The sequence below is a fragment of the Ruegeria sp. BG11 genome (assembly GCF_056538565.1).
The window spans coordinates 279,561-335,035 of record NZ_JBQFTH010000005.1; the positions used below are offsets into that span (position 1 = coordinate 279,561).

The window sequence follows — 55,475 nt, forward strand, 5'->3', positions numbered from 1 at the left end:
AGGGAAATGCACATGCGGGTCGACGAACCCGGCCATGATCAGGTGAGAGCCGTAGTCCGTAACCTCGGCATCCGGATGCGCGGCACGCAAGCGATCCAGCGCACCAACGGCCTGAACGCGCCCATCCTCGATCACGACCGCTTCGTTGAGTTTGGTGCAATCCGTTGGCTCTCCCTCAAAAGGGGAGCCGTCAAAACTCAGAACGCGCCCTTTCAAAAGCGTCTTTTGCGCCATTCGCCTTGTTCCTTAGCTGTTTGAGCCCGTTCATCAGCATATGCGTGCGAAAGATGAGGGTAAATCGGCGCATTGTCATTGTTTTCCGGTAGCTGCTTCTTCTAATTAGGGGCCAATGGCATGACTAAGAACGGGAGCAGCACATGACCACAGGCATTGATGATCCCGTAGCCGAGTCCGCTGACGAAGACGTCTACGCGCTGGACCGCCGCACCGTTGCAGCGATCCTGTTTGCCGTTGACGTGGACGATCGCGACAAGCTGGTCGAGTTGATGGAGCCGCTGCATGCAGCCGACATCGCCGACCTTCTGGAACAGATCAATCCCTATGACCGTGCGCGCCTGATCCGTCTCTATGACAAAGAGTTCGATGGCGACATCCTTTCGGAGCTGGACGAGGCCGTCCGGGAAGAGGTTATCGGTGTCCTGAAACCCGACGTTCTGGCCGAAGCCGTGCGGGACATGGACAGCGACGATGTCGTTGATCTACTGGAGGATCTGGAAGAGCCGCAACAGGAGACGATCCTGGACGCGCTTGAGGATTCCGAGCGGGTCGCGGCAGAGCAGGCGCTGTCCTACCCCGAAAACTCGGCTGGTCGTTTGATGCAGCGCGAGGTCGTCATGGCGCCCGAGCATTGGACGGTGGGGCAGGCCATTGATTTCATGCGCGCCAATGATGATCTGCCGGAACAGTTCTATCACGTCGTGCTCGTTGATCCGCGTCTGAAACCGGTGGCGCAGATCACCTTGGGTAAGCTGATGGCCGCGCGGCGCGAAGTACCGCTGCGGGATCTGGCGGAAGAGGAATTCCACATCATCCCCGTCGATCAGGACGAAGAGGATGTGGCCTATGCTTTCAACCAGTACCACCTGATCTCGGCGCCAGTGGTCGATGCCGATGGCCGTTTGGTCGGTGTCATCACCATCGATGACGCCATGGTGGTGCTTGATGAAGAACATGAGGAAGACATTCTGCGCTTGGCGGGGGTGAGCGACGAAAGCTCGATCTCGGACAGTGTCGCCGCAACAAGCCGTCGGCGTTTACCTTGGCTTGCAGTGAACTTGTGTACGGCGATTTGTGCCTCTCTGGTGATTTCGCAATTCGAGGCTGCGATTGATCAGCTGGTGGCGCTGGCGATCCTGATGCCGATTGTCGCCTCGATGGGTGGCAATGCGGGAACGCAGTCGCTGACGGTCGCGGTGCGGGCATTGGCCACGCGCGACCTGACTGCCTCGAACGTCATGCGCGTGATCCGACGAGAGCTGTTGGTCGGCATGCTGAACGGCCTGTGTTTTGCGATCGTTCTGGGCACGGTGGGGATGCTTTGGTTCGATTCGCCTCTGCTCGGGGTCGTGATCGGGTCTGCTTTGGTCGTGAACATGATCATCGCGGGCTTTGCAGGTACGGTAGTACCGGTCTTGCTGGACCGAATGGGCATTGACCCGGCGCTGGCATCTGGGACGTTTGTGACAACCACAACGGATGTCATGGGCTTCTTCATCTTCTTGGGACTTGCCAGCGTGGTGCTTCTGTGACCGATCTGACTGAAATCAAAGCGATGGCGCGCAAGGCCGCGTTTGCCCGTCGCAAAGCGGCGTTTGACGCCTCTGTGCCGGGCGCTGCGGGCCGTTTGTCCGAGATATTGGCAGGCCATCGAGGCGTGCCCATGTCGGGCTACATGCCAATCCGGACAGAGATCGACCCGCTGCCCGCAATGGCCGAGGCTACGGCCTACGGCCCCGTCGGCGTGCCGGTGATTCAGGCCGCGGGGCAGCCGCTGAAATTTTCGCGTTGGACGCCTGAGGGCGCTTTGAAGGATGGACCGTTCGGGGCGAAAGTGCCCGAGATCGACGATTACTTCGACCCCGAAATCCTGATTGTTCCGTTGGTGGCTTTTGACGCCAAGGGCGGCCGTCTGGGCTATGGCGGCGGGTTCTACGACCGCACCCTGGAAGGGCTACGCGCCAAACGCCCAACCCTGGCGATCGGCTTTGCCTTCGATGGGCAAGAGGCCGAAGGGCTGCCGTTGGAGCCAACCGATCAGCCGTTGGATATGGTTGTCACGGAAAGCCGTGTTTTGACGTTCTAAGACTGCCTCGTTAGATCGAGTGGTTCTCACGGAAGTATTCCCAAGCGTCTACCTCGCGGCCGCTGGCCAATATGCAAACGCCGGTTTGCCCGTCGGCACCGTCGCGGATTTCATATTTGCCACCGCTTTCCACGCAGAATGTAGCCGCAGGGTTGGCAATCTGGGCGTTGGAAACGCTCGTTCCCGCCTGGTCACAAGCGGCTAGCGCAGTGAGGCCAAGGGCAGACAATAAGATACGCGACATCAAGTTTCTCCGATCTAAAGGGCTTTGACGGTTTATTACGGCAGCATAACCACTTGTGCTTCGCGTTGACCAGACTTACGACCGATGGGATGAGGATACTTTTTCTGGGTGACGTCATGGGCCGCGCGGGACGCACGGCCATCCAACAGCATCTGCCGCGTCTGCGCGACGAATGGCGGTTGGATTTTGTTGTGGTCAATGGCGAGAACGCCTCGAACGGGATGGGGCTGTCTGGGGACCATGCCAAGCTGCTGCTCGATGCGGGCGCGGATTGCGTGACGCTGGGCGATCATGCCTTCGACCAGAAAGACATGCTGCAACACATCGAGAAAGAGGCGCGCATCGTGCGCCCGGTGAACTTTGCCAAAGGCGCGCCAGGGCGCGGCCACCGCCTTTTCAACGCACCTGGAGGGCGCAAGGTTTTGGTGGTTCAGGTTCTGGGCCAGGTTTTCATGAAGCGGCCCTTTGATGATCCGTTCTCGGCGGTCGAGCCGATCCTGAAGTCCCATCCACGCGGTGGACAGGCAAATGCCATCATCGTCGATATGCATTGCGAGGCGACATCCGAGAAAATGGCGATGGGCCACTATTGTGACAAGCGTGCGAGCCTTGTTGTGGGCACGCATACGCACGTTCCTACGGCGGATTCGCAGATTCTGCCCGGCGGCACCGCTTATCTGACGGATGCTGGGATGTGCGGTGACTATGACTCGGTCATTGGTATGGACAAGGTCGAGCCGATGCGGCGGTTCATCACTGGTATGCCCAAGGCGCGCTTTTCTCCGGCCAATGGCGAAGCAACCCTCAGCGGAGTGTTCGTCGAGACCAATGATCAGGATGGCAGCGCAAAATCAGTGCGCATGGTGCGCGTGGGCGGTCGGTTGGAGCAGGCCGGGCCGTAAATGCTTGCCCTGATCCGCGCAATGCGGGAAACTGGAAGTCAGGCGCTTGGGCCTAGGGTTCGGACTGAAAACCACGAATGCAATTCCTCTCACTGACAGACACGGGCAGCGCGATACTGGCGCTTTTGGTGGTCGCAGGCATGTTTGTGATGTTCCTACGCGAGGTCTACCCGACTGAGGTCGTGGCCATTGGTGGCGTCGCATTGATGCTGGTGACGGGCATTCTGCCCTATCAAAGCGCGCTGGCCGTACTGTCGAACCCCGCGCCTTGGACGATTGCCGCGATGTTCATCATCATGGGGGCGTTGGTGCGGACCGGAGCGCTGGATGCGTTCACCTCAACGGCCCAAAAGCAGGCGCAAGTGAACCCGCGTATAGCGATTGCCTTGCTGATGGGGTTTGTGGTGGTGGCGTCCGCGGTGGTGTCGAACACTCCGGTGGTCGTCGTGATGATCCCGGTCTTTGTTCAGATTGCGCGAACGCTGAACGTACCTGCCTCGAAGCTACTGATCCCGCTCAGCTATGCGGCCATCCTCGGCGGAACGCTGACCCTGATCGGAACCTCGACCAACCTGCTGGTGGACGGTGTGGCCAGGGCGCAGGGCATGCAAGCGTTCACGATTTTCGAAGTCACGCCGCTGGGTATCGTGCTGGTGATCTATGGCATGGTCTACCTGCGCTTCATCGCGCCGCGCCTTTTGCCGGAACGGGACAGCATGGCCTCGATGCTGAGCGACCGGTCTAAGATGAAATTCTTTACCGAGGCCGTCATTCCCCCGGAAAGTAACCTGATCGGGCGTGAGGTTACCGGCGTGCAGCTGTTCAAGCGCCCCGGTGTGCGTTTGATCGACGTTCTGCGCGGCGACGACTCTTTGCGGCGCAACCTCAAAGGGGTGACGCTGAATGTCGGCGACCGAGTGGTTCTGCGCACCGAAATGACTGAGCTTTTGAGTTTGCAGAGCAACAAGGAGCTCAAGAGGGTTGATCAGCTTTCGGCTGTCGAGACCAAAACGGTCGAGGTTCTGATCACTCCGGGCTGTCGTATGGTGGGGCGGGCGCTGGGCACGATGCGTTTACGCCGCCGCTATGGTGTCTATGTGCTGGCGGTGCATCGGCGGAACCAGAATATCGGTTTGCAGCTCGATGAACTTGTTGTGCGGGTGGGGGATACCCTGCTGCTCGAAGGGTCCCCGGCTGATATCCAGAAGCTGGCCGCCGACATGGACATGGTCGATGTCACCCAACCCTCGGCGCGGGCCTTCCGCCGAAGCCATGCGCCGATTGCGATTGGCTCTTTGGTCGGAATCGTCGTTCTTGCGGCGCTGGGCGTTGCCCCGATCCTGCTATTGTCCATCCTTGCTGTCGCTGCCGTTCTTCTGACGCGCTGCATCGACGCGGATGAAGCGTTCTCTTTTGTCGAGGGTCGCCTGCTGGCGCTGATCTTTGCCATGCTGGCCATCGGGGCCGCCTTGGACGCGTCGGGCGCCGTGTCCCTGATTGTCGAAGCGATTGCACCGTCGCTGAGTGTTTTGCCACCGTTCTTGATCATCTGGGCGGTGTATCTGCTGACCTCGGTTCTGACCGAACTGGTCTCAAACAACGCGGTCGCCGTGGTTGTCACGCCGATTGCGATCGGTCTGGCGCAGGCTGTCGGAATGGATCCGCGCCCCCTTGTGGTTGCCGTCATGGTAGCGGCTTCGGCCTCTTTCGCGACGCCGATCGGGTATCAGACCAACATGATGGTATATGGTCCCGGCGGCTATCGGTTCACGGATTTCATGAAGGTCGGTATTCCACTAAACCTGACCGTAGGGCTGTTGGCATCGCTTCTCATTCCGCTGTTCTGGCCGCTGTAAGATCGGCGCTGACCCGCCGTCATTTCACGGTGCCTCTTGCAAATCTTGGCCGATACACAAAGCTTTATGAATGTGTTTATGAAAAGAGGATTGGACCATGCCTGCAAAAGGAACCGCAGTGGCCGCGATCGCCTGCGCGATGATGGCGAGCACTGGCTTTGCCGGAACAGTCGAAGGCTCGGCCAGCTATCGCGAAAGGATCGCGGTTCCGCCCGATGCAACCCTGTTTGTTGAACTTCAGGATGTCTCGCTTGCCGATGCGCCAGCAGTGACGCTGGCGGCGCAGCGCTACGCTCTGTCAGCCGTTCCCGCGCCCTTCAAGCTGAGCTATGACGATGCCCTGATCAAGGACGGGCACCGCTACTCTGTAAGGGCGACGATTACTCAGGGGCAAAAGCTGCTTTTCACGACGGACACGGCCTATCCGGTAATTTCAGATGAGGCCGGGAACTCCGTCGATTTGATGCTCGTGCAAGTTCAGGCGCAGGGGGCGACAATGCTGGAGAATTCGGACTGGATCGCCGCATCGCTAAACGGTGAGCCCATCGAAACGGAGAGACGGCCGGAGCTGATCTTTGGCCAAGGTGGCGCGTTCTCGGGCACCGGCGGATGCAATCGGTTTACCGGTCAGGCCGAGATCTCAGGCAACCGCATCGAGTTTCCGGACAATATGGCGGCCACCCTCATGGCTTGCCCGCCACCTTTGGACGAGATCGAACGCGCCTTCCTAAAAACAATGCAGAGTGTCACCACCTTCGCTGTCCAGGGGAGCGCGTTGGCCCTTCTGGATGAGGCGGGCGAACCCGTCATCAAACTCGTCCGCAAGCAGTGACGCATCAGGCCACAGCGCGGGATCGCCCTGCGTTGCGGCCCGAGAAGATGCAGCCGCCAAGGAAGGTACCTTCAAGCGCGTTGTAGCCATGATAGCCTCCGCCGCCGAAACCGGCGACCTCGCCGGCGGCAAACAGGCCGGGCACCACTTGCCCGTCCTCTCCGATCATCTGACTGTCCAGATTGGTCTGCAAACCTCCAAGCGTCTTGCGGGTCAGCACGTGCAGCTTGACCGCAATCAACGGACCGTTTGAGGGATCGAGGAACTTGTGTGGCTTGGCCGTCCGGATCAACTTGTCTCCGCGATAGTTGCGTGCCGCCAGAATCGCCATCATCTGAGCGTCTTTCGAGAACGGATTGTCGACCTGAGAGTCCCGCGCCTCGATTTGCGCCCTCAGATGGGTCTCATCTATCAGACCTCCGCCCAACTGGTTCATGCCGCTGACCAACTCGGTCAGAGTGTTGGCGACGATGAAGTCCTCGCCCTTTTCCTTGAACGCCTCAACGGGGGCTGTGGCTTTGCTGCCCGACAGGATGCGCTGGCGGATCACCTCTTTCCAACTGCCCGAGGTGAAATCGGGGTTCTGTTCTGACCCCGACAGAGCGAATTCCTTTTTGATGATCTTCTGGGTCAGAACGAACCAGCTGTACTCGTGTCCTGTTTTCAGAATCTCGCGCAGCGTCCCCAGCGTGTCGAACCCCGGCAAGCAGGGCGGTTGCAAGCGGTTGCCCTTGGCATCGAACCACATCGAGCTTGGACCGGGCAGAATGCGAATCCCGTGTGCAGGCCAGATCGGATCCCAGTTTCGGACACCTTCCGTATAGTGCCACATGCGGTCGCCGTTGATCACATGGCCGCCCGCTTTTTCGCTGATCGGGATCATGCGCCCATCGACGTGGAACGGGACACCGGCGACCATGTCTTGCGGAGGTTCGCCCAGACGGTCGCGGGGCCAGTTCTTGCGAACCATCTCAAAATTCCCGCCGATCCCGCCCGAGGTGACGATGACCGAAGGGGCATAGTATTCAAACTCGCCCAGCTCTTCGCGGTTGGTTTTGGCTCCGCGCTGGGCTGTATCCTCGGCCAGAACTTCGCCCGAGACACCTTTGGCGCAGCCGTTTTGCATGATGATGTGGCTGACTTGATGGCGGAACTTCAGCTGGATCAGCCCAGCACTGACATGCTCTTTCACGCGGCGGATGAAATGTTCCAGCACGCCGGGGCCGGTGCCCCAGGTGATATGAAACCGCGGCACCGAGTTGCCATGCCCGTCCGCATAGGAGCCTCCACGCTCGGCCCAACCGACCACCGGGAACCAGCGCAGACCCATATCGTGCAGCCAAGGACGCATTTCCCCTGCGGCGAACTCGACATAGGCCTCCGCCCATTTACGAGGCCACAGATCGTCGTCGCGATCAAACTGCGCGCTGCCCATCCAATCCCGCAGGGCCAGGTCGTGGCTGTCTTTGATGCCCATCCGGCGCTGCTCGGGCGTGTCGACCATGAACAGGCCGCCGAGGCTCCAGAACGCTTGTCCACCCAGAAAGCTCTCGGGTTCCTGATCAACAACGATAACAGTTTTGCCCCGGTCGCCTAGCTCAGCCGCAGCCGCCAGCCCGGCCAATCCGCCTCCGACAACGATCGCATCTGCCGTGTTATTGGCCATGTTAGGTCCTTTCAGCGTTTGCGAAACCAAAGGAGGAAGGGGAACACCACGACATACATAGTGACGCCATAAACCGCCGAGGGCAAAGCCAGAGTGCTGAACCCGGTCTCGGTCCCTGTGATAAGCGCCGCCAAGGTCAACCCGAGGGTTGAGTTCTGGATACCGGTGTCAATCGAGATGCTTTTGCACTCGGCCCAAGAAAGGTTCGCGGCGCGCGAGACACCCAGACCGATCAGAAGCAGGGCGATATTAAGAGACACCAACCCGGTGCCCATGATGCCAAGGTTCTCAATAAAGAGCTGCCAGTTCCCGGCCAAGGCGGCGATGACGATCAGCAGGAACAGAGCGCCAGCCAGTTTGGACAACCCGCCCTCGATACGGTTTGCAAACCCCGTCGCAAACCTGCGAACCGTGATGCCGATGGCGACGGGTAGGGTCGTGATCAGGAACATGGCAACCGCCAGCCCAGTGATCGATACTTCGGGCGCGTCCTCGCCCATGAAATGCGCGATGGTCCAGGCGGCTAGGATCGGCACAGTCAGTATCGACAGGATACTGATCACCGCTGTCAGGCTGACCGAAAGCGCCACATCACCCTTGGCAAATTTTGTTAGGATGTTGCTGGTTACACCACCCGGGCAAAAGCTGAGCAGCATGAAACCGACCGCAATCTCTGGCGGCAGACCTAGCAGTTTGACGGTCACAAACGCCGCGATTGGCAGCAGCACGACCTGACATAGCGCACCGATTGCAAACGGGTATTTGCGGGTGAGGACACGTCGGAAATCGGCGATCTCAAGCCCTATTCCCAAAGACAGCATGATGATGGCCAGCGAAACAGGCAGGCCGACATTGATTAGAAAATCCAAGAACAACTCCTCCCAAAGTCGTTTGAATGCAGACTAAGCGAGGGGGAAACCGTCAGGCAACCGCTCCGTTAGGTCATTTGTAGCGTTCCACGAACCGGCGCAGGATTTCGCCGGGTTGGGTGACGTTGGCTGCGTTGCAGATGTCGATCAGGCGCTGGGCATCCTCGGGCGGGAAATAGCCATGGTGCTTGTAGATATTGATGCGCTGTTCGAAGTCTTTGGCGTCAGCTTCCGGATGGAACTGAGTGGCATATACGTTCTGCCCCCAGCGGATCATCTGAAACGGACAGGGTTCTGAGGCGACAAGATGCACGCATCCATCCGGCAGAGTCTGGACCGCCTCTTTGTGGCCGACGAAGGCGTCGAACATGGACGCAAGGCCCGCAGTCAAGGGATCAGCGGCGCCGTCCTCTGTCAGACGGCAAGCCGATGGGCCAACTGGCTCGCCGAACTTGGCCTTGCTGACGTCGCCACCCAAATGCGCGGCAAGAACGCCTAACCCATAGCAGCAGCCCATAAAGGGATGATCCTGTTCCGTGATCTGCGGCATCAGCCCCATGACCGCGTTTTCGATCTTTGTGTCCAGCTCGGATTTCGTTGCAGGATCGTCGCTGACGCAGCCGGGGCCTCCGCCAACGATGACACCTGCATAGTCGGTGACATTCAAGCCTTCGGGCAGGTCCTCGCAATCCAGCCGGATGCGATGGGTTTGCTCGGGGGTCAGGCCGGTTTTGTCGAGGATCGAGGCATATTCGGCGTCGGATGCGTCAGCTTCAGGGCGCAATTGAAGGATCAGGAAGCGTTTCATAGTCGGGCTTTACCTGTCAAAGCGGCCAGAAGACAAGGATCGAGGGGATCGAAACTGCGATGATCAGGATCTCAAGCGGCAGACCCATGCGCCAATAGTCACCGAACCGATAGCCTCCGGGGCCCAGAACCAGCGTGTTGTTCTTGTGCCCGATCGGGGTCAGGAACGCGGCGGAGGCGGCAACGGCCACCGTCATCAGGAACGGATCGGGCGAGACCTCGAGCGTGCGGGCCATCTGGATGCCGACCGGGGCGGCGACAATGGCAGTGGCTGTGTTGTTCAGCACGTCCGACAGGGTCATTGTCACGATCATCAGCACGGTGAGAATGGCCCAGGCGGGTAGGCCATTGGTCAGCTGGATCAGGGCATTGGCGATCAATTCGGTGCCGCCTGAGGTCTCTAACGCGCTGCCCAATGGAATCATCGAGCCGAGCAGCACCACAACGGGCCATTCGATATGGTTATAGATGTCACTGATCGGCATGATTTTGGTCAGAACGTAGGCTACCACGACAAAACCCAGCGCGATGGGGAGGTAGATCAACCCGATGCTTGCTGCCAATACCGCAGTGGCGAACAGACCGATGGCGAGCCAGGCTTTTTCGTTTGCCGTTACGTTCAGGCCCCGCTGCGCCAGTGGCAGACAGCCCAGCCATTCTGTCACGTCGGCACCCCGGTCGCGGGGGCAGAGCAGCAGCAGGATATCGCCGGCCTCGACCTCGGTCTTGCGGACCTGTTCAGTGATGCGGCGACCCTGGCGTGAGATGCCCATCAGAACTGTGCTTTGTCGCCAAGCAAGACCCAACCCCTGCGCGGTGCGGCCGGTGATGCGCGCGCTTTCAGTAGCGACAACTTCGATCACCTCAAGCCCGTCGCCTTCGGCGGTCAGCATCTCTTGGCGGCGGGTGTCCGAGAAATCCAGCTTTAGCGCTGCGCGGAATTCATCCAGCGCTTCGGGGCGCGCCTCCAGGACCAGCGCGTCGCCCTCTTTCAGAGTGGCGTGGGCAGATCGGCCATAGCGCCGTTTGCCGTCGCGTATCAGGCCAATGATTGCCACGTCGGACTTCTCCGCATCCTCGTACAGCTCGCTGACGCGCTTGCCGATATGGGGCGACTCGGAGGGCAGGGTGAGTTCGGCGATGTATTCGGCCAGCGACTCGGTTGCTTCTTCCTGTGCGCCTCGGTTCGGGATCAGTCGCCAGCCGATAAGGGATACGAAAGTCAATCCGGCGATGGCCGCGATTCCGCCAACGGGCGCGAAGTCGAACATCTTGAACGGCTGGCCCAAGGTCTCGGCCCGGATCGAGGCGATGATGATGTTTGGCGGTGTCCCGATCAGGGTCGCCATGCCACCCAGGATCGTCGCAAAGCTGAGCGGCATGAGCGTCAGCCCCACCGCGCGCCCCGCTTTGCGCGCGGTCTGTATGTCTACCGGCATCAGAAGGGCCAGCGCGGCCACGTTGTTCATGAAGGCTGACAGAACTGCGCCGATCCCGCCCATCAGTGCGATATGGACGCCAAGCCCGCGCGAGGCATCCACGAGAGTGCGCGTGATCAGGAATACGGCCCCGGATCGGACCAGCCCAGCCGAGACCACCAGCACCAAGGCGACGATGATCGTTGCGGGATGTCCGAACCCGGCAAAGGCGATGTCGACTGGCACAACACCCAGCGTGACCCCGATCATCAGGGCGGCGAAGGCCACAAGGTCATACCGGAAGCGTCCCCAAAGGAGCATTCCAAAGACTGTAATGAAAAGCGTAAACAGAATGATTTGATCGGTCGTCATGGGGCCACCTTACCCCCAGATGGGCGTCCCGCAAGCCGCTCTCTTGATCCTTTGCCCCGCAAACGTCTATATGAGCGCCGAATACGCTAACATGATGACGAGGACGCACCATGGCAGGCCACTCCAAATGGGCCAATATCCAGCACCGCAAGGGACGTCAGGACGCCGCGCGGTCCAAACTGTTTTCCAAACTGTCCAAAGAGATTACCGTTGCCGCCAAGATGGGCGACCCTGATCCCGACAAGAACCCGCGCCTGCGTCTGGCGGTGAAAGAGGCGAAGTCAAACTCGGTCCCCAAGGACGTGATCGACCGCGCGATCAAGAAATCGGTTGCAGGGGAAGGCGACGAATACGAAGAAATCCGGTATGAGGGTTACGGCCCCAACGGTGTAGCCGTGATCGTCGAGACCATGACGGACAACCGCAACCGGACGGCCTCGACCGTGCGCTCGACCTTTTCCAAGAATGGTGGAAATCTGGGCGAAACCGGCTCGGTCGGGTTCATGTTCGACCGCAAGGGTGAGGTGGTCTATCAGGCGGATGCAGGTGATGCGGATACCATCTTTGAAGCCGCGATTGAGGCGGGTGCCGAGGATGTCGAAAGCTCGGAAGATGGTCACATCATCTGGTGCGCTGATACCGATCTGAACGATGTATCGAATGCGCTGGAAGAGGCGTTGGGCGAATCCGAATCCACCAAGCTGGTCTGGAAACCCACCACGACCACTGAGTTGGGTCTGGAAGACATGCAGAAGCTGATGAAGCTGGTCGACGCGCTGGAAGATGACGACGACGTTCAGCGCGTGACAACCAATTTCGAAGCCACTGACGAGGTCATGGCGCAGCTCTGATCACACCAGACCTCTTGTACCTGAAAGCCCGGCCCGTTTGGTCGGGCTTTTGTTTTTTCAGCCTCCGAAGTGTTGCTTGGCTGATCCGGCTCAAGCGATTACTCTTTGAAATGTGGGCGAGAAAACAAAAGGGCTGGCTTCGCTGCCAGAGTGATATATGGCGCGTGACCCGTCAGATCTGGCAAAACGCAACGTCCCGGTCCTGGCCGGGCAGAGCATTCTGTCTCAGGTCGCGTGGACCTTAGGCAGCCCGTCGGTGGTTTTGCCGTTTCTGGCAGTCTCATTCGAGCTGCCGATGTTCATCGCCGGGGCGTTGGTCTCGGTTCGCATGGTCGGCAGCATGATCGCGGATTTCTTTCTGGCGCGTTCGATTGCCGCGCGGCCCGAGAAGAAACGCGGGATCGCGATGACCGAAATTGCAATCGGAACCTGCCTTTTGGTCGCCATGGGAGTGGCCGCCACAGGCATCGTGCCGTTGATTGCCATTGCCTTCATTGCAGTCTTTTTCCTGATCGGGCTTATCGATGAGGTGCAGAACCTCATGTTAACCGATCTACTGGGCGATCATGTGCATTCGAAATCCCGAATGATGATGCAGTATTTGCAATTGGGGGCCGGTGGGCTGGGCGCCATAGGGTTGGCGCTTTTGTTGCATGAGTTGACCAAGGACAATCCGCCGTTTTCGCGCCACTCAGCCGTCATCGCTGTCTCCGCCACGTTCTTTTTACTGTCTGCACTGTCGATCCTCGCGATGTTTGAAATCCGAAAGGCCAACAGTCCAAAATCCAATGAAGCCAAACACTTGGGCCTGTCTTTAAAGGCCAATATCAAGTCTATTTTAAATATGTTCGAACATGCTTGGTTTCGCCGCTACCTGGTTATGCGCATGCCGCTTGTCGTGGTGTCTTTGTCGGTGCCGTTTTTCGCCCTGATTGCGGCCGAGGCGCATCATAGCTCGGCCAAAGGGCTGACCGCGATGATTGTGTCTTCCGCGTCTGGCTATCTGGTTTCGGCCCCGCTATGGCAGCTGTTAAACATGAAATCCCATCGTACTGTCATGGTCGCAGGGACTTTGATGGTGGCGATCACGGGGATCGTCCTTTTGGCGTTTCACTATCTGGGCATCGACCACGAAGTGCACCTGCATGCGACTGCCCTGTTCATCGCAACGGTTGCCGTCACGGGGATCAGCAGCGCGCGCAAGCTCTACTTTCTGGACGTCGCCCCGAAAGAGCAGCGGGTTCAGGCCTCTGCCGCGATCAAAAGCATCGCACGCCTTACAGCTGTTGCCATGTCAGCCGCTTTGGCGGCGGTCGCGCATATGCATGAGGTTTCGCTGGCGGTTGCGTTCATTGTGCTGTGCAGTCTGGTCGCAGCCGCCGCCTGCTATCTTGTCGTCTTGCCCAAGCCAGCGACACTTGATTTGCAAGGCGGCTGAAGTCACCAGAGGCCCAATCAGAAGAACGACGAAATCTCGTCCAGAGGTTTCTTCATCTTGGCAACGGAGGGGACAGTCGCGGCCTCTGATGGGTGGCCAACAGCGATGATCATCGTCGGCTTTTCCGATGCGGGGCGCCCCAGCGCGTCATTCAGGAATTTCATCGGGTTCGGCGTGTGCGTTAGTGTAGAAAGCCCGGCGTGATGCAGGGCAGCCAACAGAAAGCCCGTTGCGATATTGACGCTTTCCGGGACGTAGTAGTTTTTGTACCGCGTTCCATCCTCGAACTCACCCCAGCGCTGGGCGAATACCACGATCAGCCAGGGGGCAATGGTCAGGTGTTCTTTGACCGCGTTGGTCCCGATGGGCTCTAACGCTTTGATCCATTCATCCCCTGCGCCGCCAGCATAGAAACGACGTTCTTCTTCTTCGGCTTCTTCACGGATGCGCTGTTTCAAAGCCGGTTCAGCGATGGCGGCAAAATGCCATGGCTGGTGGTTGGCGCCGGACGGAGCGGTGCCTGCGGTCCGCAAGCAGGTCTCAATTACTTCGCGATCAACGGGGCGGTCGATGAAATCTCGAACGGTATGGCGCTGTCGCATCTTGTCGTAGAATGCCTGAGCGGCCTGCTGCATCTCGGCATCGTTCATCTCGCTTCGGTCGGGCAAAGGGATCGGATCATAGCTGAGCGCATCGCGTGAGAACATCGTCTTACTCCGGATTTTTGCCCTTTATCTGGTGGTCGGCATCCGGGATCAAGGCCTTTGCAGCGGCCTGCTTTACGGCTTTGGTCAAGGGGGTCAGGGCCGAGGCCAACACGCGACCAACCTGCCAATTGAGGGGCACGTCCAAAGGCGCATCGGGCGCGACTTCGCAAAGCCTGCCGTCCTGCAAAGCGTCGCGCACCAAGGGTTCGGGGTTCATGCCCCAACCCAATCCAGCAATAGCGGCATCGACAAACCCATGGGATGAGGGGACGAAATGCGAAGGCGGCGACAGTCGCTGCCCGGTTTGGGCCGACATCCAGACCCGCTGAAGGCTGTCCTTGCGATTGAATACAAGGCAGGGCGCTTGTGCCAGCGACCGCGCTGTCAATCCCTCACTGAACCAGTGCGTGGTGAACTCCGGGCTTGCCGTCGCGAGATACCGCATCGCGCCAAGGGCATGGGTATCACATCCGGTGACCGGTTGCCCTCCCACGGTGATTGCGGCGCTAACCTCGCCCCGGCGCAGCCAGTCTGCCGAATGCTCCTGATCGTCGATCACCAGATCGAACAACAGGTCCGGCACCTGCGTCATCACATCGATGAACCACGCAGCAAGAACATCTGCCGGAAGGGCGATGCGCACCCGTGCCGGACCGGGGCCGCTCCCCAAGGTCAATTCGCGTGCAAGTTGGGACTCCAGCAGTCCGATATCCTCAGCATGTTTGGCAATCCGCAGCCCGGCAGGCGTGGCGGTGCAGGGGGAGCCGCGATTGATCAGGCTGGTGCCGATGCGATCCTCCAACGCTTTGATCCGCTGGGATATCGCCGAGGGCGTGACGGACAGCTCAGAGGCCGCCGCGTCAAAGCTCCCGTGCCGCAGAATCGCGGCCAGCGCGTTCAGGTGATGTGGATCGATCAGCATTAGTCAGACTTAATCTTGTTCAGTATCTTTAATTTGATAGGCCGAGGCGAAGCCGCTAGTCAAACCTTCAAACGACAGGAGGTTTCATGTCCGCCCCCCTCATCGCTGGCTTTGTCCTTAGCTTCAGTCTGATTCTGGCCATTGGTGCGCAGAATGCGTTCATCCTCAGGCAGGGTCTGCGGCGCGAGCATGTGTTTATACTGTGCCTGACCTGCGCTGTATCTGATGCGATCCTGATTACCGCCGGGATTGCAGGATTTGGCACGCTGGCACAGGCCGCGCCGTGGTTCGAGACTGTCATGCGCTATGGCGGCGCCGCGTTCTTAACGTGGTACGGGTTGCGCAGCCTGTGGTCGGCCTGGCAGGGCGGCGCGGCGATGGAACTGGGGGAGAGCCAACGCACAAGTCTGCGGTCGGCGATGCTGACTGTGCTGGCCTTCACCTGGCTGAATCCGCACGTTTATCTGGATACTGTGGTGCTGATCGGCTCGATCTCGGCCCAGTATGAGGACCGGTTCAGCTTTGCCATCGGGGCTGTGACCTCAAGCTTTGTTTTCTTCTTCGCGCTGGGCTACGGGGCCAGGATACTATCGCCGTTTTTCGCACGCCCACGCGCATGGCAGGTGCTGGACGCTTTGATCGGGATTGTAATGCTGGGAATTGCGTGGAAGTTACTTGTCATGTGAAGGGTTGTTCTGCGGGTGAATTCGGTGTTCAACCGGGAACATGACAATAGCTTCCGCCCCTTCGCGCCCCGTAGTGGGAATGTTCTGGATGTTCGCTGCGGGTCTGGCCTTTGTGGTGATGACGGCGCTGGTGAAATCGCTGGGATCGACCATGGACCCGATTCAAGCTGCGTTTTTGCGCTATGTCCTTGGGTTGGTGTTTCTGTTGCCTGCTCTGCGGTCGATCCTGGCCACACGGTTGAGCAAGCGCGATCTCTCATTATTCGGGCTAAGAGGGGTCATCCACGGGGTAGCGGTCATGCTGTGGTTCTACGCGATGACACGCATTCCTTTGGCCGAGGTGACGGCCATGAACTACATGACCCCGGTCTATGTCACGCTGGGCGCGGCCCTGTTTCTGGGTGAGAAGCTGGCCTTTCGCCGGTTGGCCGCCATTCTGGTCGCCCTGATCGGCGTGCTGATCATTCTGCGCCCCGGATTTCGCGAGGTCTCCAGCGGGCATCTCGCCATGCTGGGAACGGCGCTGACGTTGGGTGGGTCTTACCTGCTGGCCAAACTGCTGGTGCGGGATATCCCGCCCTCGGTCGTGGTGGCCCATCTGTCGATCTGGGTGACGCTGGCGTTGATCCCCTTTGCAATCGCGGTCTGGTCGCCGCCTACTCTGCGGGACATCGGGGTGCTGTTTCTGGTCGCAAGCTTTGCAACAGCAGGGCATTATTTCATGACATTGGCTCTGCAGGCCGCCCCGGTTGCGGTCACACAACCAGTCACCTTCCTGCAGCTAATCTGGGCGACGATTGTCGGTGCCTTGGTGTTCCACGAAAGCGTTGACATCTGGGTCGTGGCTGGCGGTACGCTGATCCTGACCGCCGTCAGCTTCATTTCCTGGCGCGAGGCGATGCTGAACAAGCGCGATGTGACACCATCGGCTTTTGCACCCAAAGCATGAAAACATCCGTCCGAAAACGAGATTGATTGACGAGTCAATAAAAAGCGCCTAGCGTCGTCGGGAAATCCTGTTGCCCAGGGGGACGCGATGCCAAAAGTCGGAATGGAGCCTATACGCCGTGATGCGATCGTTCGTGCGACGATTGCAGAATTGGGCGTACAGAAATCTCTGGACGTGACCGTCAGCCAGATCGCCAAACGTGCCGGCATGTCCAGCGCACTGGCGCACCACTACTTTGGCGGCAAGGATCAGATCTTTTTGGCTGCTATGCGGCAAATCCTGACGGATTTCGGCAAGGAAGCCCGGACCGAACTGGCCGCCGCGGCCCCCGACCAACGGGCGCAAGCCATCATCCGCGCCTGTTTCGCCCATTCATGCTTCACCCCGGACGTGATTGCCGCGTGGATGACATTCTATGTCCTTGCGCAGACAAACGATGATGCTCTGCGGCTATGGAAGGTCTATCAGGCGCGTATCCGCTCGAACCTGATCCATGCGCTTCGCCCCCAAATTGCCGAACCCGTGAACGCGGCCGAGACCATGATTGCCCTGATCGACGGGCTTTATATCCATTCGGCGCTGAGCGCCCCGGAAGAGCCACAGCTGGCTGCCAATCACGCCTTGCGCGTCCTGAATACTCTGCTCGAGGGCGAAAAATGACAAAACCCAACATTCTGATCCTGATGGTGGATCAGCTGAACGGCACCTTGTTTCCCGACGGTCCGGCCGACTGGTTGCACGCGCCGAACCTGAAGAAACTGGCCGAACGCTCGACCCGTTTTGCCAATGCCTATACTGCCTCACCGCTTTGCGCGCCGGGACGGGCAAGCTTCATGTCAGGTCAGTTGCCCTCACGCACGGGGGTCTACGACAACGCGGCCGAGTTCCGCAGCGACATTCCGACCTATGCACACCATCTGCGCCGCGCGGGCTACTACACCTGTCTGTCGGGCAAGATGCATTTTGTCGGGCCAGACCAGTTGCACGGGTTCGAAGACCGCCTGACCACCGATATCTACCCTGCCGATTTCGGTTGGACCCCGGATTACCGCAAACCGGGTGAGCGGATCGACTGGTGGTATCACAACATGGGGTCCGTCACCGGCGCGGGGGTGGCCGAAATCTCAAACCAGATGGAGTATGACGACGAGGTTGCTTACCACGCCAAGGCCAAGCTCTATGATCTGGCGCGCGGCAAGGACGACCGTCCGTGGGCTATGACCGTCAGCTTTACCCATCCGCATGACCCCTATGTTGCGCGCCGCAAATACTGGGATCTTTATGAGGATTGCGAACATCTGCTGCCCGAGATCTCTGATCTTGGCTATGACAATCAGGACCCGCATTCCAAGCGTATTTTCGACGCGAATGACTGGCGCAGCTTCGACATCACCGAAGAAGAAATCCGCAAGTCGCGCCGCGCGTATTTCGCCAATATCTCATACCTGGACGACAAGATCGGTGAGATCCTCGAAGTGCTGGAGACGACGCGCCAAGAGGCGATCATCATGTTTGTCTCGGACCATGGCGACATGCTGGGCGAGCGCGGGTTGTGGTTCAAGATGACGTTCTTTGAGGGCTCGTCGCGCGTGCCTTTGATGATCTCTGCCCCGGATTTACCTGCGGGCCTGACTGAAACGCCTGTGTCCACCATCGACGTGACCCCGACTCTGGGCGCACTGGCCGGTGTTGATATGGCTGAGATCGCTCCGTGGACTGATGGTGAAGACCTCGTGCCTTTGGCCAAAGGGCAGGAGCGGACAGACCCGGTGGCGATGGAATACGCGGCCGAGGCCTCCTATGCGCCGCTGGTCTCGTTGCGCTACGGCAAGTGGAAATACAATCGTTGCGCGCTGGACCCCGATCAGCTGTTTGATCTTGATGCCGACCCGCATGAACAGATCAACCTCGCCGATGATCCCGCGCATGCCGGAACCTTGCAAACGATGCGGGCGAAGTCCGAGGCGCGCTGGGACCTGGACCGCTTCGATGCGGATGTCCGCGCCAGTCAGGCGCGCCGCTGGGTTGTCTACGAGGCGCTGCGGCAAGGTGGGTATTACCCGTGGGACTACCAGCCCCTGCAAAAAGCATCCGAGCGCTACATGCGCAACCACATGGACCTGAATATCGTCGAGGAAAGCCAGCGGTTCCCGCGCGGCGAGTGATCTCTTCCTCTTTTTGAAAATACGCCCGCCGGAGGCAGAGCAGGTTTCGAAACCTCTCACGGCGGATCTATGGAGACGTGAAATGGAAGCAGATTTTGTCATTGTGGGTGCTGGCTCTGCCGGCTGTGCGATGGCCTATCGCCTGAGCGAGGCCGGGGCCTCGGTCCTGGTGATCGAACACGGGGGCACCGATGCCGGACCCTTCATTCAGATGCCCGCGGCGCTGAGCTATCCGATGAATATGTCGCTTTATGACTGGGGATTCAGCTCGGAACCCGAACCCAACATGAACAACCGCCGGATGGCCTGTCCGCGCGGCAAGGTGATCGGTGGGTCGTCCTCTATCAACGGGATGGTCTATGTGCGCGGCCACGCGCGGGATTTTGATACTTGGGCCGATATGGGTGCGGATGGGTGGTCCTATGCGGATGTGCTGCCTTACTACAAACGCATGGAAAACTGGCATGATGGCGGCCATGGCGGTGACCCGGAATGGCGAGGCAAGGATGGTCCGCTACATGTGTCACGCGGTCCGCGCAAAAACCCGTTGTTCCAAGCCTTCGTCGACGCCGGTCAGCAAGCGGGCTATGAAGTCACGGGCGACTATAACGGCGAAAAGCAGGAAGGCTTCGGCCCGATGGAACAGACCGTCTGGAAAGGACGGCGCTGGTCGGCGGCAAATGCTTATCTGCGACCTGCTCTGAAACGTCCCAACTGCGACCTCGTCAAGGGATTGGCGTCGCGCGTTGTGATGGAAGAGGGTCGCGCGGTTGGCGTCGAACTGGTGCGTGGCGGCAAGAAAGAGGTCATTCGTGCCCGCCGCGAGGTTATTCTGGCGGCCTCATCGATCAATTCGCCCAAACTGCTGATGCTCTCGGGTATCGGTTCGGCATCGCATCTGGCAGAGCACGGCATTGACGTGATTGCCGACCGCCCCGGCGTGGGTGCGAACCTGCAGGACCATCTGGAGTTGTATATCCAGCAAGCCTCGTTGCAGCCGATCACGCTGTACAAACACTGGAATCTGTTCAGCAAAGGTCTTATTGGGGCGCAGTGGCTGTTCACCAAAACCGGTCTTGGTGCCTCGAACCAGTTCGAGAGCGCGGCGTTCATCCGGTCGAACCCGGGTGTGGAATACCCCGATATCCAGTACCACTTCCTGCCAATTGCAGTGCGCTATGATGGCCAAGCCGCGGCCGAGGGGCACGGATTCCAGGCGCATGTGGGGCCGATGCGGTCTCCGTCGCGTGGGGCTGTGACTTTGCGGTCGAACAAGGCTGAAGACGCGCCGGTGATCCGGTTCAACTACATGAGCCATGAAAAAGACTGGGAAGACTTCCGCAAATGTATCCGCCTCACCCGCGAGATCTTTGGTCAGGACGCCTTCAAACCCTATGCGGGCAAGGAGATTCAGCCCGGCGCCTCAGTGCAGACGGATGAGGAACTGAATGCCTTCATCGCAGAGCATGCCGAAAGCGCCTATCACCCCTGTGGCACCTGCCGGATGGGGCGCGCGGATGACAAGAACGCCGTGGTCGACCCCGAAGGCCGTGTCATTGGCGTGGATGGTTTGCGTGTGGCTGACAGCTCGATCTTCCCACAGATCACTAATGGGAACCTCAACGCGCCGTCGATCATGGTAGGCGAGAAGATGTCGGATCACCTGCTGGGCAAGGATGCGCTGCCGAAGGCCAATGACCGCCCGTGGATTCACCCGCAATGGGAGGTGGCGCAGCGCTGATTTGATCCGCGTCAAAGTGGGGTGGGGCGACATCCGATAAACCTCAATCGCAACGATATTTATTCAGGAGCGAACAGGAATGTCCCACACCCCGCATGAACTGGCCGAAGAGTTTCCGGACAAGGTTGAGGTGATGAGCCAGCTCAAGCAGACGGACGCTCATTTTGCGCGGCTGGCTGAAGAGTATCACGAAATCAACCGCCGCGTTCACCGCGCCGAAACCAATATCGAGCCGGTGGAAGAGCTGGCCGAGGGCGAGATGCGCAAGAAACGCGCCGCGCTTAAGGATGAGATCTGGGCGATCGTGTCCAAGGCTTAATGCCAACAGCGGGGGCTCTGCCCCCGCACCCCCGGGATATTTTTAGCCAGATGAAGATCAAGTGACCTCATAGGGCAGTGTGCCTCGGGTATGAGTGTCGATGGCCAAGCGCCGTTCCAGTGGCGGAACCGAGCGTTGGTGGCAATTTGCGCGCTCACAGATGCGGCAGGAAATGCCGATCGGTTCATAGGCGCTGGCGTTGTTGATATCCAGATTGTCTGCATAGACCAAGGCTTCGGCGTGGCGGGTTTCGCAGCCTAGTGCGATGGCATAGCGGCGCACCGGCGCACCGAATGAGCCACCGGGTTTTGAGACATCCCTTGCCAGCGAGATATAGCGGACACCATCGGGTGTTTCCGCCAGTTGCCGCAGGAAATGCCCCGGTGTTTCAAAGGCGCGGTGGACGTTCCACAACGGGCAGGCACCGCCAAAGCGGGCAAATTGCAGCCGCGTGGCCGAGTGGCGCTTGGTAATCGTTCCGGCCTGATCCACGCGGACGAAGAAGAACGGGATGCCTTTTGCGCCGGGCCGCTGCAAAGTGGACAGGCGGTGCGCGACCTGTTCGATTGAGGCGCCAAAGCGGTTGCTGAGCATTTCCAGATCATGCCGATCCTCTTGGGCGGCGGCCAGAAACGCGCTGTAGGGCATCAGGGACGCGCCAGCGAAGTAGTTGGCAAGGCCGATTTTGGCGATGGCGCGGGCCTCTTCACTCTGGAACTTGGCGAAATCGAGCGTCGCCTCTAACAGCTTGTCTTGACTGATCAGGGCAACCTGAAGCAGCAGCTGAAAGACCTGCGTTTGCGGTGCAGCACGTGAGGATAGGCGCAGGGTTCTGCTTTCCTTGTCGTAGCTACGCAGCGGGTTGATGTCTGAAAAGATCACTTGAATACCGCGCTCTTCCAGGCTTTGCAGCGCGGCCTGGCGGATGCCACCTGGGCCGTCGGCGCGTTTTGCGAACAGTTCGGCGGCGCGGTCAACCGCGTCGATATAGTTGTCGCAATAGTGGAAGAAGTCGCGAACTTCCTCCCACGGGCTGGCTTGGGTGCGGGAGTCTTCGCGGCCTAGCGCTTCGTCTAGTGAGGCGAGGCGTTCGTGGGTTTGGCGATAGCTTCGGTGCAGCTCGATAAAGGCACGGGCAAGGGCTGGGGCGTTTGAGGCGGTTAGGCGCAGATCAGCTAGTGGGGGGATATCGTCGGCAAAGACCGGATCGGCCAGCGCCTCACGCATATCCGAGACCAGCCGCTCGCTATCGCCCGTACTTAGCTCGGTCACGTCCATGCCGAACTCTTGCGCCAACGCCAGAACAACCGTGGTCGAGATCGGCCGGTTGTTGTTTTCCATTTGGTTCAGGTAGGGCAGGGAAACACCCAGTTTTGTGGCAAATTCCTTCTGGGTCAGCGTCAGGCGCGTACGCATTTCGCGCAGTTTTGCGCCGGCATAGAGTTTTTGAGTAGCCATGGGCGTGCCTTTGCAAATTTTCTATTTCGGCACGTTAGCTTTGCAAACCCACTTGGGCAAGGCGGATTAGAGGCCCAATTGTCGTTCGCGCCAAATGACCGAAGCAATGGCGGCTATGGCAAGGATCGCGGTGACCAGCATGAGCCAGAGCAGGGGCATTGCGCCTGTTTCGACGGTTAGCAGGGCTCCTGCCAATGCGCTCAGACCTGCTCCTCCGCCCAGCATGATTGCGCCGCTGAGGCCAGAGGCGGTGGCGGCCAGATGTGGCCGCACTGACAAGGCGCCAGATGTTGCATTTGGAATCGTCATGCCATTGCCCAATCCGACGAACGTCATGAAGCCGAAAAAGCTGAGCGCTGTTCCGAAGCCGGTCAGGAACAATGCGGCAGAAAGGGCGACGCCTGCGGCGTTCAACCAGGTTCCCCAAAGCACCATGCGGTTGATGCCGAACCTGACCGAATAGCGCCCGCTGAAGAAGTTCCCCAGAAAATAGCCCAAAGCAGGTGCGCCGAAATAGATCCCGACTTCGGCCGCGCTCATGCCAAAGACTTCGGTTCCGATAAAGGGCGCACCGCCCAGATAGGCAAAGAACGCGCCCGATGAGCAGGCCGAGGAGAGCGAATAGCCCCAGAACCGGGGAGACATCAGCAGCTCGGGGTATTCGCGAAATTGCTGCAGCAGAGTTTTGCCGCTTTTGGCTGAGGTTTCCCCGAAATCGAGATAAGTCAAGGCAAGGGTCAAGGCGCCCAAGGCGAAAGGCAGCCAGAAATTGGCTTTCCAGCCAAAGCTCTCTTCCAGAAACCCGCCTATGGCCGGGCCAATCATCGGGACTACGGCCATTCCCATTGTGACGTAACCGATCATCGAGGCCGCCTGATCCTGATCATACATGTCCCGAACCGCGGCCCGGCTCAGCACCATCCCGACCACCACGACCGCCTGACACATGCGAAAAAGTAGGAACACCTCGGCCGTCGGTGCGTAGATGCAGCCAAGTGTCGCCAGCAGAAAGAGTGCGAGTCCCCAAAGCAAAACCGGGCGTCGTCCCGCCTTGTCTGCAATTGGTCCGATGATGATCTGCAGGACCGCGTTTACCAGCAGGTAAAGGGCAATCGACAGTTGCATGACCTTGTAATGCGTGTCGAAATGCAGGGCCATGTTCGGCAGGCTTGGCAGGAATAGATTCATGCTCAGCGCCGACAGTCCCGAGAGAAGAACCAAAGTGCCGATTGTGGGTGGTGTGCGATAAGCCGACGACGTTCTGAACTGCATGGTTCGCTTGTATAGCTGTTGAGTAGGCAAAGGCCAGACGCTTGATGCTGTTGGTAAAAATTCGCAAATTTACAGTTTGAGCAAACGAGATTTTCAAAACTTTGCAAATTTGCCGAAAATATCTTTGGCTGAAGGGTAGCTCACTGTAGGGTCCGGTCAGATTTCACAGGGGACTATCGCCATGAAAGACATCCTTTCCGAGCTTGAAGAACGCCGCAACGCGGCCCGTCTGGGTGGTGGGCAAAAGCGGATCGACGCGCAGCATGGGCGGGGCAAGCTGACCGCGCGCGAGCGGATCGAGCTGCTGCTGGACGAAGGCAGTTTTGAAGAATTCGACATGTTTGTCAGCCACCGTTGCACCGAATTCGGGATGGAAAAACAAAAGCCTGCCGGGGATGGTGTGGTCACCGGCTGGGGCACGATCAATGGCCGTATGGTCTATGTGTTCAGCCAGGATTTCACTGTTTTCGGTGGCTCGCTGTCGGAAACGCACGCGCAGAAGATCTGCAAGATCATGGATATGGCCGTGCAGAACGGCGCGCCGATCATTGGGATCAACGACTCGGGTGGTGCGCGTATACAGGAAGGTGTCGCCTCGCTTGCCGGATATGCCGAAGTGTTCCAGCGCAACATTACTGCATCGGGCGTGGTGCCTCAGATCAGCGTGATCATGGGCCCCTGTGCAGGTGGCGCGGTGTACAGCCCGGCGATGACGGACTTTATCTTCATGGTGAAGGACTCGTCTTACATGTTCGTCACCGGCCCGGACGTGGTGAAGACCGTCACGAATGAGGTCGTTACAGCTGAGGAATTGGGCGGAGCTTCAACACATACCAAAAAGTCCTCGGTCGCGGATGGCGCTTTTGAAAACGATGTCGAAGCTTTGGCCGAGGTGCGCCGACTGGTCGACTTCCTGCCGCTCAACAACCAGGAAAAACCTCCGGTTCGGCCTTTCTTTGACGATCCCAACCGTGTCGAAACCTCATTGGATACATTGGTTCCGGACAACCCGAACACACCGTATGACATGAAGGAACTGATCACGAAGATTGCGGATGAAGGCGATTTCTACGAGATTCAGGAAGACTTCGCCAAGAACATCGTCACTGGCTTCATCCGGCTTGAAGGGCAGACTGTTGGTGTCGTGGCCAACCAGCCTATGGTTCTGGCTGGATGTCTGGATATCGACAGCTCACGCAAGGCGGCGCGGTTTGTGCGCTTCTGCGACTGTTTCGAGATCCCGATTCTGACGCTTGTGGACGTGCCCGGTTTCCTGCCCGGGACGCAGCAGGAATATAGCGGCGTGATCAAACATGGTGCCAAGCTGCTTTATGCGTATGGTGAAGCGACTGTGCCGAAAGTGACGGTTATCACCCGTAAGGCCTATGGTGGTGCTTATGTTGTGATGGCATCGAAGCACCTGCGTGGCGATTTCAACTATGCGTGGCCCACCGCCGAGATCGCGGTGATGGGTGCGAAAGGCGCGACCGAGATCATCCATCGCGCTGACCTCGGCGACGCTGAGAAGACCGCGCAGCATGTCTCCGACTATGAAGACCGTTTCGCCAACCCGTTTGTGGCGGCTGAACGCGGATTTGTGGATGAGGTGATCATGCCGCAATCAACGCGCCGTCGTGTCTCACGGGCTTTTGCCAGCCTGCGCGGCAAGCAGTTGAAAAACCCGTGGAAAAAGCACGACAACATCCCTCTCTGAGCGTGCGGGGTGGGGCGACCCACCCAAGTCCGCCGAAAATTGCGGTACTCCACCGCAATTTGCCCGAAATCAAGGCAGAATTGACAACGAGCGAAAAATCGTCGAATGATCCGGTCCATCAGACATAGAAACGCGCGGGCACATAGCACTGCGCGCGCGATCCCGGAAGGAGGAGCCTGCCATTGGCGGGTCCGGGGTCGCGCCTTGGGTCTGATGTTTAGTATCCTGTCTCTGCCAAGCATTTCAGTGGCCGAAACCTCTCTGCCCGTGCCTTCAGGCCAACCCGTGCATCTGAGCGACGTTCTGTTGGACAACAACCCGGGAGAGCTGTGGGTGCGGTTCCGGTTCATCGCCCCAAAGATCGGCGCGACGGTGGGGCGGATCGGGTACGACGTAGCCTCAAACGACATGGAGCATCTGTGCCAGACGCTGGCGGTTGCCTATGTCGCCCAGCATGATTTGGACCCGGCCCTGGTGGTAATTTCACTGTCCGACCGCCCGATCCAATTCGGCGATGCCGCCCCCGATGCAACTCAGTTTTTCGAAGCCTACCGGCTGGAGCAGTCCCGGTGTATCTGGGAGGGGCTCTGACCATGATCCGTCGTCATGAAAGCAGAGCATCTCAGACAACGGATGCGGCTTTGGAGGTGCGCGCTATGACTTTTTCCCCTTTCGGGTGCGAATTCTTATTCCCGATGACAGCGGTCAACGAGGTGCTAGGATGTTGAAGCATCGGGGTTTTCCGGGCCGTCTGCCTGGGACGGATTTTCAATTCACTATCCGCCGTGCCAACCCTAAGGGCGTGACGCCGATCACCCGGCGTGAGCGGTTCCGCGACCGCAAACCTGCGGACCGTCGCGCAGATGCCGCCTTTATGGAGGCGCTTTGGCAGAACTTCGGGGATCAGCCCTTTGAACGCGGCAATCTGGATGCAGGGCGGCTGAGCTGGCTGTTTGAGCGTGAGGTCGTGCCAGCCGAAGATCCCTTCGACCCGGCTAGCTATGATGCGTTGTTGGTCATTGATCTGGACGCGGCACGTGCGTCTTTTCCCGAAGTTTTCGGAGTGGGCTGAGCGGTGATCCACCCTGTGCCTCATATCCTTGCCCGCATGGGTAAAACCCTGCCCGAAGACGGGCAGGGCGGGTATGTGGCGTCAGAAGTTCAGCTGCGCGGCGACCTGAACCCGGCTGCCGTCGAAGGTGTCACCGGTTGTTGCGTCGTTGCGCTCACCATAGATGTACTCGGCGCTCAGCGTCAGGCTGTCGGTCGCCTGATAGAAGGCGTTGACGTGAATTGTCTCCAACTCGGTGAAGTTGAGGGATCCGCTGCCGTCCGAGAAGCTGTTGGTCGCCAGATCATAGTCTTCCCGACCATAGGCGATGCCGACATTCCATTTCGCACCCAGATCCTGACGGAGCTCAATCGTGTAGCCGTCGACGTCGTTGGCCTGGCCGTTGACGATGGCGTCGCCAAGGCCGATCAGGTAGGGGCCGATCGCTTGACCAGTCACGTAGTTGACCTGGAACAGACCGCCATGCCATGGGCGAACCGATCCCGACAGGGTCACGCCCCACTGGTCCACTTCGGTGGCACCATCGCTGGTTTCGGCTTTACCGTAGAGGCCCGAGATACGCGCGATGTAAGTACCGTCATTGTATTCAGCCGCCGCGGTCAAAACCGGTTCGTTCGAGTTCGAGTCGCTGACGTTTTCCTCAAGCGAAACGCTGAACTCAGTGTTCGTGCCGAAGCTGTTGGTATAGCGGATTTGCGGCTGACGGGCGAAGGCGATGCCGACGGGGCCGTTGAATTCAACGGATGTGGGGTAGGTGTCCAGCGGCTGGAAGTTGGTCCAGTACTGACCGATCAGCCAATTATCACCAATGGTGATGTTGGCGTGACGCAGGCGCAGTTCGGCCGTGCCGTTAGACGCAAACAGGTCCAGCTCCAACTGACCGCCGATGTCACCCAGGGCGCTGGGCGTGCTGGTGCGCAGGCCGATGCGCGATTGGCGTACGGTGCTTCCGAAGGTGCCGCTGGTTGCGGTCGACGGCTCGCCAATGACGTTCACGAACGCGGTGTCGCCCTGATCGAAGTCGAAGTCATAGAAGAAGTCGGCCTTGATGTAGCCGTAAAGGTCCAGGCTGGTGTTCCCAAGGCGGAAATCGCCATTGGCGGGGCCGGCGCTGGAGGCTTCGAGGGCTTCGACCCGAGCCCGCAGAGCATCAAGCTCGGCCTGAGTTTGAGCGTCCTGAGCAAAGGCAAGCGTGCTGGTCACACTAAACGCAGTGGCAGCAAGCAGGATTGCCTTTTTTCTCTTTGTAAACATGTGGGTGTTTCCTTGTTTGCGAGTGTGCATGGCCAAAGTTCCACGCGCCCAGCGATCAGGGAAATCACGAAAGAGGGACTGAAAACGCGTTTTTACTCAAGTATTTGTGCTGAAAATAAGGTCGTGATTCACGGCATGGTGAACAGATCGGTTAACCCACAGCATATGCGCAAAAATAATCTGCGAACGAGAGTGATCGCCCGTGATATTGCGGGTGCAGAAATCAGGCCAGCGGCAGTGGAATGTAACGAAACTGTGACGGCTTGGGCGGGGTCGACGCAGCAAAATCGCACAACTCTGGTCGGCATGAATTTGCGCGGAGTTTCGCCTGTTGGGCAGATTCTGGCCGGAATCTTAGGTGGAAACAATAACTTGTTTGCAGACAAGATTGTGCAGTGCATTTTGATCCAGCCGTGCGACACTACTTTGCCTGCGTCGCACATGCACCTACTATTCCGTACCCCTTCCTTGCGCGGGCAGGCTTGTGTTCCCCACATCGTCCTGTCCGCGTTTTTCTTTGCACAAAAAACTGGCCTGAATGGGCATAAACCTGCGCAAAACGCTGAGTTTACCTCGTTGTTATTGAATAACGGTGCTGAGTTCCTGCATCTGCCTCTAAGAGCAATACAAAAAACCACGAGGCAGACATCATGCGTATTTCAAAAGTGTTCCTTGCACTGGCAACCTTTGCGGGCCTCTCGGCCTGCGGCGATACTCTCGGCGAACAGGCCATCCTGGGCGGCGGCGCGGGCGCTGTCGGGGCAGCCGTTCTCAGTGCCGATCCGTTGGTCGGTGCGGCCGTCGGGGCCGCAGGCAACGTGCTGTACTGTAAGACGCAGAACACCTGTAACTAACGCGAATTTTCGGGGCGCAAGCCGCCCCGTCCGTCGTCACGCATTGCGCCGACGTGGGGATGCCCTCCCTGCGGCGGCTTTTTGCGTTTCCAGAACACCAAGCCAAAGGACGTTCCATGTTCAATAAGATCCTGATCGCCAACCGGGGCGAGATCGCCTGCCGGGTTATGAAGACCGCCCGTAAAATGGGTATCGGCACCGTTGCCATCTATTCGGACGCGGACAAGAACGCACTGCACGTGTCGATGGCGGATGAGGCTGTCCATATCGGCCCGCCGCCTGCCAACCAGTCGTATATCGTGATCGACAAGGTCATGGACGCCATCCGCCAGAGCGGCGCGCAGGCTGTCCACCCCGGATATGGCTTTCTGTCGGAGAACGCCAAATTCGCCGAGGCGCTGGATGCTGAAGGCGTGGCATTCGTCGGCCCCCCGGTCGGTGCGATTGAAAGCATGGGGGACAAGATCACCTCGAAAAAGATCGCTCAGGAGGCCGGTGTTTCTACGGTACCCGGCTATATGGGCCTGATCGAAGACGCCGACGAAGCGGTCAAAATCTCGAACGACATCGGCTATCCGGTGATGATTAAGGCCAGCGCCGGCGGCGGCGGTAAAGGCATGCGGATCGCCTGGAATGACGAAGAGGCCCGCGAGGGGTTTCAGTCCTCGAAGAACGAGGCCGCGAACTCGTTCGGTGACGACCGGATCTTTATCGAGAAATTCGTGACCCAACCGCGTCACATCGAAATTCAGGTTCTGTGCGACAGCCATGGAAACGGCATCTATCTGGGTGAACGCGAATGCTCGATCCAGCGCCGGAACCAGAAAGTCGTGGAAGAGGCCCCGTCGCCCTTCCTGGATCCTGAGACCCGCAAGGCCATGGGCGAACAGGCCGTCGCGCTGGCCAAGGCCGTGGGCTATTCCAGCGCGGGTACGGTGGAATTCATCGTCGATGGCGAAAAGAACTTCTACTTCCTTGAGATGAACACCCGTCTTCAGGTGGAACACCCGGTGACGGAACTGATCACCGGTGTCGATCTGGTGGAGCAGATGATCCGCGTGGCGAATGGCGAAAAGCTGACCATCACGCAGGATGACGTGACGCTGACGGGCTGGGCGATCGAGAACCGCCTCTATGCAGAAGATCCATATCGCAACTTCCTGCCGTCAATCGGCCGTTTGACCCGCTATCGCCCGCCGCAGGAAACCGCTGCCGGTCCGCTGCTGGTCAATGGCAAATGGCAAGGCGACGCGCCCGAGGGTGAGGCTGCCGTGCGCAATGATACCGGCGTCTATGAGGGCGGCGAAATCAGCATGTATTACGACCCGATGATCGCCAAGCTTTGCACATGGGCCCCAACCCGCGAAGCCGCGATTGAGGCGATGCGCGTGGCGCTGGACAGTTTCGAGGTTGAAGGGATTGGCCACAACCTGCCGTTCCTGTCGGCGGTGATGGATCACCCGAAATTCGTCAGCGGTGACATGACCACCGCCTTTATCGCCGAAGAATACCCGGACGGGTTCGAAGGTGTGACATTGCCCGAAGGCGACCTGCGCCGGATCGCGGCCTCATGCGCGGCGATGCACCGGGTGGGTGAGATTCGCCGGACGCGAGTTTCGGGACGGATGGACAACCACGAACGCAAGGTCGGCAAGCGCTGGGTCGTTTCGCTGGAGGGTCATGATTTTGCCGTTCAGGTCAACGCCGACAAAGAAGGCGCGACCGTCAAGTTCGAGGACGGCTCGACCGTCCGCGTCGCATCTGACTGGACACCGGGCGACCAGCTGGCGGTGCTGGATGTGGATGGAATCCCTCTGGTTCTGAAAGTTGGCAAGGTTTCGGGCGGGTTCCGCATTCGCAACCGGGGTGCCGATCTGAAGGTCCATGTGCGCCGCCCGCGTCAGGCCGAGCTGGCCAAACTGATGCCAGAAAAACTGCCGCCGGATACGTCGAAAATGCTGCTCTGCCCGATGCCGGGTCTGGTTGTGAAGATCGACGTGGAAGTCGGTCAGGAGGTCCAGGAAGGTCAGGCGCTGTGCACAATCGAGGCGATGAAGATGGAAAACATCCTGCGCGCCGAGAAGAAGGGCACCGTTGCCAAAATCAACGCAGGCCCAGGCGACAGCCTTGCCGTGGACGAAGTGATCATCGAGTTCGAATAATCATGACCGCGCTTTTGGCATATCCTCAGGTCTCACCGGCGTTCTGCGCCGGTGGTCTGAGGCGTGGCAAAAGCGTTCAGCCGCCTTCGCGCCGTTCGCGGATTTCGCGTTCGCGCAGGGGGGTTTTGTCGATCGAGCGGCCGATCTCGCGCACGCTCCACGGGGACGGTTTGCGCAGTTTGACCACGCCGTCCTTGTCGACAAAGACCATCTGGAACCCGCGCGGGCGCAGCTTGGACCGGATCGCGGATCGTGCGGACGGATCCGTATCCGTCAGCACCACGACATCCCGATCCCGCATCGCGTCCTCGCCTTCCAGCAACATGTCGATCTGCTGCTGGAACCGGGGATCGGCGGGAGTATCGGCGAAGACGACAATGGGCCGGTGGGTCCACATGAAATCGCTCAACTCACTGTCGCCGACAGGGCGAACATATTCATCATCAGCAGGTGCTGTTCCGTCGGCGGCCATGGCAGCCAGCGGGATAAGTGCCGAGAAAACAAGGGCAAGCGTTTTGTTCATGGGGCCTCCTGTCCCGTTGAATATAGCCTCTGCGCGCGCGAATGCGACCGGCGATTTGCACAAGACGCTCAATTTGTCGCGCGTGGGCCATGCCCGGCATCTGCTGAACCACGATACGCACGGATTGCAGGCTGCTGCAGGCCGAACTGACGAGAGGACACCTCGATGACCGATAAGAATGACTGGCGCGCGCTGGCCGAGAAAGAACTGCGCGGACGGCCACTGGACGATCTGACCAAGGAAACGCTGGAAGGCATCAGCGTCAAACCGCTTTATACGCAGGACGACACCGCCGATTTGCCGCATATGGGCACTCTGCCGGGGTTTGGCCCGTTCACGCGCGGTGTGAAGGCGACGATGTATGCCGGGCGGCCTTGGACCATCCGCCAATATGCCGGTTTCTCGACCGCCGAGGAATCAAACGCCTTCTACCGGCGCAATCTGGCTGCAGGTCAGCAGGGTGTCTCGGTCGCCTTCGATCTGGCAACGCACCGCGGCTATGACAGCGATCATCCGCGCGTTGTCGGCGATGTCGGTAAGGCCGGTGTTGCGATTGACAGCGTTGAGGATATGAAAATCCTGTTCGACGGCATCCCGCTCGACAAGGTCTCGGTTTCGATGACCATGAACGGCGCGGTCATCCCGGTTTTGGCAAGCTTCATCGTTGCGGGCGAAGAGCAGGGGCACGACAAATCGGTCCTGTCCGGCACCATTCAGAATGACATTCTGAAAGAGTTTATGGTGCGTAACACCTACATCTACCCGCCTGAGCCGTCGATGAAGATCATCTCGGACATTATCGAGTACACGTCGAACGAGATGCCCAAGTTCAACTCGATCTCGATCTCCGGCTATCACATGCAAGAGGCCGGCGCGAACCTTGTGCAGGAGCTGGCCTATACCATCGCAGACGGACGCGAATATGTGCGGGCTGCGCTGGATGCGGGCATGGATGTCGATAAATTCGCAGGCCGTTTGTCGTTCTTCTTTGCTATCGGCATGAATTTCTTCATGGAGATTGCGAAACTGCGCGCCGCGCGGACCCTGTGGCATCGCGTGATGACTGAATTCGGGGCGAAGTCCGAACGCTCCAAGATGCTGCGAACACACTGCCAGACCTCAGGTGTCTCGCTGCAGGAGCAGGACCCTTATAACAATGTGATCCGCACCGCGTATGAGGCGATGAGCGCCGTTCTGGGCGGTACCCAGTCGCTGCACACCAACGCTTTGGACGAGGCGATTGCCCTGCCCACAGATTTCTCGGCCCGCATTGCGCGGAACACGCAGTTGGTCTTGCAGGAAGAGACCGGCGTGACTGATGTGGTCGATCCGCTGGCGGGCTCTTACTACGTGGAAAGCCTGACCAATGATCTGATCGAGAAAGCCTGGGCCCTGATGGAAGAGGTCGAGGAAATGGGCGGTATGACCAAAGCCGTCGCCTCGGGCATGCCCAAGCTACGGATCGAGGAAAGCGCCGCGCGTCGTCAGGCGATGATCGACCGGGGAGATGAGGTGATCGTCGGCGTCAACAAATACCGCAAAGAACAGGAAGACCCGATCGACATTCTGGACGTCGACAACGTGGCCGTGCGCGAATCTCAGGTCGCGCGGCTGGAAGAGATCCGCGCCACCCGCGACGAGGCCGCTTGTCAGGCCGCGTTGGACGCGCTGACCAAGGCCGCACAAGAAGGCGGAAACCTGCTGGCTGCTGCGGTCGAGGCCGCCCGCGCCCGCGCATCGGTAGGAGAGATCAGTATGGCAATGGAGAAAGAGTTCGGCCGCCACCGCGCCGAGGTGAAGACCCTGGCGGGCGTTTATGGCGCTGCGTACGAGGGTGACGAGGGCTTTGCCGCGATCCAGAAATCCATCGAAGACTTTGCCGAGGTCGAGGGGCGTCGCCCCCGTCTGTTGGTGGTCAAGATGGGGCAGGACGGTCACGACAGGGGTGCCAAGGTGATCGCAACGGCCTTTGCCGATATCGGGTTTGACGTGGACGTTGGCCCTCTGTTCCAGACCCCGGCCGAGGCCGCGCAGGACGCCGTGGACAATGACGTGCATGTGGTGGGTATCTCGTCTCAGGCGGCAGGCCATAAGACGCTGGCACCGCAGCTTGTTGAGGAGCTCAAGAAAGCTGGGGCTGAGGACATCATCGTAATTTGCGGTGGCGTGATCCCTCAACAGGACTATCAATTCCTGTATGACAACGGGGTTAAGGCGATCTTTGGGCCGGGGACAAATATTCCCGATGCCGCACAGGACATCTTGCGCCTGATCCGCGACGCGCGGGACTGAGGCGGGGCAGGGTGCTGTCTGCCCCCTCTTTGCCTGACGGCAAATTCACCCCCGAAGGTATTTTCAAACAGAAGAAGGGCGCGGGTTTGGCTTGCGCCCTTTTGTTGTGTGCGTAGGGTGTCATCGTGGAGGGCGCGATGGAGTTGGATCATATTGCGGTGGCGGGTGCCACGTTGGAAGAGGCCACGGCGCATGTAGAAGATGCGCTAGGTGTCAGTCTTCAGGCCGGTGGCAAGCATGAGGCATTTGGCACGCATAATCGGTTGCTTGGCCTGAAGGACGGGCTGTATCTGGAGGCGATTGCCATCGACCCGGATGCGCCTCGTCCCGACAGGACGCGTTGGTTCGATCTGGACCGGTTCGAGGGTGCGCCACGTCTGACCAACTGGATTTGCCGCGTACCCGATATCGAGGCCTCCCTGTCCGTGTTTCCCGATGGTGTGGGGTCGCCGATTGATTTGGCCCGGGGGGCTTTGCGGTGGCGGATGGCGGTTCCGCCAAATGGGCGTTTGCCGTTTGACAACTTGTTTCCGGCGCTGATCCAGTGGCAGGGGGATCTTCATCCCGCGCGTATGTTGGAGGATCACGGGTGCCGCCTTAAACGTCTGGTTGTCTATCACCCGGATGCGCTGCGCTTGGCAGAACAACTGGGTCCGCTTGATCCGGTTGTTTTTGACACGGGACCATCGTCAATGCAGGCCGAGATCGAAACGCCTCAAGGGGTACGTATTTTGCGATGAGGGTCCGTCAGGCCCAACCAGCGGATGCAGCAGAGATCGCTTTGATCACCAACGCGATTATTCGCGACACATTGGTAACCTTCACGACCGATGAACGCAGCGCAGATTCGATTGCCGATAATATACGGGCGCGTGGCGCGGCGTTTCTTGTGGCTGAGGACCAGGGGCAGGTCATTGGCTTTGCAACCTATGCCCCGTTCCGATCCGGGCCGGGCTATGCCAAGTGCCGTGAGCATTCGATCCAATTGGCAGACCATGCTTTGGGCCGTGGCGTTGGGCGCGCTCTTATGGAGCGGTTGCAGCAAGTAGCCCGCAGCGAAGGGGTGCATGTTCTGGTCGCCGGGATTTCTTCGGCCAACTCGGGTGCGATCGCCTTTCATTCGGCGCTGGGGTTCGCCGAGGTGGGGCGTATGCCCGAGATTGGGCACAAATGGGGGCAGTATCTGGACCTTGTGCTGATGCAGAAAATTCTTTCGCCCGAATGATCTATCGCACCTGACAGTCCAGCAATGGGACGCTAGTGTACGCCCATGTCGATCTGGACCCGCATATCCGACGCGCTGAGCGCTCTTGCCCAAGGTGAGAGCCTGACGGCTGTTTTCGAAAAGCTACGCTCGCCGCCTGAACGCTCGGTCGCGTTTACAATTGCCGTGATCGCGCTGGGGGCCAAGATGGCCAAGGCCGATGGGCAGGTGACGCGGGATGAGGTGACGGCCTTCCGCGACGTGTTCCAGATTGCGCGCGACGATGAAGAGGGCGCGGCCCGTGTCTTCAACATGGCTCGCACCGATGTGGCAGGTTATCAGGATTATGCCCGGAAGATCGCGCGTATGTTCTCGGAGGACAGCACCACCCTGTGCGATCTTATGGAGGGGCTGTTCCATATCGCCATGGCCGACGGGTTCTATCACCCGAACGAAAATGAATTTCTGGAAGAGGTCAGCCGCATCTTCGGACAGACGGATGCGCAGTTTCTGGCCCTGCGTGCGCGGTTCGTGCCGGACGCGCCGAACGATCCTTATGTGGTTTTGGGGGTCTCGCGCGATATGCCGATCGCTGAGATCCGCAAGGTCTGGCGAAAGCTGGTGCGGGAAACCCACCCCGACGCGATGATGTCGCGTGGTGTCCCGGAGGAGGCGATCCGCCTGGCCGAGAAGAAGATGATCGACATCAACCGTGCCTGGGACGAGATCAACGGCGCGACGGTTTAGGCGATGCGTCTGGCGACCTACAATATCGAGTGGTTTGCCAACCTGTTTGATCGCAATGACAGACTGATCGTCGATGACAGCTGGTCCGGTCGTCATGACGTGACCAAAGCCCAGCAGGTCGAGGCGATCGCCAAGGTTCTCACCGCGATTGACGCGGATGCGGTTCTTGTCGTCGAAGCGCCGAATACGGGCAAACGGCAGAACACGGTGCGCGCGTTGCAGGCATTTGCCGAGGTTTTTGACCTTCGCACCTCGCAGGCGATCATGGGATTTCCCAATGACACGCATCAGGAATTGGCGCTTCTCTACGACCCGAACGTTCTATCGGTGCGCCATGACCCACGAGCGGCAGATGACGCCCCGCGTTTTGACGCGGAGTTCCGCATTGATCTGGACGTGGATGCGACTCAAGACGTGGTGCAGTTCTCCAAGCCGCCTATGGAGCTGTCGGTTCAGACCAAAGCGGGGTTTGAGTTTCGTCTGATCGGCGCGCATCTGAAATCAAAGGCTCCGCATGGGGCGGGGTCACGAGATGAGGCAATCCGCATCTCGATCGCCAACCGCCGCAAGCAGTTGGCACAGGCGATCTGGTTGTCCCGTCGGGTCGCACATCACTTGGCTAAGGATGATCCAGTGATCCTGTTGGGTGACTTAAATGACGGCCCCGGTCTGGATGAGTTTGAACATCTCTTTGGGCGCTCCTCGGTCGAGATTCTGTTGCAGGCGGGTCTCTTTGATCCCCATGCGGCTGCGGCATATGGGCCGCGTCCCGGATCTGTGCCCGCGACGGCGCGGTTTGCGCGACCCGAGAACGGCACGTTCCTTGAGGCGTTGCTGGACTACATCATGATCAGCTCGGACTTGCAGTCCAGGCGGCCCGTGTGGCGCATCTTGCATCCGTTCCGGGATGCGGCCTGCTGGGCCAAACCTGAACTGCGAGAGGCCCTTTTGACCGCGTCGGATCACTTTCCGGTCACGCTGGATTTTGAGCTGTGACCTTTCAACTGGGCGCGGAAAGGCTTACATTCAGCATATGAAACATATTCTGATGATCGGCGCGGTGACAGCCGCTTTTGCGCTGCCTGCAACGGCCGAGGAAGAAGATGCACCAACGCTGATGGAGCAGGGGGCCGAGTTGTTTTTCGAGGGCCTGCGACGCGAGATGGAGCCGGCTTTGGATGAATTGCTTGGCCTTGCAGATCAATTTGGCCCCGCGATGCGATCCTTCATGCAGGAGATGGGACCCGCGCTGGCAGAACTCGCCGCCGAGGTAAAGGATTGGAGCGTCTACGAGATGCCCGAAATCCTACCCAATGGCGACATCATCATCCGCAAGAAACAGACCGAAGATGCGCCTGAAACACCCGAAGTTTTGCAAGAGGCCCCGGACGGAGCCACGGACATCTAGGGGCAGCTCAGCCCTTGATGACCACACGCACTTCGGATTTCAGGGCATTTGCCAGTGAATTCAGGCGGGACTCGGCCACTTCGTTGAACAGGGGCTGCACGGATTTGGGCAGCACCAGATCAAGCTCACGCTTTTTGGGAAAAAAGCGCAGCTTGCCTACATGTGCGTCGCTGTCCATGCACAACATAGCGCCGAACCGCATAGCCTTGCCCAGAATCTCGGCCTGTTTTTGGTCTTTTTCATCCAGCAACTCGTAAAGCGGCGCAAAACGGTTGCCCTCGCGCTTGTTGCGATAGCGATGTTGCAGCGCAAGGCCGATGAAAACGCGTTCGGAGTGTTTCAGCCCCCCGAGATTGGCGCGGGTGACATAATCGAAACAGACCTCGGCCCGGTAATCAGGATGCGCGCGCCAGCTGACATCATGCAAAAGGCAGGCGGCCTTGATCAGACGGACCTGCGTCGCAGGCGCAGACTTAAACAGAGGCATCACAAAATCAAAGAGCGTGCGGCCCATACCGGGCAGGCGGGAGTCTTTCGCTTCGGAAAACCGACTGGCCTCGATCAGGGGATCTCGGTCGCGCTGTTCCTGCGACATCTGCTCGTACAGCAGACCTTCGCGGATGCCATAGCTTGAGATCGCGATGTCCTTGGGTTTGAAGGTGCGGATCAGCCGCGCAAGGACGTCCATCGCATAAGGGATCAGCGCCATACGAGAGCTGGACACCCCGGCCTGACTGCGCAGTTTGTCATGATCGTTCGCGTCGATGAATTTGATCGTTTCGCGCACTTGCTTGGTGGTCATGCGGTATTCGTGCAGGACGTTCAGCGGATAGCCCCGCCGCAGCATGTCCAGACGTGCAAAGGCACGCCAGCTGCCGCCCACCAAAAACAGCCGGTCGCGCTGCTGGCCCATCTGGCTGTGCAACTCTTCCATAGTGGATTTGATATGGGCCTTGCGCGCACGGCGCCCGCCCTTGATATCGCGCAGCTTCAGCGGACCAAGGGCCGAGGTCATGCGACGGCCAACATTGCCGCCTCCGATCTCGGCCAATTCCATGGACGAGCCGCCTATGTCGCAGATCAGGCCAAACGCTCCGGGCCAGCCCAGCATAACGCCTTGGGCTGACAGGCGCGCCTCTTCCTGACCGTCGATCACAGCCACGTGCAGGCCAGTTTTTGCCTTCACGTCCTGACAGAATTCGGGCCCGTCTTTCGCCTCACGCACGGCGGCGGTGGCTACGACATGCAGCCCCGGCAGGCCGAGGTCCTCTGCGATCCGCTGAAAGCGCCGCAGGGCGGCCATCGCCCTCTCACGCCCGTGTGGGTTCAGGTGGCCTGTCTCGGACAGTCCCGCGCCCAGCTCGCACATGACCTTTTCGTTGTAGAAATAGGCAGGCGAACGGGCCGCGCCATCAAAGACCACCATCCGGACCGAGTTCGACCCGACATCGACCACGCCCACGCGAGACAGCGCCCTTGTGCCGGGGTCGTCGAACAGAGGTCTTCCGAAAGGCCCCCAATCAGGAATGTCGGTTTCGACGGTCTGGTCCATGTCTTACCCAGAAATTTCGCTGTCAGAATGCGCAATTGGCGCGCTTGGGTCAATCATTCGGTTCGCCTTCGTCCGGGTCCATTTTCAAGACGCGGATCGCCAGGGCACGCGTGATATCCCGTTTCTCGGACAGCGCAAAATCGTCCAGCTGCGCGACCACATCGGCGGCGGTCTCAAAGCGTCGATCCATATGCTTGACCAGATAGGAAATCACCTCGGGGCCGGGGTTCAGCTGCCGGTCTACAAACAGTTTTGCAAGCACCGCGCAGAGCAGCGCGTCATCCGGTGGGTCGAGCGCGACGTGATGCGCGCCCTCGACCCGGCTTTGCAGATCCGCCAGCGGCAATTGCCAAAATTTCGGCGCCAGACGCCCGGTCATCAGCAGGGCGTGACCCTCAGCCAGAACGAGGTTGTGCAGGTGAAACAGCACTTTCTGCTGCTCGATATCACCTGCGATCATCGGAACGTCTTCAACCGCAATCGGGCTGCGCGCCAGATCGGGTACGGCCTCATACCGCAGCGCCTCGGCTTTGATGATGCGTCCGCCCGTTTCTGCGGCCCAGACATGGGCCAGGTGGGTCTTACCTGCTCCTGCCGGACCGCTCAGCACCAGTTTGTTGCCGGGCCAAGAGGTGGCGGAAATCATCGCAACCGCAAGAGCGTTCGCCGGCGAGACAAAGAAATCCTCCCGCCCCAGCGCGGTTATGGCGGGCAAATCGAAGCTTAATTGTCGGGCCATTTACGCGTTGTCCTGATCCTGTCTTTCGAGACCGGTGTAAAGGCGGCTATCCAGATAAACCGACGTACCGAACCGCGCCAGCACACCCAAAGCTGCAGCAACCGGAACGGCGACCAGCATCCCGACAAAGCCGAAAAGTGCACCAAAGACCGACAATGCCAACAACAGCCAGACCGGATGCAATCCGACCGAGTCGCCGACCAGTTTGGGCGTCAGGAAGTTGCCCTCGGTTACTTGTCCCAGCGCAAAAATGCCTGCGACCAGCCCGATATGCGCCCAATCGCCCCAGAACTGGAACAGCGCCAGCCCGATGGCCAAAGTACCGCCGATCAACGCGCCTAGATAGGGGATGAAGGTTACCACCCCGGCAATGAATCCGACGATCAGGCCGAATTGCAGCCCGACCAGCATCAAGGCAACCGCATAGTAAGTGCCAAGGATCAGACAGACCGTGCCCATGCCACGCACGAATGAGGCCAGCACGTTGTCTATCTCACCGGCAAGACGTTTGATCGTGGGGGCGTGGTCGCGGGGCAGTAGCTCTCCGATCCGTGCAACCATGCGGTCCCAATCCAGCAGCAGGTAGACCGAGACGACAGGCACGATGACAAGCAGCACCACCACGTTGATTGCCGAGCCAAGCGAGGCCACAACGGATTCCAACACATCCCCGGTCTTGGATTTCAGCGTCTCACCCAGCCCGACAAGGAATTGGTGCGAGCTGGATTCGCGGTCTAGAATCGACGGGAATTGCTTCTCGATGAAGGCGCGCAGCTCCTGGAACAGGCTGGGCACTATGTCGACCAGGTCGATCAACTGCGTGACCAGAGCTGGCACAACCATCAGAATCGCAAGCACAAATCCAAGGACGCCAACCACGGTGATGATCCCGGTGGCAGCCATCCGCGACAACCCCAGCTTTTCCAGCCGATCGGCGACGGGGTCTAGGAAATAGGCGATTGCGCCGCCGATCACGAAGGGCAGAAGCACGTCGCCCAAGGCCCACAGGATCACGACAAAGACAATCGTGGCGATGCCCCAGTATCTCAGCTGATCCTTAACCGGCAAAGCCATGGCGCATCCCTTTGTTGCACAGCGTTGCCATGTTCTTGGCCCATGACGCGCGGCGATGCAAGCGGTTCATGGGCCTTGTTTTCTGCGGGTCAGTCGGTCAGCGTGCCCAGTTCCGGAGTATCCCCTGTCGCGGTCTCGTCCGGCCAGTTGGTGCGCCAGATTTCAGCGGACCAATGGCCGCAATGCACGGCGGGGCGGTCAAAGCCGGGCAGGGCGGGTAGCAGAGGCTCAACAACCACATCATGGCGCGGAACGGCGAAATAGGGGAACGAGTACCGCTCACGCCCTGATCGGTTGACGACGCGGTGCGGCGTGGATTTCAATCGACCGCCCGACCACAGTTCCAGCATGTCGCCGATATTGACGACAAAGCCACCGGGAGGGCAGTCGGGTGTGATCCAGTCTCCGGTGCGGGTTTGCACCTCCAGCCCTCCGACGGGATCTGGGGCGATGATGGTCAGGGCATCCGTATCCTTGTGTGGGTGAATGCCATAGCCGCCCTCATTCGGCGCCTGCGGAGGGTAGTGCAGCAGGGTCATGTTGGTCATCGGGTTTCGGAACGCGTCGCGCAATTGGCGTTCCGGTAAGTCTAGTCCGGTTTCGAGCGCTGCGAGCAGAAGGTCTGCCACGTCATCCAGCATCGACCAGTAGGTCAGGATGACATCGCGCGACCCCGGCACTTCGACCGGCCAGATGTTTGGGCCATACAGCCCGCAATCTTCACGGATCGCAGCATCAGCGTCGACTTCGTGATGCAGCTTGTAACCTTCGTATTTGTCGGCTTTGCCCGAGCCGTCATTGGGCGTGAAGAACCCCATCGGGATAAATCCGCGGTAGTTCTCGCGGGTGATGGCTTGTTGCCATTTAGAGGCCTCTTCGACCGCAAAGATCGCGCGCGCCATGTCGCGCACCTCATCAACGCTTGCCTGGGGAATGCCAGTGCCCATGATCGATAGAAATCCTATCTCCGTGCAGGCTTCCATGATCTGTTGAACGGTTTGGTCGTGGTCAGGATGCGCGGCGTCGCGCAGAGGGCTGAGGTCGATTGTCGGAATGTAGTCCATCAGTGAATCCTGACGCCTTGCCGGTCCAATTCAGCGTGAACAGGGGCCAGGTTCATGCTGTGCAGATCCTGATTGCTTTTCAATGACAAGGCCGCTGCGATGCCAGCCCCTTGTCCCATGACTGCGCAGCACGCCATGTTGCGCGTGGCCGCATGGGCCACCTTGTCGGCGCCGTGCGAACGTCCGGCAACCAAAAGCCCTTTGATCCCTTTGGGCAGCATCGAGCGATAGGGCACCTGCATATAGCGCCCGGTGGTCGGCAGGATCAGGATGCCGTAGCCGTCGATGAACTCGGGATAGATACCAATCGTATCCTCAAACCGGCCCTGATGGCGCGCGTCCTCTTCGGTCATGTTGTAGACCGCGTCGATCTTGCGGGTGTCGCGGATGCCGATGGTCATCCCGAAATTCCGGAGCCGCGCGTTTTCGCAACCGGGCATGAAGCGACGCAGCGCCTCAATGGCGAGCATGGACTGACGCCGGCCTTCGATCTCACCCCTTGTGAGGCTGTCAGGGTCCGTGCCGTCGATTTCAGCCAGATGGATGAGGTTCATATAGGTCAGCTCACCCGTGTCGTGCATCGCGCCCCAGGTCCCTGCGATCGTGTTCAGATGAGGCGGGATCAACCCCTCATCAATTGCCTGCTGGAAAGGCTTGTGAACGAAGGGCGAGAACATGTCGTCCTCTTTGCCCGAGGTTTCGATGTTCCACTCGCCACCGCCACCCCAGTCTTTATAGGTCTGGGGGTCGGCCTTGACGCCTTCCATAAAGGCGCGTTTGTCGACACCGGCGAGATGGAACATGACCGAGGCGGCCATCATATCCTCGCGCGCGGTTTTGTGTGTGGGGGCACCGGCGCGGTGGGCGACATCTGCGTCTCCGGTCGCGTCTATTACGACCTTGGCCAGAATTGCCTCGCGCCCGGCTTTGGATTCGGTGATGATGCCGGTGATCCGGTCGCCCTCCATGATCGGGGCCACGAACTGACGGTGCAGCATCGGGTGCACGCCCGCCTCTTCGACCAGCTTGTCGGCCACCAGCTTGAATCCTTCGCTGTCCAGCTCATAGCTGAGCGATTGGCTTTCCGGCACGGCGGCGCCCATGTCTTTGGCGCGGGTCTCGAACTCCATGCCGATGCCCCCAGCCTCGACCGTTTGTTCGTGGCGGTACCAGGCGAAACCTTCCACGCCCACGGCGGTGATATTGCCGCCCATACAGCCGAAACGATCGACCAGCGACACTTCGGCCCCTGCGCGTGCGGCAGCCAAGGCGGCGGCCAGACCAGCGGGGCCAGAGCCTACGACCAGAACATCCGTTTGGTGAACAACGGGGATTTGACGGGCGGGTTCCGAGATTGTCTGCATCGGTGCCTCATGATTTTACATTTCCGTCACACTTTAGGTTCCTGATTGGCTGGTCAATAAAAAATGCGATGGGCCTGAGGTCGCAAAATCACCAATGGCCGATTGCCCCCGGCGGGGGTTTGGCATAATCACCTTGAAAAGCTCAAATCCACCTTTGAAGGTCACCCAATGCGCCTTAGCCGTTACTTTCTGCCCGTTCTCAAGGAAAACCCCTCCGAGGCCCAGATCGTCAGCCACCGTCTGATGTTGCGCGCCGGGATGATCAAGCAGGCTGCTGCCGGGATCTATTCCTGGCTGCCGCTGGGGTTCAAAGTCCTTCGCAAGCTGGAAAACATTGTGCATGAGGAACAGGCGCGAGCGGGCCACATCGCGATCCAGATGCCAATCCTGCAATCGGCGGAGCTGTGGCGCGAATCCGGTCGCTATGATGACTACGGCCAAGAGATGCTGCGAATGCAGGACCGCCATGGTCGCGACATGCTGTATACGCCTACGGCCGAGGAACTTGTGACCGACATCTTCCGCGGCCATGTCAGCAGCTACAAGGACCTGCCGCTAACCCTCTACCAAATCCAGTGGAAGTTCCGCGATGAAATCCGTCCGCGTTTCGGCGTGATGCGGGGGCGTGAGTTCTACATGAAGGACGGTTACAACTTCGACCTGACCAAGGAAGACGCGCTGCACGCCTATAACCGCCATCTGGTGAGCTACCTGCGCACTTACGAACGCATGGGCCTGCAGGCGATCCCGATGCGCGCCGATTCCGGCCCGATTGGCGGTGATGACACGCACGAGTTCCTGGTTCTGGCCGACACTGGTGAATCCGAGGTCTTCTATGACAGCGCCGTCACTGATCTGACCTTTGGCGACCGTCAGATCGACTATGATGACCGCGCGCAATGTCAGGCGATTTTGGAAGAGTTCACCTCAAAATACGCGCGCACGGACGAAACCCATGATGAGGCGCTGTTCAATCAGATCCCTGAGGAACGCCGCCGCGTGGCGCGCGGGATCGAAGTGGGTCAGATCTTCTATTTCGGCACCAAGTACTCCGAGGCCATGGGCGCGACCGTTCAAGGCCCCGATGGCAAGCCGACCCCGGTTCACATGGGCAGCCACGGCATTGGTGTCAGCCGCCTGATCGGCGCGATCATCGAGGCCAGCCACGATGACAAAGGCATCATCTGGCCCGAGGGCGTGACGCCGTTCCATTGCGGCATCGTCAACCTGAAGCAAGGTGATGAAGAAGCGGACGCGGCCTGTGACAAGCTCTATGGTGCTCTGACCGCTCTGGGTCTTGAGCCGCTCTATGACGACCGTAATGAGCGGGCAGGGGGCAAGTTCGCCACCATGGACCTGATCGGCCTGCCATGGCGCATCACCGTCGGGCCGCGCGGCTTAAAAAACGGTGTGGTCGAGCTGACCTGCCGCCGCACGGGCGAAAGCGAAGAGTTGAGCCCCGAAGCCGCCGTCACCAAAATTGCCGGGATTTATGAGCAGATCGCCTGATCCGCTCATCTCGGTCATCACCGCGACCTACAACCTGCTGTCCCAGGGGCGGCAGGACAGTTTCAAAGGCGTTGTCGATTGCATGCAGCGACAAAAATGCGCACGGGCCGAGCATATCATCCAGGATGGTGCCTCAACTGATGGCACTGTCGCTCTGTTGCACGAGTTGACCGAAGGGATGCCGCGCACGACCGTGATCAGCGAACCGGATGGCGGTTTGTATGACGCGATGAACAAGGGCGCGCAGGCGGCAAAGGGTGAGTACCTTTTGTTCCTGAACTCAGACGACTCGCTGGCCTCGGATGATATTCTCAACCAAGCCGCAGATCGGCTGGAGGCGACCAAGCCTGACTTCCTTTATGGCTCAACGCTGCGCCGCTATGAGGATGGAGGTGAGACGATGGAAAAGCGGATGTCGCTGAAAGCCATCCTGCAGCGCATGCCGTTCTGCCATAACTCGGTCTTCATTCGTCGTGATGTGTTTCAGGCGCTGGGCGGGCACGATAGCCAGTTCCGTATTGCGGCCGATTATGACCTGATGCTGCGCCTGATTGGCTCGGGCTATCAGGGTGAGCGTATGGATGAGCCGATCTCACTGTTCTGGGATCGTGGCGCGACCAGTGATCAAGACGCGACCGGAAAGGATTACGCTCGGGTCTGGATGAACTACTACTCGGGATTCAAATCCGCGAAAGCCCTCAGTCTGGACGATTTCGCCGGGTTCTATCGACGCGGACACATGCCTGCTCGTCTGATCTGGGAACTGTTACGGCGACCTGACACACCCGAGCCGATCAAGACCGCCGCGCGCCACAGTCTGGCAAAAACCTTGCGCCGGTCCGTTCAATTCTGGCGCAGCTACTAGGCCCGTACGATCGGACGCGCAGTCAGAATGTCTCCGTCTGCATCATTCCCGCGGGCCACAACGATCGGACGCCCCATGCGGCGTACCAGTTCCCGAAGCTCAAAACCCAAAAATCGTATTCCACAGACGCGTGCGCCGGTGTCACGGTCGGTTACGCACAGGCGTCCCTTGCGAAAGGCAAGGCGATAGCCTTTGTCCCTTAGGACCTCGGTCAAATTGTTCCAGCTAACTGCGCTTGCAAAGATCGGACGGATCGCCGCACGAAGCAGTGCCGCAGTCTCACAATCCAAATCTGATGAAGGTTTGTGGGCCAAAATCGGGCCCGTCCCAAGTTTTGTATTTTGAATATTCATGAGCGACCCCCGCTCTTTCAAATGTGTTCCCCCAAAGTCAGGGTGACAAAGTTTCTGATATTAAGCAAAAAGTGAAATAAAATTGCTCAATTGTTGTGGCATTTTGAGTTCAGTGCCTCACGCAATGCCGATATTGACTTCATAGCTGAAACAATAGCGGCCTGTCTGTGAAGGTCGTCACAACCTCTGGTGTAACCAATTGGCGGGCAAGACTACTTTTACCCTGCCAAAGGACCGGCAAGTGATTCGTTTCGATCTGGAGGCAGTGCAATTTGACCTCGGCGGATTTGCTGATAGACGAGGGCACGCCCCAGAGAAAGGCCGCAGGTTCGTGCTGAGTTTCGCCACTATCGTCTATTCCAAGGATTATCCGCTGCTCAGGCTTCAGGCGATGTCTATGGCCAGGTTTGTTGCGCCGGATCAGCTGGCCTCGATCCATGTTATTCTGAACGATATAGATGAGGCCGGGCTAGCAGCGAAGATCGAACCGATCCTGCAACACTATGGCCCGCTGCGTCCTAAAGTGCGGATTCTGAAGGGCGAAGAGGTGTTGCTGGGCGAGGGGCACACTGCCAAGCGGCCGCTGAAAGATCGTATCCTCATCGAAAACCGCTATCGCCTGCCGCTGATCCGCAAAGGCGGTTGGCGGGGCAACAATGGCTACCGCATGCAGCAGGTGCTGAAACTTGGCGCGGCGCGGGTGGCAGAGGCCGAGAACATCGTCATTCTCGACACCAAGAACCTGTTCCTGCGGTCGTTCGAAGAAGGCGAATTCTTCTCACCCCAAGGACCAGCCCGCATTCAGTTCATGCCAGTTCACAGCGATTATCACCGCAATTGGTTTCTCCAGAGTCTTGAAGCTTTGGGTGTTGAACAAACGCTGACAGACGATCTGCGCACCACGACGTTTTCCACGCCTTTCCCGGTACGCCGGACGCTGGTCCTTTCGCTGCTTGATGAGATCAATACACGCTACGGCTCAGTTCAGGCACTGTTCGCGTCTAAACGGCGGCCATCAGAGTTCATGTTGATGAACGCGATTTGTCTGAAGTCACGTGATGGCTATGTGCCGTGGTTCGAACCCGCTGACCCTGCGCATATTGGGATGTGGCCGACTTATTCCACGGATGAACTGGCTAAGCTGGTCGCGCGGCTGCAGGACGACAGATCGCTGACCCTCGGGCTGCACAACAGGGCGGTTGCGAACTTGCCAGAGGATTTGCGCGGGCAAGTCTATGCGGCCCTTGAAACGCGTGGCATATGCGATCGCCAGGTGACCGAAGAGGTTCTGCAGCAAACTTCCGCGCTTTCGAGCTGACCTATAAGGACAAGCGGCTTGACCCTCGGACGAAATGCCGAAAGGGTCGCGCCAAACCAGAAAATAACCCGGAGCAGGCATGGCCAAAACACCCCCGCCTTTCGCCCCTTTTGAATGGAAGATCGCCTGGCGCTACCTGCGCGCGCGTCGGGCCGAGGGTGGCGTCAGCGTGATGACCTGGATCTCCCTGATCGGGATCACGCTGGCTGTTTTTGCCCTGATTGCGACCCTAGCGGTGCGCTCGGGGTTCCGGGCTGAATTCGTTGGCACCATTCTGGGGGCTAACGCACATGTGACGGTCTATTCCTCGGGTGAGATCGACACGCAGGGGCGGGTTGACCGGACCATTGCAGATTTTGAGGAGCGTACTGCGCGTTTGGCGCAGGTTCCCGGCGTTGAACGGGTCGCCCCCTTGGTCAAAGGGCAGGTGCTGATCACCAATCGCGACCGCAGCAGTGGGGTTCAGGTCTTCGGGATGCGACCGGACGATCTGCGTGACTTGCCGGGTATTGCGGAAAGCGAGGAAGCGGTTGGCGATCTGTCCCAGTTCCAGACGGGCGAAGACGTCATCGCCATCGGTTCAGGCGTGGCGCGCAGCATTGGCGCCACCGTTGGCGACTCCGTCAAACTGACTTCGCCCAACGGGGTCAAGACGGCCTTTGGAACCTCACCACGGGTAAACGCCTATCGCGTTGTCTACGTGTTCTCGGCCGGGCGCTACGATATCGACCGCACGCGGGTCTATATGCCGTTCTCGCAGGCGCAGAGTTTTTTCAACCGTGAGGGCGTCGCCGACGAGATCGAAGTCATGGTCGACCGTCCCGAAGACCTGAACCCAATCCTGATCCCCATCCTTGAGGCCGCAGGTGAGCGCAGCCAAATCTGGACGTGGCAGGATGCCTCGGGCGGGTTCTTGAGGGCTCTGGAGGTTGAGGACAACGTGATGTTCATAATCCTGTCGATCCTTGTCCTCATTGCGGCTATGAACATCGTCTCGGGCCTGATTATGTTGGTTAAAAACAAAGGCCGAGACATCGGTATCCTGCGCACCATCGGTCTCAGCGAGGGCTCGGTCCTGCGGGTGTTTTTCATCTGCGGTGCGTTCACGGGCATCATCGGCACGGTCATGGGCGTGATCCTGGGTTGCCTGTTCGCGCTTTATATCGACTCGATCTTTTCGTTTGTGAACTACGCGATGGGCGGCGGCGTCTGGGATCCGTCGATCCGTGGGATTTACGCCTTGCCCGCCGAGCTTCACCTCAGCGATGTTCTGAAGGCGATTGGCTTGTCTCTGGGCCTGTCTTTTCTTGTCACCTATTTCCCCGCCCGCCGCGCCGCGCGGCTGAACCCGGTTGAGGCGCTGCGCTATGAATGATGTGAGCTTGCGGCTGAACGGCCTGACGAAAACCTACCTGCAGGGCACTCCGGGTGAGGTGCAGGTTTTGCGCGGGATTGATCTGGAGCTTCAGGCGGGTGAGGCCGTCGCGCTTGTTGCGCCATCGGGTGCGGGCAAGTCGACCCTTTTGCATATCGCCGGGCTGCTGGACACTCCGGACAGTGGCAACGTTGAGATTGCGGGTCAGGATCTTGCAGGAAAAGGCGACCGCACACGCACCTCTGTGCGGCGTCAGGATGTTGGGTTCGTCTACCAGTTCCACCACCTTCTGCCCGAGTTTACAGCGCTCGAGAACATCACCCTGCCACAACTCGCCAACGGTGTGTCCGAGTGGGACGCGCAGGACAGGGCGATTGCCCTCTTGGACCGTGTCGGAGTCGCCCAACGCGCCGATCACCGTCCGGCGGCGTTGTCTGGAGGGGAACAACAGCGGGTCGCGTTCTGTCGCGCTCTGGCCAACGCACCGCGCGTTCTGCTGGCGGATGAACCGACAGGCAACCTTGACCCGGATACATCGGATCAGGTGTTCGAGGCCCTGATGACCCTAGTGCGCGACCAGGGCCTGTCCGCGCTGATCGCCACGCACAATCTGGACCTGGCTGCACGGATGGACCGGATCGTCCGGCTGGAAGGTGGGGTGCTCAAGCCAGTTGAGTGATCGCCACTCCAATCGCCATCACCGCAATCCCACCCGCGCGCATCAGGGTAAGTGGCGTGACCTGCGCGCCGAACAGGCCGAAATGGTCAATGGCGGCCGTGCTAATCAATTGTCCCAATAGGACAAAGAACACGGCATTGCCGACGCCGAAATGCGGCGCGACATGGGTGATCGACAGGACGTAGAAAGCAATCAGAACGCCCGCCAGCAACAGGTGTTTCGGGGCCTGCGCCACTTTTGACAGCGCCTCAAAACCGGGAAAGACCACCATCACCAGTGCGGAAGACCCGAAGGCGATGGCAAACAGGATCACAGCCGCTGTGGTCGGCGAGCCGATAAGCTTGCCGAGCGCCGCGTTCAAAGCTGCAAGGATTGGGACTCCGATCCCGGCGGCCAACATGATGGCTGCGTATTGTGTCATGGCCCGAACCCTCTTTACCCGTATTCGTTGATCTGGATCATTGCGCCAAGCCGCGCAGCGGGCAAGCCTGTTGACAGCAATTGTGGTAGGAGGATGCGATGATCACAAAGCTTTGTTTTGCAACGGCGTCAGCTCTGTTTGCCATGTCTGTCCCCCTCTGGGCGCAGGATGCAGAGAAAGGCGCCGAGCTTTACCAGCACTATTGCGCCACTTGCCATGGGATTGATGCAACCGGCCATGGGCCGATGGCCGGAGTGCTTGTCATTCAGCCGACCAACCTGAAGACACTGGCAAATGCAGACGGTGTTTTCCCTACGGCCCGCGTGGTGGGGCGGATTGACGGGCGTGATCCGTTGCTGAGCCATGGCAGTCCGATGCCAGTTTATGGCCCGTATTTCGAAGGGCAGGACACGGCGATCAAAACGCCCGATGGGCAGCCGATCCTCACCAGCCAGCCCATCGTGGATCTGGTGGAGTATCTGAAAACCCTGCAGGACAGCTAAGCCTTAGCTGCAGATGCCTTCGATCTTTGCCTCGCTCCACGGGATCGCGATGTCACGCTCGCGGCCGGTCTGTGGCAGCGGGGAAATATCGAAATGTTCGCCCAACATATCATGCAACCGTTTAGTGCGCTGCGCCTGAGGGTCCAGCGCGCGGCAGCAGACATATTCCTCGACAATCGCGCCCTGCTGTTCGAACCCGTAGGACAGGAAATCGGGTGAGGTTTCCAGAACGAACAGATAAGGATCCTTGCGCCCGCCATGTTCCGCTGCGGCGCGCAAGGGGTGATAGCCTGTGGTCTCGCGGTTCTGCCATTGCCAGATATGGGTCAGTTCGTGCGCCAGCAACATCGCGGCGATCAGGTTCATCTCTTCGGGGTAGTTGGACATATAGTCCTCAAGATACCAATCGCGCGCGAAATAGACTTTGTTGAACAGGGCAACGGCGGCCGGTTTTCCGGTGACTACCCCTGCCTCGACAGGGGGCAGGATGCGTTCCCGGCAGGCCTCACGCGGGCGCGCTTCGCGGAAATAGGTGACTGGCACGACGGGAGCCCCTTTTACCAGCCGGACGCTATCCAGATCCAAGGTCGTGCCTTGCACCGCGCTTGCAAAGCCACGCTCCTGCTCGGTCAGGGGACGCCCGCAGGAAGACAGAAGCAAAAGGAGCATAAACAGAATGCGCAAGGCCATGAGTTCAACCCTAGTGCGTCACTTGCGTTGCGCAAGACGATTTCACGTAGACGTGGCCGGGCCGCAGCCGGTACTTGATTCAGCGCAAGACCAAATCGGCACGATACCGCTACACGGGTCGAAACATCTATCGGAGAGTACATGTCCAGTTGGGTGCCATTCATATCGGCTTTGACGGCGTTTTTCCTTAGCCACGCCATCCCCGCGCGGGCACCGGTGCGGGCCAGATTGGTCACGGTTCTGGGGCACAAGGGGTATTTGCTGGCATATTCGCTATTGTCCCTCGTCGTCCTTGCATGGCTGATCCTGGCCGCGGCGAATGCGCCCTATGTCGAGGTCATCCCTCCGCGGCCCGTGCTGCGCGGGGTGCCATTGGTCGTGATGCCAGTGGTGTGCTGGCTCGCGGTCGCCGGACTGACCATCAGCAACCCGTTTTCCTTTGGTGGGTTGGGGAAGGCGGCTTTTGATCCGGACCGCCCCGGTATTCTGCGTACCACCCGCCATCCGCTTCTGGCGGCGCTGATGCTGTGGGCCGGGGCGCATCTTCTGGCGAATGGCAGTTTGTCTCACGTGATCTTATTTGGCCTGTTCGCCGGTTTTGCCGCGCTGGGCATGACGCTAATCGACCGCCGGACAGCCCGGTCTTTTGGTGCGGATTGGCCGCGCCTGTCGCGCAATACCGCAAGGTTTTCACTGCGCGCGCCCTCACCTTGGCCGCCCCTTCACGTGTGGCTTGCCTCGCTTGCCGTCTTTGCCGTTCTCATAGGCTTGCACGGTGCTGTGATCGGCGTCTCGCCACTTCCCTGAAGCAAGGAGTGGTCGACCAGTGTGTCCCGTGCTATCTGATACGCTGAAGTCTGACTTACGAGGTCCAAAAATGCATCTGGCCTATGTTACCACCACCGATCGCGGCGCGACTGACCGCTTGTTAAGCGCCGTGGCCGCACATCTGCTGGCGCGTGGTGCCAAACTGGCGGGGGTCGTGCAGACCAACACGGAATGCACCGATAGCAGCAAATGCGATATGGATGTGCAGGTTCTGCCCGATGGCGAGACCATCCGTATCTCGCAATCCTTAGGCGAGCACTCGCGCGGCTGCCGTCTGGACCCTGCAGCGCTCGAGCAGGCTGTGGGACAGGTCATGGCAACGCTTGCCAATGACCCGCAGTTGATGATCATAAACAAGTTCGGCAAGCATGAGGCCGACGGGCGTGGTTTCCGCCCCGTCATCGCCGAGGCGCTGGCGCAGGACATTCCCGTTCTGCTGGGCGTGAACGGGTTGAATGATGAGAAGTTTCAGGCCTTCACGGGAGGCGCGGCAGAACAACTGACCCCGGATCTTGAAGCGATTGTCAGCTGGTTTGAAAAGGTCTCGGCCCAGCGGGCGAATGCCGCCTGAGAGCAGCCTCACGTAGCGTAATGCGCTGATATCCTGACTTGTTTGGCCGTGCCTTGGCTGCAATCCTCGTTTAGAGAGGATTTTATGCATGTGGGTAAACTGGGCCGGGAACGAAACCGCCACCGCTCCGATTGCGCGCCCTTTGGGGTTGGAACAGCTGCGGGCAGCGGTTGCGGAACCCGAAAACCTGCGGGTTGTTGGGGCAGGGCATTCCTTTACCCCAATCGTGGGCGGTGCCGAACGGATATTGGATCTGTCACAGTTGCATTTGCCCACAGTTGGACCGGTCGAAGATGGGCAGGTCTGGGTCAATGCCAATGCACGTCTGCGTGACCTTTCGCCCGCTTTGGCCAAGCAGGGCGTGGCGTTCCGCAATCTGGGCGACATCAACACGCAGTCTTTGGCTGGGGCTGCGTCCACGGCTACCCACGGCACCGGACGCACTCTGCCCTGCCTTGCGGCCGAGATCACTGATGCCAAGTTTATAGGGGCGACCGGTGACATGCTGACCACCTCGCAAATCCCGCTGGAGATGGCGCAGGTGACGCTGGGCTTGCTGGGTATTCTGATCGAGGCGCGGATCAATGTTGTGCCGAAATACAATCTGCGCCGTCAAGTCACGCTTACCGATCTGCCGGATGTCTTGGCCAACATGCATCAGAATTGGGCCGAGAACCGGAATTTTGAGTTCTTCTATATCCCCTTCACAGGCAAAGCCGTCGAACTGCGCCACGCCGTCACCGACGCCCCCGAAAGCAAAGCACCGCGCGATCTGGATATGCTCGCGGTCAAGGTGTTGAAGCTCGCCCGCAACGCGGGACGCCTCAGTCCCGGTCTGCGCAAGCTGTTGCTGAACCTGCTCACGTTGGCTCAGTCGGATGAGGATTACGTGGGTGAAAGCTGGCGGGTGCTGTGCAGCGACAGGCAAATCCGGTTCAAGGAGATGGAGTATCATTTGCCTGCCGATGTCGCTGGTGATGTGTTGGCCGAGGTCTTTCGCCGTCTGGAGCGTGACCACAAGTACATCTACTTCCCAATCGAAGTGCGCCAGACGGCAGGTGACACGGCCTGCCTGTCACCGTTTCAGGGTGGCCCACGGATCTCGATCGCTCTGCACACGGATGCGGGCGAAGATCACAGCCGCTATTTCAACGCTCTGGAGCCGCTGTTTCTTGAGGCTGGAGGGCGCCCGCATTGGGGCAAGATGCACAGTCTTTCATACAAAGAATTGTCCGCCTTGTATCCGGATTTCGACCGGTTCTGCGCCCTGCGTGAGGAATTGGATCCGCACGGCAAATTCCTGACGCCTGCCTTGAGCCGATTGTTCCGACCATGAGCGATCCCTACCTCACCCGACTGTCCGAGACCCTGCGCACCCACGGGGTCGACCAGCCTGTCGTCGCGATAGATTTGGATCGTGTCGAGGCAAATTGCCGTGCAGCACAGGCCGCAGCTGACCCCGGACTGGACCGGCGCTTGGTCGCAAAATCTCTGCCTTGCCTGCCGTTGCTGGATTATATCCGCGGGCTGATCCCCAGCTCCGGTCTGATGAGCTTCTCCGAACCGATGCTAATGGAGCTACTGCAAGCGGAACAAGAAACGGACCATCTGATCGGAAAACCGCTACCCGTAACCTCTGCCGCGCGCGTGTTACAGTCTTGCTCGGACGCTGTGGACCGAGTGCAATGGCTGATCGACACCCCCGAACGCCTGCGCGAGTATCTAACCTTGGCGGAGACAAGCCAAACGTCCCTGCGTTTGTCGCTTGAGGTGGATATCGGCCTGCATCGCGGTGGGTTGCAGGTAGATCAGGTTGCCGAACTCGCGCGGGTGATCTTGTCGCATCCAAACGCGCGCTTAAGCGGGCTTATGGGGTATGAGGCGCATCTGGCGAAGCTGCCCGGTCTCCTGAAGTCGCGGGCAACGAAGGCCAGCGCCAAAGCGTTTGAACATGCCTTGGCTGCACTGCCTGAAGGCGCGGGTTATTGCCTGAACACCGGCGGCAGCCTGACTTTTCGGAGCTACCGCGCACGCGGCCCAGCCACCGAGGTTGCGTTTGGTTCGATCCTCGTGAAACCAACCGATTTCGACCACGCGACCACCGTGGCCTTTCAACCGGCTGCGTTTCTGGCCAGCCCTGTTCTCAAGGCCATGCACGCGAACCCGTTGCCCGGATTGGAGTTCCTGCCCCAGCGCAAAACCCATATCGCGATCTTCGGAGGGTATTTCCCCGGCCAACCCGTTCACCCCGGCGGGTTCACCTATTCCTCGGTCTTCGGGCGGTCGAGCAATCAGGAGGTTTGGACTGGCCGCTCTCAGCATGCCGTCAAACCCGGTGACATCGCGTTGATCCGCCCGAGCCAAAGCGAGGCTGTTCTGAACCTGTTCGGATCGGTTTTGGCAGTGCGAGAGGGGCAGGTGATCGCGGAATGGCCATGCTTGCCGAATTGACTCCGATAGCACAGCGATACTTGTGCGATTTTTAAGCCGTTTTTCACCGCGAAGCGCATTGAATTCGCAAAGCTATGGGCGTAGGTCTCAACGAGTGCCGACCGCGTGTCGACACAGCTTGCCCGCGTGGTGGAATGGTAGACACAAGAGACTTAAAATCTCTGGGCCGGAAGGCCGTGCCGGTTCGAGTCCGGCCGCGGGTACCACTTTTTAAAGAAAATAACTTAAAAAACGCAAGTTCCGGCAGTCGGTATCCCTTGTGGTGTCCCTTTAGAAGGCGTCTAAGGGTCAATCAGGCTTAGCTGGGTTGGTTCATCCAAACGGCGAAACTCTATCAACTTCAACTTTTTCCGGCTGCGTTCGCTTGTCACGTCGTGGACCAGCCTGAAGCATCGTGGTCACCCACCGTTGGCAACTGCTGCCAAGAGTAGTGAAATCGCTGGCGAATAGATTGTCCGGTCTTGCGTGGAAATCACAGCTATCAGCTTCTAGGCGGTGGTGCAGTTCAAGACCTTGTGTAGATCCAAACAGCCAACTAAGCCGCATTAACGCCTCTGACGGCGGCAGTTCCAAATCGGGCGATGCTCAAGAGTCAGACGATCTTCCTCAGCTCGACGTTCCTCAGTCGTGCCAGAGAACGGACGAACCGGAAGTTCCAACTCACAACCATCAACCATTTCCCGCCGCTCTCGCTGCTTCTTACGTTCGTTGTCATACTTATTAACAAGGTGAGGATTATCACCAGCGGGATAAACACGTTCCAGCCATTTGCCATATCGAAACAACGTGTGGAGGCTGCTATTGCCTTTGCCGCCTTCGCCAAAGTTGAAAACACGGCCATCAGGAAACCGGAAGACATACAAGCCCGCAACGTACGGCACATCGGCCTTAGTTAAAGAATACTGCGATCTGTTCAGCGTGCCGACAGACGTGAAACCGTCAAGATATGTTGATGCGTGTTCCATTTGAGGGCTGCATCTGTTTTTAGGATGTTTCAAACCCCTCCCTTTGGTCTTGATGAAATAAGATCAAAAAGAGAACATTTGAGGCTATGAAAAAGTGGCCCCGAACCATCCCATTCGATCTACGCAA

General features: G+C 59.1%; 55 protein-coding genes and 1 tRNA gene (1 of these 56 only partly in view). 35 read left to right on the forward strand and 21 right to left on the reverse strand.

The genetic code is table 11. The features are described from left to right. Positions 1-234 carry the 5' portion of a guanine deaminase gene (gene guaD, locus ACR0JF_RS10625; protein ID WP_170660015.1) on the reverse strand. It extends 1,056 nt beyond the left edge of the window, so the window shows 234 of its 1,290 coding nt (coding positions 1-234); the start codon lies at positions 232-234; the stop codon falls past the left edge of the window. Between the two features lie 143 nt (positions 235-377). On the opposite strand from guaD, the gene mgtE reads away from it, so the two are divergent. Both mgtE and ACR0JF_RS10635 read left to right on the forward strand, forming a co-directional pair. Further along, on the forward strand, positions 378-1,769 hold the full coding sequence (gene mgtE / locus ACR0JF_RS10630; RefSeq protein ID WP_170639378.1) for a magnesium transporter: 1,392 nt from the start codon (positions 378-380) through the stop codon (positions 1,767-1,769). Next, positions 1,766-2,323, forward strand: coding sequence for a 5-formyltetrahydrofolate cyclo-ligase (locus ACR0JF_RS10635; protein ID WP_170660016.1), 558 nt, complete (start codon positions 1,766-1,768; stop codon positions 2,321-2,323). Before mgtE ends, ACR0JF_RS10635 begins: the two co-directional genes overlap by 4 nt. 10 nt (positions 2,324-2,333) lie before the next feature. Here the strand turns inward: ACR0JF_RS10635 and ACR0JF_RS10640 are convergent, their stop codons facing one another. Continuing rightward, a complete protein-coding gene (locus ACR0JF_RS10640; protein WP_170660017.1) occupies positions 2,334-2,567 on the reverse strand; it encodes a DUF333 domain-containing protein in 234 nt (77 codons plus the stop codon). Positions 2,568-2,656: 89 nt separating this feature from the next. Between ACR0JF_RS10640 and ACR0JF_RS10645 the strand changes: the two genes are divergently transcribed. The 3 genes from ACR0JF_RS10645 to ACR0JF_RS10655 all read left to right on the forward strand — a co-directional run bounded on the left by ACR0JF_RS10645 (position 2,657) and on the right by ACR0JF_RS10655 (position 6,157). Further along, positions 2,657-3,469 (forward strand): TIGR00282 family metallophosphoesterase, encoded by an 813-nt coding sequence (locus ACR0JF_RS10645; RefSeq protein ID WP_170660018.1) that lies wholly within the window; start codon positions 2,657-2,659, stop codon positions 3,467-3,469. A 77-nt stretch (positions 3,470-3,546) separates the two neighbouring features. Next, positions 3,547-5,325 (forward strand): SLC13 family permease, encoded by a 1,779-nt coding sequence (locus ACR0JF_RS10650; RefSeq protein WP_170660019.1) that lies wholly within the window; start codon positions 3,547-3,549, stop codon positions 5,323-5,325. Between the two features lie 97 nt (positions 5,326-5,422). After that, positions 5,423-6,157: a YbaY family lipoprotein gene (locus ACR0JF_RS10655; RefSeq protein ID WP_170660020.1), complete on the forward strand. Its 735-nt coding sequence runs from the start codon at positions 5,423-5,425 to the stop codon at positions 6,155-6,157. A 4-nt stretch (positions 6,158-6,161) separates the two neighbouring features. Here ACR0JF_RS10655 and ACR0JF_RS10660 read toward each other — a convergent pair whose 3' ends face one another. The 4 genes from ACR0JF_RS10660 to ACR0JF_RS10675 form a co-directional block, all read right to left on the reverse strand. Then, positions 6,162-7,823 carry an FAD-binding dehydrogenase gene (locus tag ACR0JF_RS10660; RefSeq protein WP_170660021.1) on the reverse strand — a complete coding sequence of 554 codons (1,662 nt, stop codon included), beginning with the start codon at positions 7,821-7,823 and terminating at the stop codon, positions 6,162-6,164. A gap of 11 nt (positions 7,824-7,834) precedes the next feature. After that, the gene (locus ACR0JF_RS10665; RefSeq protein WP_170660022.1) at positions 7,835-8,692 is read right to left on the reverse strand and encodes a bile acid:sodium symporter family protein; all 858 of its coding nucleotides are present in this window, start codon (positions 8,690-8,692) and stop codon (positions 7,835-7,837) included. 73 nt (positions 8,693-8,765) lie between these two features. After that, positions 8,766-9,500 (reverse strand): glutamine amidotransferase, encoded by a 735-nt coding sequence (locus ACR0JF_RS10670; RefSeq protein WP_170660023.1) that lies wholly within the window; start codon positions 9,498-9,500, stop codon positions 8,766-8,768. Between the two features lie 16 nt (positions 9,501-9,516). Continuing rightward, positions 9,517-11,289, reverse strand: a complete 1,773-nt coding sequence (locus ACR0JF_RS10675; RefSeq protein ID WP_480669256.1) for an SLC13 family permease — start codon at positions 11,287-11,289, stop codon at positions 9,517-9,519. Positions 11,290-11,399: 110 nt separating this feature from the next. Here ACR0JF_RS10675 and ACR0JF_RS10680 point away from each other — a divergent pair, with 110 nt between their 5' ends. Further along, the gene (locus tag ACR0JF_RS10680) at positions 11,400-12,140 is read left to right on the forward strand and encodes a YebC/PmpR family DNA-binding transcriptional regulator (RefSeq protein WP_170352472.1); all 741 of its coding nucleotides are present in this window, start codon (positions 11,400-11,402) and stop codon (positions 12,138-12,140) included. 157 nt (positions 12,141-12,297) lie between these two features. Continuing rightward, positions 12,298-13,578 carry an MFS transporter gene (locus tag ACR0JF_RS10685; protein WP_170660026.1) on the forward strand — a complete coding sequence of 427 codons (1,281 nt, stop codon included), beginning with the start codon at positions 12,298-12,300 and terminating at the stop codon, positions 13,576-13,578. Positions 13,579-13,595: 17 nt separating this feature from the next. Here ACR0JF_RS10685 and ACR0JF_RS10690 read toward each other — a convergent pair whose 3' ends face one another. Both ACR0JF_RS10690 and ACR0JF_RS10695 read right to left on the reverse strand, forming a co-directional pair. Further along, the gene (locus ACR0JF_RS10690; protein ID WP_170660027.1) at positions 13,596-14,285 is read right to left on the reverse strand and encodes a nitroreductase family protein; all 690 of its coding nucleotides are present in this window, start codon (positions 14,283-14,285) and stop codon (positions 13,596-13,598) included. Between the two features lie 4 nt (positions 14,286-14,289). Next, positions 14,290-15,207: a LysR family transcriptional regulator ArgP gene (locus tag ACR0JF_RS10695; protein ID WP_170660028.1), complete on the reverse strand. Its 918-nt coding sequence runs from the start codon at positions 15,205-15,207 to the stop codon at positions 14,290-14,292. A gap of 86 nt (positions 15,208-15,293) precedes the next feature. Between ACR0JF_RS10695 and ACR0JF_RS10700 the strand changes: the two genes are divergently transcribed. The 6 genes from ACR0JF_RS10700 (at position 15,294) to ACR0JF_RS10725 (ending at position 21,067) form a co-directional block, all read left to right on the forward strand. Further along, positions 15,294-15,893 (forward strand): LysE/ArgO family amino acid transporter, encoded by a 600-nt coding sequence (locus ACR0JF_RS10700; RefSeq protein ID WP_170660030.1) that lies wholly within the window; start codon positions 15,294-15,296, stop codon positions 15,891-15,893. A gap of 79 nt (positions 15,894-15,972) precedes the next feature. Continuing rightward, the gene (locus ACR0JF_RS10705; RefSeq protein ID WP_371812059.1) at positions 15,973-16,842 is read left to right on the forward strand and encodes a DMT family transporter; all 870 of its coding nucleotides are present in this window, start codon (positions 15,973-15,975) and stop codon (positions 16,840-16,842) included. A gap of 87 nt (positions 16,843-16,929) precedes the next feature. Then, the gene (gene betI / locus ACR0JF_RS10710; protein WP_170462042.1) at positions 16,930-17,502 is read left to right on the forward strand and encodes a choline-binding transcriptional repressor BetI; all 573 of its coding nucleotides are present in this window, start codon (positions 16,930-16,932) and stop codon (positions 17,500-17,502) included. After that, entirely contained in the window at positions 17,499-19,007 is a 1,509-nt protein-coding gene (gene betC / locus ACR0JF_RS10715) for a choline-sulfatase (RefSeq protein WP_170660032.1), read from the forward strand. Before betI ends, betC begins: the two co-directional genes overlap by 4 nt. 82 nt (positions 19,008-19,089) lie before the next feature. Beyond that, positions 19,090-20,748, forward strand: coding sequence for a choline dehydrogenase (gene betA / locus ACR0JF_RS10720; RefSeq protein WP_170660034.1), 1,659 nt, complete (start codon positions 19,090-19,092; stop codon positions 20,746-20,748). A 79-nt stretch (positions 20,749-20,827) separates the two neighbouring features. Continuing rightward, entirely contained in the window at positions 20,828-21,067 is a 240-nt protein-coding gene (locus ACR0JF_RS10725) for an HP1242/YdcH family protein (protein ID WP_170471799.1), read from the forward strand. Between the two features lie 57 nt (positions 21,068-21,124). On the opposite strand, the gene ACR0JF_RS10730 is transcribed toward ACR0JF_RS10725, so the two are convergent. Both ACR0JF_RS10730 and ACR0JF_RS10735 read right to left on the reverse strand, forming a co-directional pair. Further along, positions 21,125-22,525 (reverse strand): helix-turn-helix domain-containing protein, encoded by a 1,401-nt coding sequence (locus tag ACR0JF_RS10730; protein ID WP_170378023.1) that lies wholly within the window; start codon positions 22,523-22,525, stop codon positions 21,125-21,127. A gap of 66 nt (positions 22,526-22,591) precedes the next feature. Next, complete coding sequence (locus ACR0JF_RS10735) at positions 22,592-23,797, reverse strand: multidrug effflux MFS transporter (protein ID WP_170471795.1); 1,206 nt, start codon at positions 23,795-23,797, stop codon at positions 22,592-22,594. A gap of 181 nt (positions 23,798-23,978) precedes the next feature. On the opposite strand from ACR0JF_RS10735, the gene ACR0JF_RS10740 reads away from it, so the two are divergent. The 3 genes from ACR0JF_RS10740 (at position 23,979) to ACR0JF_RS10750 (ending at position 26,583) form a co-directional block, all read left to right on the forward strand. After that, positions 23,979-25,511, forward strand: coding sequence for an acyl-CoA carboxylase subunit beta (locus ACR0JF_RS10740; protein ID WP_170471793.1), 1,533 nt, complete (start codon positions 23,979-23,981; stop codon positions 25,509-25,511). A gap of 105 nt (positions 25,512-25,616) precedes the next feature. Beyond that, a complete protein-coding gene (locus ACR0JF_RS10745; protein ID WP_170660035.1) occupies positions 25,617-26,102 on the forward strand; it encodes a DUF6497 family protein in 486 nt (161 codons plus the stop codon). A gap of 130 nt (positions 26,103-26,232) precedes the next feature. Then, positions 26,233-26,583: a hypothetical protein gene (locus ACR0JF_RS10750; protein WP_170471789.1), complete on the forward strand. Its 351-nt coding sequence runs from the start codon at positions 26,233-26,235 to the stop codon at positions 26,581-26,583. A gap of 81 nt (positions 26,584-26,664) precedes the next feature. On the opposite strand, the gene ACR0JF_RS10755 is transcribed toward ACR0JF_RS10750, so the two are convergent. Further along, complete coding sequence (locus tag ACR0JF_RS10755) at positions 26,665-27,837, reverse strand: DcaP family trimeric outer membrane transporter (protein WP_170660037.1); 1,173 nt, start codon at positions 27,835-27,837, stop codon at positions 26,665-26,667. A gap of 650 nt (positions 27,838-28,487) precedes the next feature. Between ACR0JF_RS10755 and ACR0JF_RS10760 the strand changes: the two genes are divergently transcribed. Both ACR0JF_RS10760 and ACR0JF_RS10765 read left to right on the forward strand, forming a co-directional pair. Further along, positions 28,488-28,691, forward strand: coding sequence for a hypothetical protein (locus ACR0JF_RS10760; protein ID WP_170640259.1), 204 nt, complete (start codon positions 28,488-28,490; stop codon positions 28,689-28,691). A gap of 116 nt (positions 28,692-28,807) precedes the next feature. Next, complete coding sequence (locus tag ACR0JF_RS10765; RefSeq protein ID WP_170640257.1) at positions 28,808-30,853, forward strand: acetyl-CoA carboxylase biotin carboxylase subunit; 2,046 nt, start codon at positions 28,808-28,810, stop codon at positions 30,851-30,853. 76 nt (positions 30,854-30,929) lie between these two features. Here the strand turns inward: ACR0JF_RS10765 and ACR0JF_RS10770 are convergent, their stop codons facing one another. Then, the gene (locus ACR0JF_RS10770) at positions 30,930-31,376 is read right to left on the reverse strand and encodes a DUF4174 domain-containing protein (protein WP_170378042.1); all 447 of its coding nucleotides are present in this window, start codon (positions 31,374-31,376) and stop codon (positions 30,930-30,932) included. Between the two features lie 165 nt (positions 31,377-31,541). On the opposite strand from ACR0JF_RS10770, the gene scpA reads away from it, so the two are divergent. The 6 genes from scpA (at position 31,542) to ACR0JF_RS10800 (ending at position 37,027) form a co-directional block, all read left to right on the forward strand. Next, positions 31,542-33,668, forward strand: coding sequence for a methylmalonyl-CoA mutase (gene scpA, locus ACR0JF_RS10775; RefSeq protein WP_170471781.1), 2,127 nt, complete (start codon positions 31,542-31,544; stop codon positions 33,666-33,668). Between the two features lie 137 nt (positions 33,669-33,805). After that, positions 33,806-34,408, forward strand: coding sequence for a VOC family protein (locus ACR0JF_RS10780; protein WP_170660039.1), 603 nt, complete (start codon positions 33,806-33,808; stop codon positions 34,406-34,408). Next, positions 34,405-34,893 (forward strand): GNAT family N-acetyltransferase, encoded by a 489-nt coding sequence (locus ACR0JF_RS10785; protein WP_170660040.1) that lies wholly within the window; start codon positions 34,405-34,407, stop codon positions 34,891-34,893. Before ACR0JF_RS10780 ends, ACR0JF_RS10785 begins: the two co-directional genes overlap by 4 nt. A gap of 45 nt (positions 34,894-34,938) precedes the next feature. After that, entirely contained in the window at positions 34,939-35,619 is a 681-nt protein-coding gene (locus ACR0JF_RS10790; protein WP_170471776.1) for a molecular chaperone DjiA, read from the forward strand. Between the two features lie 3 nt (positions 35,620-35,622). Continuing rightward, positions 35,623-36,615: an endonuclease/exonuclease/phosphatase family protein gene (locus tag ACR0JF_RS10795; protein WP_170660041.1), complete on the forward strand. Its 993-nt coding sequence runs from the start codon at positions 35,623-35,625 to the stop codon at positions 36,613-36,615. A gap of 37 nt (positions 36,616-36,652) precedes the next feature. Further along, a complete protein-coding gene (locus tag ACR0JF_RS10800; protein ID WP_170660042.1) occupies positions 36,653-37,027 on the forward strand; it encodes a hypothetical protein in 375 nt (124 codons plus the stop codon). Between the two features lie 7 nt (positions 37,028-37,034). Here the strand turns inward: ACR0JF_RS10800 and ACR0JF_RS10805 are convergent, their stop codons facing one another. From ACR0JF_RS10805 to ACR0JF_RS10825, 5 genes are all read right to left on the reverse strand, one after another. Beyond that, a complete protein-coding gene (locus ACR0JF_RS10805) occupies positions 37,035-38,579 on the reverse strand; it encodes a Ppx/GppA family phosphatase (RefSeq protein ID WP_170660044.1) in 1,545 nt (514 codons plus the stop codon). 49 nt (positions 38,580-38,628) lie between these two features. Continuing rightward, on the reverse strand, positions 38,629-39,318 hold the full coding sequence (locus ACR0JF_RS10810; RefSeq protein WP_170660046.1) for a GTPase domain-containing protein: 690 nt from the start codon (positions 39,316-39,318) through the stop codon (positions 38,629-38,631). Next, complete coding sequence (locus ACR0JF_RS10815) at positions 39,319-40,392, reverse strand: AI-2E family transporter (protein ID WP_170660047.1); 1,074 nt, start codon at positions 40,390-40,392, stop codon at positions 39,319-39,321. It abuts the gene before it with no gap. Positions 40,393-40,481: 89 nt separating this feature from the next. Then, positions 40,482-41,456 (reverse strand): 2OG-Fe(II) oxygenase family protein, encoded by a 975-nt coding sequence (locus ACR0JF_RS10820; RefSeq protein ID WP_170660048.1) that lies wholly within the window; start codon positions 41,454-41,456, stop codon positions 40,482-40,484. Next, on the reverse strand, positions 41,456-42,820 hold the full coding sequence (locus ACR0JF_RS10825) for an FAD-dependent oxidoreductase (RefSeq protein WP_170660049.1): 1,365 nt from the start codon (positions 42,818-42,820) through the stop codon (positions 41,456-41,458). The genes ACR0JF_RS10820 and ACR0JF_RS10825 overlap by 1 nt, the downstream gene beginning before the upstream one ends. A gap of 168 nt (positions 42,821-42,988) precedes the next feature. Here ACR0JF_RS10825 and proS point away from each other — a divergent pair, with 168 nt between their 5' ends. Together proS and ACR0JF_RS10835 are read left to right on the forward strand one after the other, a co-directional pair. Continuing rightward, positions 42,989-44,329 (forward strand): proline--tRNA ligase, encoded by a 1,341-nt coding sequence (gene proS / locus ACR0JF_RS10830; RefSeq protein ID WP_170660050.1) that lies wholly within the window; start codon positions 42,989-42,991, stop codon positions 44,327-44,329. Next, positions 44,313-45,194 (forward strand): glycosyltransferase family 2 protein, encoded by an 882-nt coding sequence (locus tag ACR0JF_RS10835; protein ID WP_170660051.1) that lies wholly within the window; start codon positions 44,313-44,315, stop codon positions 45,192-45,194. Before proS ends, ACR0JF_RS10835 begins: the two co-directional genes overlap by 17 nt. Here ACR0JF_RS10835 and ACR0JF_RS10840 read toward each other — a convergent pair. Further along, the gene (locus ACR0JF_RS10840; RefSeq protein WP_170660052.1) at positions 45,191-45,547 is read right to left on the reverse strand and encodes a hypothetical protein; all 357 of its coding nucleotides are present in this window, start codon (positions 45,545-45,547) and stop codon (positions 45,191-45,193) included. The genes ACR0JF_RS10835 and ACR0JF_RS10840 overlap by 4 nt on opposite strands. A 241-nt stretch (positions 45,548-45,788) precedes the next feature. Between ACR0JF_RS10840 and ACR0JF_RS10845 the strand changes: the two genes are divergently transcribed. From ACR0JF_RS10845 to ACR0JF_RS10855, 3 genes are all read left to right on the forward strand, one after another. Next, positions 45,789-46,865 carry a DUF6492 family protein gene (locus ACR0JF_RS10845; protein WP_170660053.1) on the forward strand — a complete coding sequence of 359 codons (1,077 nt, stop codon included), beginning with the start codon at positions 45,789-45,791 and terminating at the stop codon, positions 46,863-46,865. A gap of 79 nt (positions 46,866-46,944) precedes the next feature. After that, the gene (locus ACR0JF_RS10850; protein ID WP_480669260.1) at positions 46,945-48,240 is read left to right on the forward strand and encodes a lipoprotein-releasing ABC transporter permease subunit; all 1,296 of its coding nucleotides are present in this window, start codon (positions 46,945-46,947) and stop codon (positions 48,238-48,240) included. Beyond that, positions 48,233-48,919: an ABC transporter ATP-binding protein gene (locus ACR0JF_RS10855; protein ID WP_170660055.1), complete on the forward strand. Its 687-nt coding sequence runs from the start codon at positions 48,233-48,235 to the stop codon at positions 48,917-48,919. Before ACR0JF_RS10850 ends, ACR0JF_RS10855 begins: the two co-directional genes overlap by 8 nt. Here ACR0JF_RS10855 and ACR0JF_RS10860 read toward each other — a convergent pair. After that, the gene (locus ACR0JF_RS10860; RefSeq protein ID WP_170461979.1) at positions 48,903-49,340 is read right to left on the reverse strand and encodes a DMT family transporter; all 438 of its coding nucleotides are present in this window, start codon (positions 49,338-49,340) and stop codon (positions 48,903-48,905) included. The genes ACR0JF_RS10855 and ACR0JF_RS10860 overlap by 17 nt on opposite strands. A gap of 98 nt (positions 49,341-49,438) precedes the next feature. On the opposite strand from ACR0JF_RS10860, the gene ACR0JF_RS10865 reads away from it, so the two are divergent. Beyond that, complete coding sequence (locus ACR0JF_RS10865; protein ID WP_170660056.1) at positions 49,439-49,843, forward strand: c-type cytochrome; 405 nt, start codon at positions 49,439-49,441, stop codon at positions 49,841-49,843. 3 nt (positions 49,844-49,846) lie between these two features. Here the strand turns inward: ACR0JF_RS10865 and ACR0JF_RS10870 are convergent, their stop codons facing one another. Beyond that, positions 49,847-50,533, reverse strand: a complete 687-nt coding sequence (locus ACR0JF_RS10870) for a hypothetical protein (protein ID WP_170660057.1) — start codon at positions 50,531-50,533, stop codon at positions 49,847-49,849. A 141-nt stretch (positions 50,534-50,674) separates the two neighbouring features. On the opposite strand from ACR0JF_RS10870, the gene ACR0JF_RS10875 reads away from it, so the two are divergent. The 5 genes from ACR0JF_RS10875 (at position 50,675) to ACR0JF_RS10895 (ending at position 54,589) form a co-directional block, all read left to right on the forward strand. Continuing rightward, on the forward strand, positions 50,675-51,340 hold the full coding sequence (locus ACR0JF_RS10875) for an NnrU family protein (RefSeq protein ID WP_170660058.1): 666 nt from the start codon (positions 50,675-50,677) through the stop codon (positions 51,338-51,340). A 70-nt stretch (positions 51,341-51,410) separates the two neighbouring features. Then, on the forward strand, positions 51,411-51,932 hold the full coding sequence (locus tag ACR0JF_RS10880) for a DUF2478 domain-containing protein (protein WP_170660059.1): 522 nt from the start codon (positions 51,411-51,413) through the stop codon (positions 51,930-51,932). An 88-nt stretch (positions 51,933-52,020) separates the two neighbouring features. After that, complete coding sequence (locus ACR0JF_RS10885; RefSeq protein ID WP_170660060.1) at positions 52,021-53,268, forward strand: D-arabinono-1,4-lactone oxidase; 1,248 nt, start codon at positions 52,021-52,023, stop codon at positions 53,266-53,268. After that, positions 53,265-54,383, forward strand: a complete 1,119-nt coding sequence (locus ACR0JF_RS10890) for an alanine racemase (protein WP_170660061.1) — start codon at positions 53,265-53,267, stop codon at positions 54,381-54,383. Before ACR0JF_RS10885 ends, ACR0JF_RS10890 begins: the two co-directional genes overlap by 4 nt. A gap of 120 nt (positions 54,384-54,503) precedes the next feature. After that, positions 54,504-54,589 (forward strand) — tRNA-Leu (locus ACR0JF_RS10895). A gap of 339 nt (positions 54,590-54,928) precedes the next feature. Here the strand turns inward: ACR0JF_RS10895 and ACR0JF_RS10900 are convergent. Beyond that, on the reverse strand, positions 54,929-55,348 hold the full coding sequence (locus ACR0JF_RS10900; protein ID WP_170660062.1) for a hypothetical protein: 420 nt from the start codon (positions 55,346-55,348) through the stop codon (positions 54,929-54,931). Positions 55,349-55,475: the final 127 nt, after the last annotated feature.

Excerpts from the sequence above, each read along its gene's own strand:
- mgtE (WP_170639378.1), top strand. The coding sequence starts at position 378 with ATGACCACAGGCATTGATGATCCCGTAGCCGAGTCCGCTGACGAAGAC.
- ACR0JF_RS10640 (WP_170660017.1), bottom strand. The coding sequence starts at position 2,567 with ATGTCGCGTATCTTATTGTCTGCCCTTGGCCTCACTGCGCTAGCCGCT.
- ACR0JF_RS10645 (WP_170660018.1), top strand. The coding sequence starts at position 2,657 with ATGAGGATACTTTTTCTGGGTGACGTCATGGGCCGCGCGGGACGCACG.
- ACR0JF_RS10650 (WP_170660019.1), top strand. The coding sequence starts at position 3,547 with ATGCAATTCCTCTCACTGACAGACACGGGCAGCGCGATACTGGCGCTT.
- ACR0JF_RS10655 (WP_170660020.1), top strand. The coding sequence starts at position 5,423 with ATGCCTGCAAAAGGAACCGCAGTGGCCGCGATCGCCTGCGCGATGATG.
- ACR0JF_RS10660 (WP_170660021.1), bottom strand. The coding sequence starts at position 7,823 with ATGGCCAATAACACGGCAGATGCGATCGTTGTCGGAGGCGGATTGGCC.
- ACR0JF_RS10670 (WP_170660023.1), bottom strand. The coding sequence starts at position 9,500 with ATGAAACGCTTCCTGATCCTTCAATTGCGCCCTGAAGCTGACGCATCC.
- ACR0JF_RS10675 (WP_480669256.1), bottom strand. The coding sequence starts at position 11,289 with ATGACGACCGATCAAATCATTCTGTTTACGCTTTTCATTACAGTCTTT.
- ACR0JF_RS10680 (WP_170352472.1), top strand. The coding sequence starts at position 11,400 with ATGGCAGGCCACTCCAAATGGGCCAATATCCAGCACCGCAAGGGACGT.
- ACR0JF_RS10685 (WP_170660026.1), top strand. The coding sequence starts at position 12,298 with ATGGCGCGTGACCCGTCAGATCTGGCAAAACGCAACGTCCCGGTCCTG.
- ACR0JF_RS10690 (WP_170660027.1), bottom strand. The coding sequence starts at position 14,285 with ATGTTCTCACGCGATGCGCTCAGCTATGATCCGATCCCTTTGCCCGAC.
- ACR0JF_RS10695 (WP_170660028.1), bottom strand. The coding sequence starts at position 15,207 with ATGCTGATCGATCCACATCACCTGAACGCGCTGGCCGCGATTCTGCGG.
- ACR0JF_RS10700 (WP_170660030.1), top strand. The coding sequence starts at position 15,294 with ATGTCCGCCCCCCTCATCGCTGGCTTTGTCCTTAGCTTCAGTCTGATT.
- ACR0JF_RS10705 (WP_371812059.1), top strand. The coding sequence starts at position 15,973 with ATGTTCTGGATGTTCGCTGCGGGTCTGGCCTTTGTGGTGATGACGGCG.
- betI (WP_170462042.1), top strand. The coding sequence starts at position 16,930 with ATGCCAAAAGTCGGAATGGAGCCTATACGCCGTGATGCGATCGTTCGT.
- betC (WP_170660032.1), top strand. The coding sequence starts at position 17,499 with ATGACAAAACCCAACATTCTGATCCTGATGGTGGATCAGCTGAACGGC.
- betA (WP_170660034.1), top strand. The coding sequence starts at position 19,090 with ATGGAAGCAGATTTTGTCATTGTGGGTGCTGGCTCTGCCGGCTGTGCG.
- ACR0JF_RS10725 (WP_170471799.1), top strand. The coding sequence starts at position 20,828 with ATGTCCCACACCCCGCATGAACTGGCCGAAGAGTTTCCGGACAAGGTT.
- ACR0JF_RS10730 (WP_170378023.1), bottom strand. The coding sequence starts at position 22,525 with ATGGCTACTCAAAAACTCTATGCCGGCGCAAAACTGCGCGAAATGCGT.
- ACR0JF_RS10735 (WP_170471795.1), bottom strand. The coding sequence starts at position 23,797 with ATGCAGTTCAGAACGTCGTCGGCTTATCGCACACCACCCACAATCGGC.
- ACR0JF_RS10740 (WP_170471793.1), top strand. The coding sequence starts at position 23,979 with ATGAAAGACATCCTTTCCGAGCTTGAAGAACGCCGCAACGCGGCCCGT.
- ACR0JF_RS10745 (WP_170660035.1), top strand. The coding sequence starts at position 25,617 with ATGATCCGGTCCATCAGACATAGAAACGCGCGGGCACATAGCACTGCG.
- ACR0JF_RS10750 (WP_170471789.1), top strand. The coding sequence starts at position 26,233 with ATGTTGAAGCATCGGGGTTTTCCGGGCCGTCTGCCTGGGACGGATTTT.
- ACR0JF_RS10755 (WP_170660037.1), bottom strand. The coding sequence starts at position 27,837 with ATGTTTACAAAGAGAAAAAAGGCAATCCTGCTTGCTGCCACTGCGTTT.
- ACR0JF_RS10760 (WP_170640259.1), top strand. The coding sequence starts at position 28,488 with ATGCGTATTTCAAAAGTGTTCCTTGCACTGGCAACCTTTGCGGGCCTC.
- ACR0JF_RS10765 (WP_170640257.1), top strand. The coding sequence starts at position 28,808 with ATGTTCAATAAGATCCTGATCGCCAACCGGGGCGAGATCGCCTGCCGG.
- ACR0JF_RS10770 (WP_170378042.1), bottom strand. The coding sequence starts at position 31,376 with ATGAACAAAACGCTTGCCCTTGTTTTCTCGGCACTTATCCCGCTGGCT.
- scpA (WP_170471781.1), top strand. The coding sequence starts at position 31,542 with ATGACCGATAAGAATGACTGGCGCGCGCTGGCCGAGAAAGAACTGCGC.
- ACR0JF_RS10780 (WP_170660039.1), top strand. The coding sequence starts at position 33,806 with ATGGAGTTGGATCATATTGCGGTGGCGGGTGCCACGTTGGAAGAGGCC.
- ACR0JF_RS10785 (WP_170660040.1), top strand. The coding sequence starts at position 34,405 with ATGAGGGTCCGTCAGGCCCAACCAGCGGATGCAGCAGAGATCGCTTTG.
- ACR0JF_RS10790 (WP_170471776.1), top strand. The coding sequence starts at position 34,939 with ATGTCGATCTGGACCCGCATATCCGACGCGCTGAGCGCTCTTGCCCAA.
- ACR0JF_RS10795 (WP_170660041.1), top strand. The coding sequence starts at position 35,623 with ATGCGTCTGGCGACCTACAATATCGAGTGGTTTGCCAACCTGTTTGAT.
- ACR0JF_RS10800 (WP_170660042.1), top strand. The coding sequence starts at position 36,653 with ATGAAACATATTCTGATGATCGGCGCGGTGACAGCCGCTTTTGCGCTG.
- ACR0JF_RS10805 (WP_170660044.1), bottom strand. The coding sequence starts at position 38,579 with ATGGACCAGACCGTCGAAACCGACATTCCTGATTGGGGGCCTTTCGGA.
- ACR0JF_RS10810 (WP_170660046.1), bottom strand. The coding sequence starts at position 39,318 with ATGGCCCGACAATTAAGCTTCGATTTGCCCGCCATAACCGCGCTGGGG.
- ACR0JF_RS10815 (WP_170660047.1), bottom strand. The coding sequence starts at position 40,392 with ATGGCTTTGCCGGTTAAGGATCAGCTGAGATACTGGGGCATCGCCACG.
- ACR0JF_RS10820 (WP_170660048.1), bottom strand. The coding sequence starts at position 41,456 with ATGGACTACATTCCGACAATCGACCTCAGCCCTCTGCGCGACGCCGCG.
- ACR0JF_RS10825 (WP_170660049.1), bottom strand. The coding sequence starts at position 42,820 with ATGCAGACAATCTCGGAACCCGCCCGTCAAATCCCCGTTGTTCACCAA.
- proS (WP_170660050.1), top strand. The coding sequence starts at position 42,989 with ATGCGCCTTAGCCGTTACTTTCTGCCCGTTCTCAAGGAAAACCCCTCC.
- ACR0JF_RS10835 (WP_170660051.1), top strand. The coding sequence starts at position 44,313 with ATGAGCAGATCGCCTGATCCGCTCATCTCGGTCATCACCGCGACCTAC.
- ACR0JF_RS10840 (WP_170660052.1), bottom strand. The coding sequence starts at position 45,547 with ATGAATATTCAAAATACAAAACTTGGGACGGGCCCGATTTTGGCCCAC.
- ACR0JF_RS10850 (WP_480669260.1), top strand. The coding sequence starts at position 46,945 with ATGGCCAAAACACCCCCGCCTTTCGCCCCTTTTGAATGGAAGATCGCC.
- ACR0JF_RS10855 (WP_170660055.1), top strand. The coding sequence starts at position 48,233 with ATGAATGATGTGAGCTTGCGGCTGAACGGCCTGACGAAAACCTACCTG.
- ACR0JF_RS10860 (WP_170461979.1), bottom strand. The coding sequence starts at position 49,340 with ATGACACAATACGCAGCCATCATGTTGGCCGCCGGGATCGGAGTCCCA.
- ACR0JF_RS10865 (WP_170660056.1), top strand. The coding sequence starts at position 49,439 with ATGATCACAAAGCTTTGTTTTGCAACGGCGTCAGCTCTGTTTGCCATG.
- ACR0JF_RS10870 (WP_170660057.1), bottom strand. The coding sequence starts at position 50,533 with ATGGCCTTGCGCATTCTGTTTATGCTCCTTTTGCTTCTGTCTTCCTGC.
- ACR0JF_RS10875 (WP_170660058.1), top strand. The coding sequence starts at position 50,675 with ATGTCCAGTTGGGTGCCATTCATATCGGCTTTGACGGCGTTTTTCCTT.
- ACR0JF_RS10880 (WP_170660059.1), top strand. The coding sequence starts at position 51,411 with ATGCATCTGGCCTATGTTACCACCACCGATCGCGGCGCGACTGACCGC.
- ACR0JF_RS10885 (WP_170660060.1), top strand. The coding sequence starts at position 52,021 with ATGTGGGTAAACTGGGCCGGGAACGAAACCGCCACCGCTCCGATTGCG.
- ACR0JF_RS10890 (WP_170660061.1), top strand. The coding sequence starts at position 53,265 with ATGAGCGATCCCTACCTCACCCGACTGTCCGAGACCCTGCGCACCCAC.
- ACR0JF_RS10900 (WP_170660062.1), bottom strand. The coding sequence starts at position 55,348 with ATGGAACACGCATCAACATATCTTGACGGTTTCACGTCTGTCGGCACG.